This is a genomic window from Pseudomonas sp. GP01-A4 (assembly GCF_058780865.1).
In genome coordinates this window covers 57,672-112,380 of the sequence record NZ_JBYSWF010000008.1, presented here as the reverse complement: position 1 = coordinate 112,380, position 54,709 = coordinate 57,672, and the positions used below count along the sequence as shown (strand labels likewise).

Annotated in this window: 55 protein-coding genes (1 of these 55 running past the window's edge); 28 read left to right on the top strand and 27 right to left on the bottom strand. The window is 61.5% G+C overall.

Annotated elements, in window-relative coordinates:
• Positions 1-292: 292 nt before the first annotated feature.
• Both AC3WKX_RS07950 and AC3WKX_RS07945 read right to left on the bottom strand, forming a co-directional pair.
• On the bottom strand, positions 293-769 hold the full coding sequence (locus AC3WKX_RS07950) for a PA2171 family ribosome-binding persister protein (RefSeq protein ID WP_008435010.1): 477 nt from the start codon (positions 767-769) through the stop codon (positions 293-295).
• A 190-nt stretch (positions 770-959) separates the two neighbouring features.
• Positions 960-1,517, bottom strand: a complete 558-nt coding sequence (locus tag AC3WKX_RS07945; protein WP_102368860.1) for an ATP-dependent Clp protease proteolytic subunit — start codon at positions 1,515-1,517, stop codon at positions 960-962.
• Positions 1,518-1,673: 156 nt separating this feature from the next.
• Between AC3WKX_RS07945 and AC3WKX_RS07940 the strand changes: the two genes are divergently transcribed.
• Entirely contained in the window at positions 1,674-1,895 is a 222-nt protein-coding gene (locus AC3WKX_RS07940) for a PLD nuclease N-terminal domain-containing protein (RefSeq protein WP_003207401.1), read from the top strand.
• 54 nt (positions 1,896-1,949) lie between these two features.
• On the opposite strand, the gene AC3WKX_RS07935 is transcribed toward AC3WKX_RS07940, so the two are convergent.
• Together AC3WKX_RS07935 and AC3WKX_RS07930 are read right to left on the bottom strand one after the other, a co-directional pair.
• On the bottom strand, positions 1,950-2,510 hold the full coding sequence (locus AC3WKX_RS07935) for a type 1 glutamine amidotransferase domain-containing protein (protein WP_003207402.1): 561 nt from the start codon (positions 2,508-2,510) through the stop codon (positions 1,950-1,952).
• 29 nt (positions 2,511-2,539) lie between these two features.
• Positions 2,540-3,043, bottom strand: coding sequence for a DUF4142 domain-containing protein (locus AC3WKX_RS07930; protein WP_003207404.1), 504 nt, complete (start codon positions 3,041-3,043; stop codon positions 2,540-2,542).
• Between the two features lie 196 nt (positions 3,044-3,239).
• Here AC3WKX_RS07930 and AC3WKX_RS07925 point away from each other — a divergent pair, with 196 nt between their 5' ends.
• Genes AC3WKX_RS07925 through AC3WKX_RS07915 form a run of 3 tightly spaced genes read left to right on the top strand, consistent with a single transcriptional unit; the run spans position 3,240 to position 4,669 of the window.
• Positions 3,240-3,464 carry a hypothetical protein gene (locus AC3WKX_RS07925; protein WP_102606264.1) on the top strand — a complete coding sequence of 75 codons (225 nt, stop codon included), beginning with the start codon at positions 3,240-3,242 and terminating at the stop codon, positions 3,462-3,464.
• Positions 3,465-3,479: 15 nt separating this feature from the next.
• On the top strand, positions 3,480-3,911 hold the full coding sequence (locus AC3WKX_RS07920) for a hypothetical protein (protein ID WP_008435015.1): 432 nt from the start codon (positions 3,480-3,482) through the stop codon (positions 3,909-3,911).
• Positions 3,911-4,669, top strand: a complete 759-nt coding sequence (locus tag AC3WKX_RS07915; RefSeq protein WP_102606263.1) for a DUF72 domain-containing protein — start codon at positions 3,911-3,913, stop codon at positions 4,667-4,669. The genes AC3WKX_RS07920 and AC3WKX_RS07915 overlap by 1 nt, the downstream gene beginning before the upstream one ends.
• Here AC3WKX_RS07915 and AC3WKX_RS07910 read toward each other — a convergent pair.
• From AC3WKX_RS07910 to AC3WKX_RS07900, 3 genes are all read right to left on the bottom strand, one after another.
• Positions 4,627-5,415 (bottom strand): DeoR/GlpR family DNA-binding transcription regulator, encoded by a 789-nt coding sequence (locus tag AC3WKX_RS07910; protein ID WP_003207411.1) that lies wholly within the window; start codon positions 5,413-5,415, stop codon positions 4,627-4,629. The two genes, AC3WKX_RS07915 and AC3WKX_RS07910, sit on opposite strands and share 43 nt — an antisense overlap.
• Before the next feature lie 398 nt (positions 5,416-5,813).
• Positions 5,814-6,755, bottom strand: coding sequence for an alpha/beta hydrolase (locus AC3WKX_RS07905; RefSeq protein ID WP_102606262.1), 942 nt, complete (start codon positions 6,753-6,755; stop codon positions 5,814-5,816).
• 98 nt (positions 6,756-6,853) lie between these two features.
• On the bottom strand, positions 6,854-7,741 hold the full coding sequence (locus tag AC3WKX_RS07900) for a LysR family transcriptional regulator (protein ID WP_102606261.1): 888 nt from the start codon (positions 7,739-7,741) through the stop codon (positions 6,854-6,856).
• A 131-nt stretch (positions 7,742-7,872) separates the two neighbouring features.
• Between AC3WKX_RS07900 and AC3WKX_RS07895 the strand changes: the two genes are divergently transcribed.
• Entirely contained in the window at positions 7,873-8,718 is an 846-nt protein-coding gene (locus AC3WKX_RS07895; RefSeq protein ID WP_102606260.1) for an SDR family NAD(P)-dependent oxidoreductase, read from the top strand.
• A gap of 3 nt (positions 8,719-8,721) precedes the next feature.
• Here AC3WKX_RS07895 and AC3WKX_RS07890 read toward each other — a convergent pair whose 3' ends face one another.
• A complete protein-coding gene (locus tag AC3WKX_RS07890) occupies positions 8,722-9,477 on the bottom strand; it encodes a DeoR/GlpR family DNA-binding transcription regulator (RefSeq protein WP_102606259.1) in 756 nt (251 codons plus the stop codon).
• 82 nt (positions 9,478-9,559) lie between these two features.
• Between AC3WKX_RS07890 and nudK the strand changes: the two genes are divergently transcribed.
• A complete protein-coding gene (gene nudK / locus AC3WKX_RS07885) occupies positions 9,560-10,147 on the top strand; it encodes a GDP-mannose pyrophosphatase NudK (protein ID WP_102606258.1) in 588 nt (195 codons plus the stop codon).
• Positions 10,147-11,349 carry a lipase family protein gene (locus AC3WKX_RS07880; RefSeq protein WP_173883053.1) on the top strand — a complete coding sequence of 401 codons (1,203 nt, stop codon included), beginning with the start codon at positions 10,147-10,149 and terminating at the stop codon, positions 11,347-11,349. The genes nudK and AC3WKX_RS07880 overlap by 1 nt, the downstream gene beginning before the upstream one ends.
• 356 nt (positions 11,350-11,705) lie before the next feature.
• On the opposite strand, the gene AC3WKX_RS07875 is transcribed toward AC3WKX_RS07880, so the two are convergent.
• Positions 11,706-12,146, bottom strand: coding sequence for a hotdog fold domain-containing protein (locus AC3WKX_RS07875; RefSeq protein ID WP_008435232.1), 441 nt, complete (start codon positions 12,144-12,146; stop codon positions 11,706-11,708).
• Positions 12,147-12,291: 145 nt separating this feature from the next.
• Here AC3WKX_RS07875 and AC3WKX_RS07870 point away from each other — a divergent pair, with 145 nt between their 5' ends.
• On the top strand, positions 12,292-12,909 hold the full coding sequence (locus tag AC3WKX_RS07870; protein WP_032899370.1) for a TetR/AcrR family transcriptional regulator: 618 nt from the start codon (positions 12,292-12,294) through the stop codon (positions 12,907-12,909).
• A gap of 13 nt (positions 12,910-12,922) precedes the next feature.
• On the opposite strand, the gene AC3WKX_RS07865 is transcribed toward AC3WKX_RS07870, so the two are convergent.
• Entirely contained in the window at positions 12,923-13,372 is a 450-nt protein-coding gene (locus tag AC3WKX_RS07865; protein ID WP_008435227.1) for an Rrf2 family transcriptional regulator, read from the bottom strand.
• Positions 13,373-13,516: 144 nt separating this feature from the next.
• Between AC3WKX_RS07865 and AC3WKX_RS07860 the strand changes: the two genes are divergently transcribed.
• Entirely contained in the window at positions 13,517-14,404 is an 888-nt protein-coding gene (locus AC3WKX_RS07860) for an NAD(P)/FAD-dependent oxidoreductase (protein WP_102605652.1), read from the top strand.
• A 2-nt stretch (positions 14,405-14,406) separates the two neighbouring features.
• Here the strand turns inward: AC3WKX_RS07860 and gudD are convergent, their stop codons facing one another.
• Both gudD and AC3WKX_RS07850 read right to left on the bottom strand, forming a co-directional pair.
• Positions 14,407-15,756 carry a glucarate dehydratase gene (gudD, locus tag AC3WKX_RS07855; RefSeq protein WP_003207434.1) on the bottom strand — a complete coding sequence of 450 codons (1,350 nt, stop codon included), beginning with the start codon at positions 15,754-15,756 and terminating at the stop codon, positions 14,407-14,409.
• A 10-nt stretch (positions 15,757-15,766) separates the two neighbouring features.
• Positions 15,767-17,116, bottom strand: coding sequence for an MFS transporter (locus tag AC3WKX_RS07850; RefSeq protein ID WP_008435222.1), 1,350 nt, complete (start codon positions 17,114-17,116; stop codon positions 15,767-15,769).
• A 287-nt stretch (positions 17,117-17,403) separates the two neighbouring features.
• Between AC3WKX_RS07850 and AC3WKX_RS07845 the strand changes: the two genes are divergently transcribed.
• On the top strand, positions 17,404-18,114 hold the full coding sequence (locus tag AC3WKX_RS07845) for a FadR/GntR family transcriptional regulator (RefSeq protein WP_102605654.1): 711 nt from the start codon (positions 17,404-17,406) through the stop codon (positions 18,112-18,114).
• A 6-nt stretch (positions 18,115-18,120) separates the two neighbouring features.
• Here the strand turns inward: AC3WKX_RS07845 and AC3WKX_RS07840 are convergent, their stop codons facing one another.
• A complete protein-coding gene (locus tag AC3WKX_RS07840; RefSeq protein WP_003207440.1) occupies positions 18,121-18,963 on the bottom strand; it encodes an alpha/beta fold hydrolase in 843 nt (280 codons plus the stop codon).
• A gap of 288 nt (positions 18,964-19,251) precedes the next feature.
• Between AC3WKX_RS07840 and AC3WKX_RS07835 the strand changes: the two genes are divergently transcribed.
• Positions 19,252-19,839, top strand: a complete 588-nt coding sequence (locus tag AC3WKX_RS07835) for a LysE family translocator (protein ID WP_102605655.1) — start codon at positions 19,252-19,254, stop codon at positions 19,837-19,839.
• Between the two features lies 1 nt (position 19,840).
• On the opposite strand, the gene AC3WKX_RS07830 is transcribed toward AC3WKX_RS07835, so the two are convergent.
• The 6 genes from AC3WKX_RS07830 to AC3WKX_RS07805 all read right to left on the bottom strand — a co-directional run bounded on the left by AC3WKX_RS07830 (position 19,841) and on the right by AC3WKX_RS07805 (position 26,105).
• Positions 19,841-20,665, bottom strand: a complete 825-nt coding sequence (locus AC3WKX_RS07830; RefSeq protein WP_102605656.1) for an AraC family transcriptional regulator — start codon at positions 20,663-20,665, stop codon at positions 19,841-19,843.
• 63 nt (positions 20,666-20,728) lie between these two features.
• Positions 20,729-20,890 carry a hypothetical protein gene (locus AC3WKX_RS07825; RefSeq protein ID WP_158244070.1) on the bottom strand — a complete coding sequence of 54 codons (162 nt, stop codon included), beginning with the start codon at positions 20,888-20,890 and terminating at the stop codon, positions 20,729-20,731.
• A gap of 155 nt (positions 20,891-21,045) precedes the next feature.
• Complete coding sequence (locus AC3WKX_RS07820) at positions 21,046-23,514, bottom strand: TonB-dependent siderophore receptor (protein WP_371858866.1); 2,469 nt, start codon at positions 23,512-23,514, stop codon at positions 21,046-21,048.
• Between the two features lie 96 nt (positions 23,515-23,610).
• Positions 23,611-24,570, bottom strand: coding sequence for a FecR domain-containing protein (locus AC3WKX_RS07815; RefSeq protein WP_102605658.1), 960 nt, complete (start codon positions 24,568-24,570; stop codon positions 23,611-23,613).
• On the bottom strand, positions 24,567-25,097 hold the full coding sequence (locus AC3WKX_RS07810) for a sigma-70 family RNA polymerase sigma factor (RefSeq protein WP_102605659.1): 531 nt from the start codon (positions 25,095-25,097) through the stop codon (positions 24,567-24,569). The genes AC3WKX_RS07815 and AC3WKX_RS07810 overlap by 4 nt, the downstream gene beginning before the upstream one ends.
• Positions 25,098-25,193: 96 nt before the next feature.
• Entirely contained in the window at positions 25,194-26,105 is a 912-nt protein-coding gene (locus AC3WKX_RS07805; RefSeq protein ID WP_003207454.1) for a LysR family transcriptional regulator, read from the bottom strand.
• Between the two features lie 110 nt (positions 26,106-26,215).
• On the opposite strand from AC3WKX_RS07805, the gene AC3WKX_RS07800 reads away from it, so the two are divergent.
• Positions 26,216-27,061: an oxidoreductase gene (locus AC3WKX_RS07800; RefSeq protein ID WP_008435212.1), complete on the top strand. Its 846-nt coding sequence runs from the start codon at positions 26,216-26,218 to the stop codon at positions 27,059-27,061.
• 21 nt (positions 27,062-27,082) lie between these two features.
• On the opposite strand, the gene AC3WKX_RS07795 is transcribed toward AC3WKX_RS07800, so the two are convergent.
• From AC3WKX_RS07795 to gloB, 7 genes are all read right to left on the bottom strand, one after another.
• Positions 27,083-28,687 (bottom strand): ABC transporter ATP-binding protein, encoded by a 1,605-nt coding sequence (locus AC3WKX_RS07795; RefSeq protein WP_102368872.1) that lies wholly within the window; start codon positions 28,685-28,687, stop codon positions 27,083-27,085.
• Between the two features lies 1 nt (position 28,688).
• Positions 28,689-29,708 carry an ABC transporter permease gene (locus tag AC3WKX_RS07790; RefSeq protein ID WP_008435209.1) on the bottom strand — a complete coding sequence of 340 codons (1,020 nt, stop codon included), beginning with the start codon at positions 29,706-29,708 and terminating at the stop codon, positions 28,689-28,691.
• A 1-nt stretch (position 29,709) separates the two neighbouring features.
• On the bottom strand, positions 29,710-30,783 hold the full coding sequence (locus tag AC3WKX_RS07785) for a microcin C ABC transporter permease YejB (protein WP_008435207.1): 1,074 nt from the start codon (positions 30,781-30,783) through the stop codon (positions 29,710-29,712).
• Position 30,784: 1 nt separating this feature from the next.
• Positions 30,785-32,623, bottom strand: a complete 1,839-nt coding sequence (locus tag AC3WKX_RS07780) for an extracellular solute-binding protein (protein WP_102605660.1) — start codon at positions 32,621-32,623, stop codon at positions 30,785-30,787.
• Positions 32,620-34,449 carry an extracellular solute-binding protein gene (locus AC3WKX_RS07775; protein ID WP_102605661.1) on the bottom strand — a complete coding sequence of 610 codons (1,830 nt, stop codon included), beginning with the start codon at positions 34,447-34,449 and terminating at the stop codon, positions 32,620-32,622. Before AC3WKX_RS07775 ends, AC3WKX_RS07780 begins: the two co-directional genes overlap by 4 nt.
• A 168-nt stretch (positions 34,450-34,617) precedes the next feature.
• Complete coding sequence (locus tag AC3WKX_RS07770) at positions 34,618-36,030, bottom strand: lytic transglycosylase domain-containing protein (protein ID WP_008435202.1); 1,413 nt, start codon at positions 36,028-36,030, stop codon at positions 34,618-34,620.
• A 98-nt stretch (positions 36,031-36,128) separates the two neighbouring features.
• Positions 36,129-36,896 (bottom strand): hydroxyacylglutathione hydrolase, encoded by a 768-nt coding sequence (gloB, locus tag AC3WKX_RS07765; RefSeq protein ID WP_003207471.1) that lies wholly within the window; start codon positions 36,894-36,896, stop codon positions 36,129-36,131.
• Between the two features lie 65 nt (positions 36,897-36,961).
• Here gloB and AC3WKX_RS07760 point away from each other — a divergent pair, with 65 nt between their 5' ends.
• The 3 genes from AC3WKX_RS07760 (at position 36,962) to dnaQ (ending at position 39,085) form a co-directional block, all read left to right on the top strand.
• A complete protein-coding gene (locus AC3WKX_RS07760; protein WP_008435200.1) occupies positions 36,962-37,720 on the top strand; it encodes a class I SAM-dependent methyltransferase in 759 nt (252 codons plus the stop codon).
• A 101-nt stretch (positions 37,721-37,821) separates the two neighbouring features.
• Positions 37,822-38,274, top strand: coding sequence for a ribonuclease HI (gene rnhA / locus AC3WKX_RS07755; protein ID WP_003207474.1), 453 nt, complete (start codon positions 37,822-37,824; stop codon positions 38,272-38,274).
• Positions 38,275-38,344: 70 nt separating this feature from the next.
• Positions 38,345-39,085: a DNA polymerase III subunit epsilon gene (dnaQ, locus tag AC3WKX_RS07750; RefSeq protein WP_162835175.1), complete on the top strand. Its 741-nt coding sequence runs from the start codon at positions 38,345-38,347 to the stop codon at positions 39,083-39,085.
• Positions 39,086-39,088: 3 nt separating this feature from the next.
• Here dnaQ and AC3WKX_RS07745 read toward each other — a convergent pair whose 3' ends face one another.
• Positions 39,089-39,949 carry a LysR substrate-binding domain-containing protein gene (locus AC3WKX_RS07745; protein WP_003207477.1) on the bottom strand — a complete coding sequence of 287 codons (861 nt, stop codon included), beginning with the start codon at positions 39,947-39,949 and terminating at the stop codon, positions 39,089-39,091.
• Between the two features lie 239 nt (positions 39,950-40,188).
• On the opposite strand from AC3WKX_RS07745, the gene AC3WKX_RS07740 reads away from it, so the two are divergent.
• From AC3WKX_RS07740 to AC3WKX_RS07680, 13 genes are all read left to right on the top strand, one after another.
• Complete coding sequence (locus AC3WKX_RS07740; protein WP_008435195.1) at positions 40,189-41,025, top strand: transporter substrate-binding domain-containing protein; 837 nt, start codon at positions 40,189-40,191, stop codon at positions 41,023-41,025.
• A 3-nt stretch (positions 41,026-41,028) separates the two neighbouring features.
• Positions 41,029-41,835: a transporter substrate-binding domain-containing protein gene (locus AC3WKX_RS07735; protein ID WP_102605662.1), complete on the top strand. Its 807-nt coding sequence runs from the start codon at positions 41,029-41,031 to the stop codon at positions 41,833-41,835.
• Positions 41,828-43,249 (top strand): FAD-binding oxidoreductase, encoded by a 1,422-nt coding sequence (locus AC3WKX_RS07730; RefSeq protein ID WP_102605663.1) that lies wholly within the window; start codon positions 41,828-41,830, stop codon positions 43,247-43,249. The genes AC3WKX_RS07735 and AC3WKX_RS07730 overlap by 8 nt, the downstream gene beginning before the upstream one ends.
• Complete coding sequence (locus tag AC3WKX_RS07725; RefSeq protein ID WP_102605664.1) at positions 43,246-44,457, top strand: aminotransferase class I/II-fold pyridoxal phosphate-dependent enzyme; 1,212 nt, start codon at positions 43,246-43,248, stop codon at positions 44,455-44,457. Before AC3WKX_RS07730 ends, AC3WKX_RS07725 begins: the two co-directional genes overlap by 4 nt.
• The gene (locus AC3WKX_RS07720) at positions 44,454-45,188 is read left to right on the top strand and encodes an amino acid ABC transporter permease (protein ID WP_003207485.1); all 735 of its coding nucleotides are present in this window, start codon (positions 44,454-44,456) and stop codon (positions 45,186-45,188) included. Before AC3WKX_RS07725 ends, AC3WKX_RS07720 begins: the two co-directional genes overlap by 4 nt.
• On the top strand, positions 45,178-45,870 hold the full coding sequence (locus AC3WKX_RS07715) for an amino acid ABC transporter permease (RefSeq protein WP_102605665.1): 693 nt from the start codon (positions 45,178-45,180) through the stop codon (positions 45,868-45,870). The genes AC3WKX_RS07720 and AC3WKX_RS07715 overlap by 11 nt, the downstream gene beginning before the upstream one ends.
• A complete protein-coding gene (locus AC3WKX_RS07710; protein ID WP_003207489.1) occupies positions 45,857-46,681 on the top strand; it encodes an amino acid ABC transporter ATP-binding protein in 825 nt (274 codons plus the stop codon). Before AC3WKX_RS07715 ends, AC3WKX_RS07710 begins: the two co-directional genes overlap by 14 nt.
• Positions 46,682-46,697: 16 nt before the next feature.
• The gene (locus AC3WKX_RS07705) at positions 46,698-47,294 is read left to right on the top strand and encodes a cysteine dioxygenase family protein (protein ID WP_008435185.1); all 597 of its coding nucleotides are present in this window, start codon (positions 46,698-46,700) and stop codon (positions 47,292-47,294) included.
• 135 nt (positions 47,295-47,429) lie between these two features.
• Positions 47,430-48,077 carry a glutathione S-transferase family protein gene (locus AC3WKX_RS07700; RefSeq protein ID WP_102605671.1) on the top strand — a complete coding sequence of 216 codons (648 nt, stop codon included), beginning with the start codon at positions 47,430-47,432 and terminating at the stop codon, positions 48,075-48,077.
• Between the two features lie 25 nt (positions 48,078-48,102).
• On the top strand, positions 48,103-50,817 hold the full coding sequence (gene metC, locus AC3WKX_RS07695; RefSeq protein WP_102605666.1) for a cystathionine beta-lyase: 2,715 nt from the start codon (positions 48,103-48,105) through the stop codon (positions 50,815-50,817).
• Positions 50,818-50,925: 108 nt separating this feature from the next.
• A complete protein-coding gene (gene tpx, locus AC3WKX_RS07690) occupies positions 50,926-51,426 on the top strand; it encodes a thiol peroxidase (protein ID WP_003207496.1) in 501 nt (166 codons plus the stop codon).
• A gap of 230 nt (positions 51,427-51,656) precedes the next feature.
• Positions 51,657-52,967: an MdtA/MuxA family multidrug efflux RND transporter periplasmic adaptor subunit gene (locus AC3WKX_RS07685; RefSeq protein WP_102605667.1), complete on the top strand. Its 1,311-nt coding sequence runs from the start codon at positions 51,657-51,659 to the stop codon at positions 52,965-52,967.
• Positions 52,964-54,709, top strand: partial view of an MdtB/MuxB family multidrug efflux RND transporter permease subunit gene (locus AC3WKX_RS07680; RefSeq protein WP_102605668.1) — the 5' portion only. 1,356 nt of this gene lie beyond the right edge of the window; 1,746 of the gene's 3,102 nt are visible here — the first part of the coding sequence; it begins with the start codon at positions 52,964-52,966; its stop codon lies beyond the right edge, outside the window. Before AC3WKX_RS07685 ends, AC3WKX_RS07680 begins: the two co-directional genes overlap by 4 nt.

The following is a 54,709-nucleotide window of genomic DNA, read 5'->3' as shown; positions in this document are numbered from 1 at the left end:
CGACGCCTCAATCAAGACTTCTTGGAGCCTGGGGCGTGGCCATGAGCCCCGCCTTTTTTGCCCGCTTCAGAAGCCTTTGCGCGGTCATTGGCGACATTGCCGCCTGAACCCTGGCCGCCGCTTTTACGCGTGGTTTCTTGCTGATCCTTGTGACCAGCGCCTGAGGTGGTTTTTCCACTGTTAGCCATTTTCAAAACCCTCAATGATGAGCGAATCAATGGTGTTGCCTAATTGGGAATCCGCCAGCCAAATCAAAGTTTGAAAAAGTTTCCAGCCATGCGACGAATGGACATCACGCCGCCATTGGCTTGGCCCCAGGCGCCTTCTTGTGCGCGGCTTTCATCGCTTCCATCTCTGCTCCAAGCTCTTCGAGCAATGCCTTGCCCAGCAGCTTCCTGGCCTGCGGGAACATCTCGCTTTCTTCTTCCTCGATGTGGTGTTCCAACAGTTCCTTGACCACTTTGACTCGCCCGGAAAACTCGGTCGTGGAGGGTGAGGTCTGCTTCAGGTCTGGCAGTACGAGGGAGTCGACGGTGCGGTGTTCTTCCTTGGCTTCGTGGTACATGATTTCCTGATCCTTGCCCCCAGCCTTGCGAAAAGCCGGATAGAGGATTTCTTCCTCAAGGCGGGTGTGAAGGCTGATTTCCATTTCCAGTTTCGCCAGTAGCTCGGTGCGCTTTTTGACGCCGCGTTCAGTAGACTCACTCAGCTGGTTCAGGATGGCTTTGACGCGTTCGTGGTCGGCCTTGAGAAGATCAATGGCATTCATGGGTGACACCTCACGGGTAGCGAAAGGGCGGGTCGAATTGCCCGCCTGTGCAGACCTCTACAGCATGAGTTGTACCAAGTTGAACAAAATATTTATCTGCTTATAAAATAATAGGTTATGTGCGATAAAAAGCGGCTCTGGTCGTGCAGGTTGCACGGTCGAGTGGTGGCTTGCATGCATTAAACAATGCCTAGCCGCCGCTGACTTTCCAGTGCTTGATGTCGTCGGCAAACACGATCTGCTCGACCTCATGGGCAATCCCGTAGGCCAGTGACTCGTGGGCGGCGATGACTTTTTCCTCGGCCGAGAGGCACTTGAAAATATCCAGGTGGGTTTCGGCGCTGGCGGTTTCCAGTTCGTAGATTTTCACGTAGCGCGCCAGGTCGTTGTCCAGGCTCGACAGGTATTCCCGCAGGCGCTGGTGGTCTACCGAGTTCTGGTTGAAATACCAGTTCATCGGATGGATCAGGAAGCGCGAGTGTGGCGTGGTGATCCGGCGGTTTGCCGCCAGGAACATGATGATGCCCATGGACTCGATATTGCCCGCATTGATCGCACACAGCGGCACCGGCAGGGACTTGAGGAAGGTGTAGAGGGTAAAACCGAAATTGGTGCTGCCGCCGGTGGTCGACAGGTTCAACAGCAACGAACTGGCGCCTTGCTCGATGGCGTCCAGGCAGCAATCCCGAAAGCGCTCGGTGGTGCCCTGATCGATCTGGCAGTGAAAGTGGATGATGTGCTCGGTCATCCCGGGCCTCCGAGGGGTAAAAGGTAGTGTCCATTTGAGTCTAGAAGGTTACGGCCCGTGTGCCGCAACCGTCGGGCGAGAGCCATCCGTTGCAATTTTAATGAACCCTCGGGCGCGTTGCTTGACCTAACGCATACGACCTCAGGAGGATGAATCATGCAAATCGAATATGTCTGGATTGGCTTGGCGGTGATTCTGGTGCTGCTGGAACTGTGGGCGATCAACAGCGTTCTGCGCAGTGGCAGTGGCTGGGAGACCAAGGGGTTATGGCTGGTGGTACTGATCTTCATGCCGCTGTTGGGGCTGATCCTCTGGGCGCTGTTTGGACCCAAGGGTGTGAACCGGGCGACACATGCCACTGAGCATGGCAAAGGCTAAGACAGAATCGAAAAAAAACAGGCGCCCGAGGGCGCCTGTTTGCATTGGCGGGCGTCAAGCCGCCAGTGTCTTGGCAATGGCCTCATTGAACGCCGGCAAGTCGTCGGGCGTGCGCGAGGTAATCAGGGTCCAGCCATTGGCCGGGCATTCCTTCACCTGCGTATCCACCCAGTTTGCTGCGCCGGCATTGACCAAGTCAGTGCGCACGCTTTTGTAGGAGGTGAGGGTCTTGCCGCCGATCACGCCGGCATCAATCAGGGCCCAAGGGCCATGGCAGATGGCGGCTACGGTTTTCCCGGCCTTGACGAAGTCATTGATCAGCCGCAGTGCATCGGCGTCCTGGCGCAGGGTGTCGGCATTGACGGTGCCCCCGGGGATGACCAGTGCATCGAAGTCACTGCCGTGCAGGTCCGAGAGCTTGGCGTCGGACTCTACCGTCCTGTCTTTCTCGGTGTCCTTGAGAAAGGTCTGGGTGCTGCCACCTTTGCTGGAGCCGTGGGTCACCGTGGCGCCGAAACCACGCAGGGCTTCCAGCGGCTTGAGCAACTCGTCGCGCTCGATACCGGTGTTGGAGGTGATGATCAGAATCTTCTTGCCGTGCAGTTGCGAACTCATGGTCGAGTGTCTCCTGAGTGGGTCAATGGTTAATTGGCGTGCTGGGACTGCAACTCCTTGGCCATCTTCAGATGGGTTTCGAGAGTCGGCAGGGTCTTCTCGGCAAAAGCCTTCAGTTCGGCGTTATCCGAGGAGGCGGCTTCTTTTTTGAACAGGGCCACGGTGTCTTCGTGGGCCTTTACCTGGTTGTCGGCGTAAGCCTTGTCAAAGGACTCTTCACGGATTTCCAGGATCATTTTCTTGGCCTTGTCGGTGAGGCTGGCATCGTCGGGCACCTTGATGTCGAGCTTCGTCGCCAGGGCCGTCAGCTCCTGGTTGGCCTTGGTGTGGTCGGTGATCATGTGCTGGGCAAACGCCTTGATATCAGCGGCACCGCTCTTTTCCAGCGCCAGTTTGCCGGCTTCTACTTCGGTGATGCCGCCCTGGGCTGCGGCGTCAACGAAGTCATTGGAAGTGGCGGCCATGGCCACACCCATCGAGCCCGCGGCCAGCGCGAAGGTCAGTCCCATTTGTTTCATCAGCAAGTGCTTCATGATGCTTCTCCTGAAGAGTGGCGCGATGCCGTTACCTGACTGTTGAGGGGGGGCAGCGCAAAAGGTTTAAATTAATTTGCCCCATTTTTCGGCGCGTACACCCGAGGCAATTTCCTTGAACTATCGAAAAGCCTTGGGCTCTGCTGCATAACGGCTCCGCGCTGGAGCCTGACCTTTGAACCGCAGGAGAATCCCCATGGGCACTGAAAAAACCGCCGACAAAACCCCTGATGCGATCAGCTCTGAACAGGCGCAGAAAGGTCGCCAGGCTGCCGACCAGGACAGCTCTTTACAGCGTCCCAATCCCAAGACAGAAACCATCGATAAGGTGATCACGCCGACGTCCATCAAGGACACACAACGGCAAACCGAGCATATCAACGAGCAAGCCGCCAAGGCCGAGCGCAAGCTGGGTCGGTGAAGAACGGAGGCAGTCATGGGGCGATCCATCAGCGCCGGGGAACTGGGTATTGAGCTCAAGCCCGGTGATGACAACGCACTGTTCAAGTGGTTTGTCGCCAGCTTCCTGATGGGCAAGCGCATTCAGGCGCAGATCGCGGCGCAGGCCTATCAGGTGATTGTGGTGAAGCATGGCCGGGACACCCCGCGCAAACTGCAACACTGCACCTCTCGCGAACTGGTGGCCATGCTTGGTGAGGCGCATTACGTGCGTTACGACGAAAGCACCGCGCAACGCCTGCTCGACCTCAGCAGCAAGTTGAATGCGGAGTACGCGGGCAAGATCAGCCATATCCACGATGCCAGTGCCGACCGTGGGGAGTTTGAAAAACGCTTGAATGCGTTCGAGGGCGTCGGGCCGAAGACGGTGGAGATTTTCATGAGGGATGCGGCGTCGGTGTTGTTCTGATGCCGATTTTTCTCGGTTGTGCCGGTTGGAGCCTGCCTCGTGAGCAATGGCCACGGTTTCCCCGGCAGGGCACTCATCTGCAACGTTATGCCGCGTGCTTGAATGCGGTTGAAATCAACAGCTCCTTCTACCGTCCCCATCGCCCGCAGACCTACGCACGATGGGCGCAGTCAGTGCCGTCGGGCTTTGGTTTTTCGGTCAAGCTGCCACGGCACATCACCCATGAATTACGTCTGCGTGACTGCGATACGGCATTGGATGAGTTCCTTGCACAGTGCCTGCAATTGGGCGACCGCCTGGGCTGCCTGCTGGTGCAATTGCCGCCTTCTTTAAGCTACGACCCGATCATTGCCGGCGGCTTTTTCACAGCCTTGCGTCAACGCTTCGCTGGCCCTGTGGTGCTTGAGCCGCGGCACGCCAGCTGGGTGCAGGCCGACAGGCTTTTGCAGGATTACCAGATAGGACGGGTCGCCGCCGACCCACCGGTGATCGCTGATGGGGATGTACCGAAAGGCTGGCAAGGCGTGCGTTATTGGCGCCTGCATGGTTCGCCGCGTATCTATCACAGCGCTTACGAAACCGAGCGTTTGTGCGCGCTGGCCGAGGTATTGAGAGCCTCCCTGGAGGAGGGCATTCCGACCTGGTGTATTTTCGATAATACGGCCAGCGGTCATGCGCTGGTCGATGCGCTTGCCCTTCAAGCGATGCTTGCCCCTCAGGCATCCACTTGCATCACCTCCAGCCCCAGGCATTCATAAGCCTCGACGCTGCCCGGCGGCACGTGCCACTCGGTAATCAGGGTATGAATGCGGCTGCACGGTGCCACTACGAATGGCTCCACGGCGCCCAGCTTGTCGGCCAGGGTGACGGCCACCACGTGGGAGGCGCTGTCGAGCATAGCCTGTTTCACCGCCACTTCCTCGAAGTGCAACGAGCTGATACCGACCTGTGGATGCAGTGCGCACACACCCGTGAACAGCAGGTCGGCCTTGATGCCCTGGATCAGCCGCAATGCTTCATGCCCGCTGGCGGCCATGGTCACCGGGTTGAGTTGGCCACCGGCAAGGATCACCGTCACATTGGGATGTTCGGACAACGCGATGGCAATCATCGGTGAGTGCGTGACGGCGGTCAGCTTGATGGAATGCGGTAGTGACTGGGCGATTTGCAGCGTGGTGGTACCGGAGTCGAACAGCACGATCTGGCCGTCCTCCACGCGATCGGCGGCGAGTTGCGCCAGGTGGCGTTTGGTCGCGGTGGTTTCGCCAAACCGGGTGAAGAAATCCTTGCCGGTGTCCTTGGGCCGTGGCAGCGCACCTCCATGCACGCGTTGCAGCAGACCGGCGGAGGCCAGTTCGCCAAGGTCGCGGCGAATGGTGTCCTGGGAAACGGCGAAATGCTCCACCAACTCCGAGGCAGTGACTTTACCGTCGCGCTCCAGCAGCAACAGGATTTTCTGTTTGCGCAGGGAGGGCAGGTCGATGGCAGCATGGGTGTTATGCATGTTTTTGCTCGTTGATGCGTGTTTATGCGAGATTAATCAGCATTAGGCGCAAACGCAATGGGTTGGGGTGTCGGTGATGCCCTGCCGAGTGAGCTGAGCACCATGGAAAAACCACACCCGGTCCGGTACCGAACCCCATGTTTCGATTCGCGAAGTGATGCAGGAGATTTTGCTGCCGCCAAGCTTTCCAACAGGGCATTACTGAGCAAAAAAATCGTAAAAAAGTAAAAAGAGTTGTCCACGAAAACCGTGGGTATCTCTGTGGATAACTTCGCTTGAGCCCGGCGGGTATGGCGATTTAACCTGCGGTTAATATTTGATCAGTCACTGTTTATGGCCAGTATGGGCAGGCTTTGCGCCTTGACAGGCACCGGCGAAACCGGTGCCGAAATGCATATTTACGAGTCGTTCGGGCGCCCGCTGGAGGGCCCGGCAACCTGAGTGGCGCGCTTCGATTGCATCAGGCTGTCCAACGCCTGGCGATAACTGCTGCCGGCCAGTCGCATGCTGTCGTTATGAGTGGCACCGGGTACCAGCAACAGGTGTTTCGGCTGTTGGGCGGCGTCAAACAGTTGCTGGCTGAACCGCGGTGGCACGAAGGCATCGGCGAGCCCGTGAACCACCAGCAGCGGCATGTGGATATCAGCGATCTTGTCAATGGAATCGAACTTCTGCGACAGCAGCCAGCGCACCGGCAATGACGTATTGGCTACTGCTGTGGCCACATCTGCCAGGGAGGTAAAGGTGGACTCGATGACCAGTCCGCGCACTGGCGGCGGCACCTGATTGTTCGCTGCCTGCTTGCCCAGTTCCACCGCGAGGTCGATGGCCACCGCGCCACCCAGGGAGTGCCCGTAGATGAGGCGCTTGGCAGGATCGGGTTGCAGCACCTGGAAGCGTTCCCAGGCAATGCGCGCGTCTTCGTACACGCTGGTTTCCGACGGCAGGTCGCCTCGACTCTGGCCGAAGCCGCGGTAGTCGATGGCCAGTACGGAAAAGCCCAGGGCCCGCAGCTGTTCGATGCGAAACAGTTGGCCAGTGAGGTTCCAGCGCACGCCGTGCAGGTAGAGAATTGCCGGCGCGTCCTTCTGTGCCGCTGGCCACCACCAGCCATGAATATTCTGCCCTGCCTTGAAACTCGCGGGTTTCAGGTCGAATTCCTGCACATCACGCGGCAACCCGCTGTACCAGCTGGCAGTGCCTGGCTCCACGCGAAACAGCAACTCGCGTTCCTTGTGTTGCAGCACGGCGCAACCCACGGGCAGGCCGATGATCAGGGCGGCCATGCACAGCAGGGGAAACCAGCGCAGGCCGAGACGGGACAGAAAACGTGAAGACATGAAGGTTCCAGGACACAGGCGAAGCACGGGTTTTAACAGATGCCCTGGCCGCGCAGGAAATATTCAGACGGTCGTCACCGGACATTGCTTGCAAAGTATTACATCGCCTCGTCCAGCAGAGAAAAGAAGTGCCCGGCCAAGGGGGAAGAATTGCTGGTGTTCCAGTTTAGATAGAGCCCGATGCTGGAGGACGCGGCGGTGAGGGGCACAAACGCCACTTTGTCACGGGGCATCGAACGGGCAATGGACTGCGGCACCAGCGCCACACCAAACCCGCACGCCACCAGGCCAATCAGGGTGGGTAATTGATCGGCTTCCTGGACCACCCTTGGAGAGAAGCCCGCGGCCTCGCATAAAGCGATCAACTGGTGGTGATAGCCACTGCCCAATGCCTGGGGCGTGAACACAAAATCGGCGCCGGCAAAGTCCTTCAGCTCGATAGCGACGTCATCCGCATTCGGATGGTCTGCGGGCAGCGCCAGCAGGATCGGTTCATCCAGCAGCAGCCGGGATTCGATGTTATCTGCCTGGCCTGGCAGGTAGCGCAAAAAAGCGATATCGGTATCACCACTCAACAAGGCCTTGGCCTGGTTGGCAGAGGGCATTTCCTTGATCACCAACTGAACCCTGGGGAACGCCAGGCGAAACTGCCTGAGGGTATCCAGCAACCACGGATAGCCGGTGATCGACACCGAGGTGATGGTGAGTGTGCCGGCGGTTCCCTGGGACACCTGCCGGGCTTGCTCAATGCCTTGCTGCAATTGCCCGAGGACGGTGTAGGCCGTCTGAAGAAACGCCGCCCCGGCTGGCAGCAGCTTCACGCCACGACGGTCACGCTGCAGCAGGGCAAACCCCAACTTTGCCTCCAGGCGATTGATCGCCTGGCTCAACGCTGGCTGCGCCATATGCAGGCGCTCCGCGGCCTGGTGAAAGTGCAGCGCTTCGGCAACGGCAACGAACTGGCGCAACAGGCGGGTTTCGATCATCTGGGCTGTTCCTTCAGGTAGATGGCGGTGTGGGGCTTGATACGGCGCAGGTATCAATATCGCTGTTTTTCAGTATTAAACAGGACGGCCACGGGTTGTTAGGGTGGAGTGCCTATCAGGAGAACGCGACGATGGACTTTACAGGTAAAACCGCAATCGTGACCGGTGCCGCCCGTGGCTTGGGGTTCAGCTATGCGCGTGAGTTGGCGCGACTCGGCGCGCAGGTGGTAATCAGTGATGTCGGTGCCGACACCCTCGGCGATGGGGCTGATCCCCAGGTGGTACAGGCGGCCGCGCTGGCGCTGCAGGGTGAAGGCCAGCGGGTGGTTGGCCACGCGGGTGACCTGTCCGGCGAAGCGGGGTGTCGAGCGCTGATCGAGTGCGCCATCACGCATTTCGGGCAGCTCGATATCCTGATCCACAATGCTGGCTGGGTCGGCTATCAGCCCATCGAGGCCGCCGACGAGGCTTTCATCCGGCGGGCCATGGACGTCAATGTCTATGCACCGATCTGGCTGTGCAAACACGCGTGGCAGCACCTCACGCGATCTGCCGCACCCCGCATTGTGCTGACCACCTCCGACCGTGCGATGTATACGCGCTACGTCCAGCCGGGCCTGGCGGCCTACAGCGCGGGGAAGATGGCGCAACTGGGGATCATGAATGCCTTGAGCGGGGAAGGGGCGGAGGCCGGGATCCTGGTCAATGCCATCTCACCCGTGGCCAAGACCCGCATGTGGGGCGTGACCGGCGAGCCGAACAACCTCAAGCCGGAATGGGTCACGCCTGGGGTGATCTTCCTGGCTTCGGCAGCGTGCCAGGACAGCGGCTATATCCTGCGTGCCAGCAACGGTCAGTTCACCGCCACGCGGTTCGCTGAAAATCCGGGGGTCGAGTATCCGGTTGACCTGGCGCGGGTCAACGCCTCGGACGCTGCGCAAGTCGCCGCGTTATGGCAAGCCATCAAGGACTGTTGACGGTCACGCCAGGTAAAGCGTCAGGCCCTGAGCTTCGTAGGGTTGCAGCAGGGCACGCGGCGTACTGGCCAATGCGACGATCGCGCTGACGTGTGCCAGCTCCACCACCTGGTAGGGCGACGCGGTGTTGAGCTTTTCCGAGGTGGCCAGCACGATGGTTTCTGCGGCCGCGTGACACAACGCGCGCTTGACCACTGCCTCTTCATAATCGCCGGTAGACAGGCCGGCATTCGGGTGCACGCTGCACACCCCCATGAAATACAGGTCGGCATTGACCCGGCCGATGGCCTCCAGCGTGGCCGCCCCCACCCCCACCAGTGAGTGGCGAAACAGCCGCCCGCCGAGCATGATCACTTCAATCTGCGGATGATCCACCAGGGCCATGGCAATCGACGGACTGTGGGTGACCACGGTGGCATTCAGGTCCGCCGGCAAGTGATGGGCCAGTTGCAGGCACGTGGTACCGCCATCGATAAACACCACCTGGCCGGGCTGCACAAGTTGCGCAGCCGTCCGGCCAATGGCGATTTTTTCCTCGGGTACCAAGTGTTCCCGAACCGAAAAATCAGCCATCGCGGGGGATGCCGGCAAGGCGCCGCCGTGCACCCGCAGCAGCAAACCTTCCTTGGCCATTTCCCGCAGGTCACGCCGAATAGTGTCCTCGGAAACCTCCAGTGCCTGGCTCAACTCCTTGGCAATCAGCCGGCCGTCGCGGTGCAGCGTATCCAGCAGGTGTTGTTTACGTTGTTGGGTCAGCATCGGAAGCTTCCTGCACGTTTTTTCTTGACTGTGCACGATTTTGCACGACATGCTGAATAACACAAGACAAAAAGGTCCTGCCATGGAAAACAGTCCCGTCTGCATCCACGCCGAAGAACTGCTCTCGGATAATTGGTATGTGCTGAAAAAGTACACCTTTGACCTGCGCCGCCGCGACGGCAGTTGGCAGTCCCAGACCCGGGAGATCTATGACCGGGGCAATGGCGCGACGATCCTGCTGTACAACCGCGAGCGGCGCACGGTGTTGCTGATTCGCCAGTTCCGCATGCCTACCTACGTTAACGGCTACCACGGTTACCTGATCGAGTCTGCCGCCGGCCTGCTGGACAACGCCAGCCCCGAGGAACGCATTCGCCTGGAGGCGGAAGAAGAGACGGGCTACCGTGTGGGCCATGTAGAAAAGATCTATTCGGCCTTCATGAGCCCGGGCTCGGTGACCGAGCGCATTCACTTTTTCATCGGCGAATATCAGCCTGGCGACCGAGTCAGTGATGGCGGCGGGCTGGAGGATGAAGGTGAGGATATCGAAGTGCTGGAGTTGGGATTCGAGGAGGCCCTGGCCATGGTGGACAGTGCCGAGATCGTCGACGGCAAGACCATCATGTTGTTGCAGTACCTTGAATTGCGGATGTTGAAAGAGGGCTGGTGATGTCGCGTCGGTTATCGCTTGCGCTGGCGGTATTGCTGGCGGGATGCAGTGGTGTGAGCGCTGCGCAAACACCCGTCGGTGATGGTGGTGTTCCCGCGTTCTATACCTGGGCGGACAAGGTGCCCGCGTCACCCGGGCGGATGCTGCGCAGCGAGCCGTTGACCGAAAAGCAAAGCCTGGCCGAGGCGGGGCAGAATATTCGCATCCTGTACACGTCCACCGACGGTCTCGATACCCATAAACGGATTGTCGTTTCCGGTGCGCTGTTCCTGCCCAAGGGCACACCGCCGCCGGGTGGCTGGCCCCTGATGGCGTGGGCCCACGGCACGGTGGGGAGTGCCGATATCTGCGCGCCGTCGTTCGCCGGTCGCAGCCCTCGGGATACGCGCTATCTCAATTATTGGCTGGCTCAGGGCTACGCGATTGTCGCTACCGATTACCAGGGGCTTGGGACGCCTGGCCTGCATCCGTATGGGCTGACCAGTCCGCTGGCCTATGGGGTGCTCGACAGCATTCGCGCGGTAGGGGCGGGTGGTTTCGAACTCTCCAAACGTGTGGTGGTGTTCGGGCAGTCACAGGGTGGCCGTGCTGCGTTTGCCACGGCGGTCTATGCGAAAGACTATGCGCCCGAGTTGGATATCGTGGGGGTGGTGGCGACCGGTACGCCTTACGCGGCCACCCATAAAACGGGAGACAGTGCCGAGTTGGAAAAGGCCCGCAGTTCGGTGGTGCCGACCTTTGCCTATAACTTGCTGCGGCTGAGTACTGTCACGTTGTTTGATCCTGGGTTTGTGGCTGCGGATTACTTGAGCGAGCGTGCAGTGCCTGCGTTTGAGAGCAGCCGGCGGGATTGTTTGCATGCCATTGAGCAGCGGGTGATGGCTGATGGGCTCAGCTTCAATGACAGTTTCAAGCGGTCGCCGAAAGAGGCGCTCGACAAGGTTTATCGTGAGTCGGCGTATCCGACGTTGAAGACGGATATTCCGGTTTTTGTCGGTACGGGGGGGCGGGATCAGGATGTGTTTGTGCCTGGGCAAAAGGCGCTGGTCAGGGATGCGTGCAAGGTCGGGGACCGGATTGAATGGCATTTTTATCCTGAGCTGGATCACTCCGCTACGGTCAATGGTTCGCTCGTGGACTCGACGCCGTTTGTGCGTAAGGCGTTTGCGGGGGAGGTGATTGGTGGGAATTGTGGGGGGTAGCTTTTTGGGGAGGTATATCCGTTATTCAGGTAACGGCGACTTATGGTTTCGCTCTTACAGCGAGTCACTTTGCAAAAGCCGGAATGCCGGCCCAGCCCAAAGTAAGTAAAGGGAGCTGCCTCCGCCGCTTTATGTGGGAGCGGGCTTGCTCGCGAAAAACCTGAGAGCGCCACGTTGAATCAGGATACCCACGTCATCGTTTACGACCTTCGCGAGCAAGCCCGCTCCCACATTTGGACCGTGTCCGCCTTTGATTTTGCGGTTGCTTCACCCCACTCAAGCCGGCTGGTAGGCCGCTGTGAGAGCGCAACCCAATAGCGGCCATAACCGCAGCAACGGATATGCCCCCAACCCCATCACCCCAATTTCACATTCATGATAATCCGCGCGGTAAACACCAATTTCCCCTCCGCATCCAGCATCTCCACCGGCACCACCTTGTCACCCGCCGTTTGCCAGTCGATACCTTCGCCATTGGCCGTCGCCGTCACGCTGCTCTTGGCCTTGGCCAGATACTCCACCGTCATCCCCTTGGGAATCCACCGCGCACCCGCCGGCACGGAAACGTCCGTCATGGTACCCGCCGCCAACTCCGCAGCGTTGCACATGGCAATGGCGTGCACCGTTCCCAGGTGGTTGGTGATGGCCTTGCTGAACGGCACTTCCACCGAGGCAAACCCCGGACGCAACTGGGTCATCAACGGATTGATGGTGCTGAAGTAGGGCGCCATCTGGCACGCCAGTTTGCTGAACGCTTCGGGGCCAACGCTGTTGAACATGCTCAGGGCCTGACTCATGGTGCTGCCTCGCTGATTAAATGAATTTTACGGAATATTGTTCCGTTACAGAATAATGTTCTGTAGCGGAACAGTATTCTGCCCATGGGAAATCTGTCAAGCTGCCCGGGCTTGTTCTTCTTCACTGACCGAGTTCCTGTTCAGCATGCAAACCCCGGATCTGCTTCAGCGTTGCTTCCCTGGCCGAAGGGCCGAATTGAAGCGCGATATTTTCAAGGCAGCCCTGGACCTGTTCAACGAGCAGGGCCTTGAAGCCACCACCATCGAGATGATCCGCGCGCGCTGCGATACCAGCGTCGGCGCCATTTATCATCACTTCGGCAACAAGGAAGGCCTGGTCGCCGCGCTGTTTTTTACCGCGCTGGAGGATCAGGCCGAATTGCGTGGGCGCTACCTTGAATCGGCCAAAACGGCGAAGGAGGGGGTGTACGCACTGGTCCACAGCTATGTCGATTGGGTGGACAGCGAACCGCAGTGGGCGCGCTTTCAGTACCACGCGCATTTCGCGGTGACCAAGGGCCCGTTCGCCGCTGAATTGGAAAGCCGCAATCAGGCGCGCAATGCGTTGCTGAAGGAGTGGATGGTGCTGCCTGGACGGGGTGATCAGCTCAGCCAGGTGCCCGCCGAACTCTTGCCATCACTGATCATCGGCCAGGCCGACAGCTACTGCCGTGCCTGGCTGGCCGGGCGCTCGGCCAGCAGCCCTCGGGTGTACCGGGAAACCCTGGCCGAGGCAGCGTGGCGCTCGGTAGGCGGCGCTTAGGGCGTCGCGTGCATCACGCACAGGGTGCGGGCGTTATCGCCACCCGATAGCGCTCGTCAAAATCATCCGCCAACTGTGCCAGCGTCACCTCTCCCAAACGCTGCAGCAGCAACGCCTGGGCATCGTCAAACGCCTGGTTCAGCGCCGCATTGACGGCCTGTTCCACCAGGCATTGCGGATGATCGGTGGACAGGCCGACGGCAAAGATCGACGACGTGCCAAGGGCGTTGTGGATGTCCAGCAGGGTGATTTCACTCAGCGGCTTGCCCAGCATCCAGCCGCCCTGATGGCCTTTTTCCGAACGTACATAACCTTTCTCCTTGAGCAGGCCCAGGGTACGGCGTACCACCACCGCGTTGGTACCAAGCATCTGCGCGATGGTCTCCGAGGTGGCGCGTTCCTCGTGGCGGCCCATGTGGATCAGCACATGGAGCATGCGCGAAAGCCGGGTGTCGTTTCTCATCTGCAAGCCTCTGGAGTTCCTGCCCGAAAGTATCGTTCGTAACGATTGGAGTTGCGAGACGCTTGACGAGGTATTTTTATGTAACTTATGGTGTGTCGTGAGTGCCCGGCAACCGATGCAAGGGCCACCAGAGAGGTCATCTTCATGGTTTACGACGTTATTATCGTCGGCGGCAGCTACGCCGGAATGTCTGCCGGGCTGCAACTGGCGCGGGCTCGGCGCAAGGTGCTGGTGATTGACGCCGGGCAGCGGCGCAACCGGTTTGCGGCCACTTCCCACGGTTTCCTCAGCCAGGATGGCCAGCCGCCGGAGCTGATCGCTGCCGAAGGGCGAGGGCAGTTGATGGAATATCCGACGGTGACCTGGGTGCAGGACACCGCCGTTGAAGCGACTCGAAACCAGGATGGCTTCGTGGTGCAAACCCGTTGCAACGGTGAGTTCAACGCTAAACGCTTGATTCTCGCTACCGGCGTGGTGGATGAGTTACCCGAGGTCGAGGGGTTGAAGGAGCGCTGGGGCAAGCATGTGTTCCATTGCCCGTATTGCCACGGCTATGAACTGGATCAAGGCCGCATCGGCGTGCTGGCGACGTCGCCACTGGCCATGCATCACGCGATGCTGCTGCCGGACTGGGGCACCACCACGCTGTTTACCAACGGCGCATTTGTGCCGGATGCCGAGCAGCAGGCGCAACTGGATCGGCGCGGGGTCAGCGTCGAAAGCTCGGCGGTGCGGCGGATTGTCGGTGAGCGGGCGGATGTGGAATTGGCAGACGGGCGGATGATCGTGCTGGACGGTATTTTCACCCTGTCCCGTACGCGCATGGCCAGCCCATTGGCCAAGCAGTTGGGCTGTGAGTTTGTCGACGGGCCGACCGGGCCCTACCTGCTGACCAACGAGACGCGCCAGACCACCGTGCCCGGTGTGTTTGCCTGCGGCGATGCCAACCTGGCCGGCGGCTCGGTGGCGCTGGCGGTCGGCGAGGGTGTGCGCGCCGGGGTGGGCGCGCACTTTTCGATGATCTTCAGCTGAGGTCAGCGCACCAGGCACGGCCGCTTGTTATCGAACGTCCAGCCCGGAATCATGAACTGCATCGCCACGCTGTCATTGCGCGCACCCAGGCCCATGCCTTTGTACAGTTCATGGGCGTGGGCCACGGCGTCCATGTCGATGTCCACGCCCAGGCCCGGTTTGGCCGGCACCTTGATGTGGCCGTCGACAATCTTCAGCGGAGCCTTGGTCAACCGCTGGCCGTCCTGCCAGATCCAGTGGGTGTCGATGGCCGTGATTTCCCCCGGCGCGGCGGCGGCCACCTGGGTGAACATCGCCAGGGAAATATCGAAGTGATTATTGGAGTGCGAGCCCCAGGTCAGGCCCCATTCGTGGCACATCTGCGCCACGCGCACCGAGCCCTGCATGGTCCAGAAGTGCGGGTCGGCCAGGGGAATATCCACGGACTGCAACTGGATCGCATGCCCCATTTCCCGCCAGTCGGTGGCGATCATGTTGGTGGCGGTGGGCAGCCCGGTGGCACGGCGGAATTCGGCCATGACTTCGCGCCCGGAGTAACCGTTTTCCGCGCCGCAAGGGTCTTCGGCATAGGCCAGCACATGATGCTGGTCGCGACACAGGGCGATGGCTTCTTTCAGTGACCAGGCGCCGTTGGGGTCCAGGGTGATGCGCGCATCGGGGAAGCGTTCGGCCAGTGCAGTCACCGCCTCGATTTCGTCGCCGCCGCGCAGTACGCCGCCTTTAAGCTTGAAGTCATTGAAGCCGTATTGCGCCTTGGCCGCCTCTGCCAGACGCACGATGGCTTCGGGCGTCATGGCCTGTTCATGACGCAGGCGGAACCAGTCTTCGGCATCGTCTTCACTGCGATAGGCCAGGTCGGTCTGCTGGCGATCACCGATGTAGAACAGGTAGCCGAGCATCTTCACCGCGTCGCGCTGCTGGCCTTCGCCGAGAAGGGCCGCCACCGGGACTTCGAGGAATTGGCCGAGCAAATCCAGGAGTGCCGCTTCCATCGCCGTGACGGCATGGATGGTGATGCGCAGGTCAAACGTCTGCAAACCCCGGCCCGCCGAATCCCGCGCGGCGAAGGTCTGGCGCATGGCATTGAGAATGCTCTGGTACTGGCCGATGGGTTTGCCGATCACCAGGCTGCGGGCGTCTTCCAGGGTCTCGCGGATGCGTTCGCCGCCGGGTACCTCACCGACGCCGGTACGGCCGGCGCTGTCGGTAAGGATCACGATGTTGCGCGTGAAAAACGGCCCGTGGGCACCGCTGAGGTTGAGCAGCATGCTGTCGTGACCGGCCACCGGGATGACTTGCAGGCCGGTCACGACCGGGGCGCTGTTGGCGTGGTGCTGGTGTTCTGTGTTCATCGTGTAGTCCTTATTTGCTCAAGACGGGTGCGGGTTGCAGCACGCTGCTGGTGGTCGGGCCGGGCAGTGTCCTGGCGAAAAACACCAGGATGGCCGCAAGGATCGAAGTGCCCGCCAGGCCATACAAACCGCCCTGGATCGAGCCGGTGGTCTGTTCCAGGAAACCAAAGGTGGTGGGCGCGACAAACCCGCCGAGGTTGCCGATGGAGTTGATCAATGCGATCACCGCCGCGGCGATGCGTGCATCCAGGTAACCCTGGGGAATCGGCCAGAACAGCGAGGACGCCGACTTGAAGCCGATCGCCGCGAAGCAGATGGCGATAAAGGCAAAGATCGGCCCGCCGGTCGTGGAGAGGAACATGCCCACGGCGGCGATCAACAGTGCCGCAGCGACCCATGCTTGCTGGAACTTGAATTTGCCCGCCAGTGCCGCGAAGGCGTACATCGCGATGATCGAGATCAGCCACGGGATGGAGTTGTAGAAACCCACCTGGATGTCGCTCAGGTCGCCCATCTTTTTGATGATGCTCGGCAACCAGAAAGTGGCGGCATAGATCGTCAATTGGATGCAGAAATACAGGGCGCAGAACAGCATGATCTGACGGTCCTTGAGCAGCTTGCCCAGGGTCGGCTTGACCGTGGTGGCGGCGTCACGCTCGCGCTGTTCGCGGTCGATCTCGCCCACCAGCGCATCCTTTTCTTCAAGGCTGAGCCACTTGGCGTCGTGGGGTTTGGAGTCCAGCCAGAACCACACGAAAAAGCACAGCAGCACCGACGCCATGCCTTCGATGATGTACATCCACTGCCAGCCATGCAGGCCCAGCCCGGTGATTTGCAGCAGCACGCCGGACAAGGGGCCGGAGATCAGCGAGGCGAGGGCCGAGCCGCTGAGGAAGATTGCAATCGCCTTGCCGCGTTCGACGCCGGGCAACCAGCGGGTGAAGTAGTAGATCACCCCGGGAAAGAAGCCGGCTTCGGCCACGCCCAGCAGGAAGCGCAGGATGTAGAAGTGGGTTTCGTTCTGGATAAAGGCCATCAATGTGGCGGTGATGCCCCAGGTGAACATGATGCGGGTCAGCCAGATGCGCGCGCCGACTTTTTGCAGGAGCATGTTGGACGGCACTTCGAACAGCGCGTAGCCGATGAAAAACAACCCGGCGCCGAAGCCGTAGGCGGCCGCACCAATGCCCAGGTCGTGCTCCATATGGGTACGCACAAAGCCGATGTTGACGCGGTCGATGTAGTTGACGATGAACATGATCACGAACAGTGGGAGCACATGGCTCTTCACCTTCTTGATCGCGCGGGCCAGGACCGGGTCGGTGGCAGGCGCAGCTGTCGCAGGGCTGGAAGGGGTCACGGGTCAAACTCCCACTGATTATTGTTGTGCGGGGACGTATTTGGGTTGTCAGAGATGTCTGACAACTTGATAGACATCATACAACTGCATTTTCAGAGATGGCAACCCTTTGTAGGAGCGAGCCTGCTCGCGAAAATCGTCAACAATTACGAGGTTTGGTGCAATGTTTGCGCTGCGACGGGTTTTTTCGCGAGCAGGCTCGCTCCTACAGGTATTTGTTTGTTGTCATACAAGTAATGGCTTGCAAGAATGCTAGTATTGCCAGGCGCCCCTGAACGGAATTCCTGATGCAAAACCCCAGCTCGGCACCTCATCGCAAGCGCTCCCCGGGCCTTGCCCACGACATCGTCACCGCGTTGACCCAGCAGATTCTCCTGGGACAGATGGCGCCGGGTGAGAAGCTGCCATCCGAGTCCGCTATCGTGGGCGAGTACGGCGTCAGTCGCACGGTGGTGCGCGAAGCGCTTTCCAAATTGCAGGCCGCCGGGCTGGTGGAAACCCGCCACGGTGTCGGCACCTTTGTGCTGGAGCGCGACGAGCGCCACGGCCTGCACCTGACCCACGACACCGCCGCCAGCGTGCGCGGCATTCTTGAACTGCGCATGGGCCTGGAAACCCAGGCTGCCGCCCTGGCAGCCTTGCGCCGTACCGATGAACAACTGCAGCAGATGCGCCAGGCACTGGATGATTACCAGGACTCGCTGGCCAACAACGACAGTGCCGTTGAGCCTGACGTGCGCTTCCATCGCCTGATCGCACAGGCCACCGGCAACACCTATTTCATCGACGTGATTTATCACCTGGGCCACTCGGTAATCCCACGCACCCGGATCAATGCCGAGGAGCGCGGCGACGCGGACCTGATGGCGCTGGGGCGCCTGGCGAACCTTGAGCACGAGGCGATCCTGAAAGCCATCCGCCGCCAGGACCCGGACGCGGCCCGGGCCGCCATGCTGTTGCACTTGAGCAACAGCCTGGAGCGGATGACAGGAGAGTAGGCGGGGCTATTTGCTGTCCAGGAAGTCCAGCAGCGCGGCATTGAACAGCGTCGGGTCCTGCAGGAATGCGAAGTGGCTGGTGTTCGGCAGAATCAGCAGGCCCGCTCCCGGAATGGTCGCCGCGATGTATTCGGTGTGTTCTCGCTTGATCGCCTCATCGTGGTCGCCGTCGACAATCAGGATCGGAGTCTTGATGGACGCCAGTTGCGCGTCGGTCCAGTTGGGTTGGCTGGCCCACATATGGCTGATCTGCTCGACGAAGGCGTCGTACTCTTTTGGCGTCGGCGAGTGCCTGGCGTACTCCTTGCCGGCGCGCTCGATGAAGGCGGCGAAGGTCGGATTTTTCTCTACGCCATCCTTGACCCCGGAGGTCTGGGTGTTGGCGGCAAAGGCAAACACCTTGCCGATACGGTCGGGATGGCGCAGGGCAAGATCGATACCGATGATTGCGCCGTCGCTCCAGCCGACGATATCGGCGCGGGGGATTTTCAGGCTGTCGAGTACGGCGACCACGTCATCGGCCATCAAGTCGTAACCGAAGGGGTTCTCGTCCCGGGAACTGCGCCCGTGGCCACGGCTGTCGAGGCTGATGACCGTGTGTTTGGCGGCCAGCGCCTTGACCTGGTTGCCCCAGTAATCGGAATTGGACAGGCCACCGTGCAGCAGGATCACCGGCGAACCATGCCCGGTCTTGGTGTAGTAGACCTTGATGCCATTGACGGCGGCATAGCCGGTCTTGGCCCCCGCAATCGGCGCCGGGGTGGGCGGAAGGGTTTCCCAGCGTTCCGCGGCCTGAACCCCGGAGAGGGACAGCAACAGGCAGGCAGCTGCCAATAAGCGACGTGACATGGCGATTCCTTTTTTGTGAGCAGGTTGAGGTCATCCGGCCAGATGTGCGCTCGACTCTAGCACCGTGTCTGCCTTGGGAAGCACGCATTTTTTCCTATCAAAAACGCCCTTTGGAAAGAGAAAAATACAGTTATATCAATGGAATAAATTTGTCTTTTGCAGCGGGTGAGCTAAAGGTTTCAACTGGTGGTTTTTTCGGTCATTCCCGGCAGGGGCATTTTCTTCAATACCGTGATCCGTCTTCCCCTTAAGGTTCAGTCCGTACCCGCACAACAAAAAGGAACTGCAATGAGCTTGATCATTTCCATGGCCGCCTTCGCCCTGGCCACGTCCATCACCCCGGGACCGGTGAATGTGGTGGCCCTCAGTTCAGGCGCGCGCTTTGGGTTTGCCGCCAGCCAGAAGCATGTGGCCGGGGCCGCGTTGGGATTCACCTTGCTGCTGGTGCTGATTGGCCTGGGGCTGCATGAGGTGCTGGTGCGCTGGCCGCTGCTGACGCAGTTTATTCAATGGGGCGGGGTGGCCTTCCTGTTGTACATGGCCTGGAAACTGGCCGTGGACAATGGGCGCCTGGACGCTGAAGGCACGGCCACGGCGCCCTCGATGCTCTACGGCGCGATCATGCAGTGGCTCAACCCCAAGGCCTGGCTGGCGTGTGTGGCAGGCATGGGGCTGTTTGTCGCCGATGGCGATGCGCAGCAAGTCTGGCTGTTTGCGACGATCTACCTGGTGATTTGCTACTTGTCGGTGGCGTGCTGGGCGTACGCCGGGACGTTCCTGCGCCGCTACCTGAGCAATCCCCAGGGCATGCGCCTGTTCAATCGCTCGATGGCCGCCTTGTTGGTGGCCAGCGTGGGGTATCTGCTGCTGGCCTGAGTCAGCCGCGATATTGCCCGGGCGTTGCCGCCAGGTGCTGTTTGAACGTGCGCTGGAAATGCGCCTGATCAGAAAAGCCGGCCGCCAGTGCGACGTCGGCGATCAACTGGCCGCTGCGCAACTGGGTGCGGGCAAACTGAATACGGCGATTGACCAGAAACGCGTGGGGCGTCATGCCGTAATACTGCTTGAACGCACGAATCAGGTACGACGGCGACAGTTCAGCCGCCTGGCAAATGTCTTCGAGCTTCAGGGCCTCGGTGCAATGCTCGCGAATATAGTCGGCGGCGCGTTCCAGTTTGTGATTGACCTCACGCACCGGGGTTGTCGAAGGATTGAGGCGCTGCTGCACCTCGGTGAAAAAACTCACCACCGCACTCTGCTTGTGCAGGTGTTCGGCGTGCTTGTCCACCAGCACCTCATACAGCTCGTTCAGCCCGCTGTACAGCGCGATATCCGTGGTGTGGGTGGCGGTGAACGGTCGAAAGTCCTGGTCCTTGCTGAAACCCAGCTGGTGCTGCAGGTCGGTCAGCCAGGCCGTATCGATATACAGCATGTGATAGGACCAGGGCAGATCATCAATGGGGTTGCAGGCGTGGACATCCCCGGGGTTCATCAAGACCACGGTGCCGGCGCTGATCTTGAAGGTCGATGCCCCATGGATGTACAGGCTCTGCCCGGACGTGATCGCACCGATGGAAAAGTGCTCGTGGGCGTGGCGGGTGTAGCAGACCTTCCGCCCGTCGGCGATGGTGCGAGCCTCAATGAACGGCAGGCGCTCATCGCGCCAGAAGGAAGGGGCAGTCGGTTCGAGGGGCGATCGCATCACTACAAGTCTCACCGGGAAACAATGCAGTGAATGATTACACAGAAACCGGCCTGCAACGTTTCATTTCATGGTTTCGGGTTCCATTCTGCGCAGGAAGCCGATCCGCGGATCTACGCCGTTGATGGCTTCTGCCAGGGAAAGGGGTTGGTTCGCCGCCGCTCGCGCCTCATCGGCGCCTGTCAGCAAGTTCAGCAAGTGCGAGAGAAAGGGCAGATCTTCCATGTCAGCTCGGCTCCGTGCGGGTCGCCCACGTTTTATGGGCAACCGGAGCCCTCATCCTCGGATGGCCCGGGAAGGAACAACAGACGTACCTTCCTGACGGGATGTAGCCCGAGTCGACTGCCGTTGCAAGCGCTACGGCAGTCTGGCGTTTGGGCTCAAAAATCCCAGCGGGTCGCCAATTGCAGGCTGCGCGGCTCACCGTAGAAGCCGGTACCGAAGTTGCCCAGGCCGGTGTAGTACTTTTTGTCGAACAGGTTCTTCACGTTCAACGTGGTGCTCAGGTGCTCGTTGAAGCGGTAGCGCGCCATGACGTCCACCAGGAAGTAGCTGTCCTGGGTAATGCGTGAGTTGTGGCCGAAATTCACCGAGTCGTTGGGATCGGGCTGGAACACATTGCCGAAGAACTCGCTCTGCCAATTCACGCCGCCACCCACGGTCAGGTTCTCCAGGGCGCCGGGCAGGCGATAGGTATTGAACAACCGCACCACTTGCTGGGGCGTGGTGGTTTGCAGCACGGAGCCGTAGACGTAATCGCCGTTGGCGTCACGGCTGTGCTGATAGGTGTAGCCCGCCGAGACGTTCCAGCCGTCCAGCACTTCCCCCGCCAGTTCGACTTCAAAGCCCTTGGTAGTGGCGCCGCCAATCGGGCGATACACCGAGTCGGTCTCAAACCCGGAAACGTACTGCGCAACGTTGTCCTGTTCGATGCGGAATGCGGCGAAGCTGGCGTTCAGGCGGCCGTCGAAAAATGCTGCCTTGAGCCCGGCTTCGTAGGTGTCGCCTTCAATCGGATCAAGCAACTTGCGGTCGGCGTCCTTGCTGTTTTGCGGTTTGTAGATCTTTGTGTAGCTGGTGTACACCGACCAGATGTCATTCAGGTCGTAGACGATACCGGCATAGGGCGTGACGACGCCGGTCTGGCGGTAGGTGAAACGGTTGTCGGCCTTGGTCGGGTCGTAGAAGTCGGTGTTGTCGGTGCCGCTGAAGTTGCTGACGCGGGTGCCGAGGATCACCGACAGGTCATCGGTGGGTCTCAAGCGCGTGGCCAGGTACGCGCCGGTCTGGCGTTGCACGATGTCGTTCTGGCCGCTGCGGGGAATGTCAGGCTTCGGGTATTCGCCGCGCCAGTCGTAAATGCTGCCGCCCACGGGCGGGTAGATCGAGCCGTACACCGGCACGTCCTGTTTCGAGCGGGTGGCCATGAAGCCCATGATCAACTCATGCTCGCGCCCGAACAGGCTGAAGGGGCCATTGAGGTTGATGTCCAGGGTGTTTTGCACCTGGTCACCCTTGTATTTGCCCATGAACATGTACATCCCGTCGCCCGTGACCGGGTCCGGGTTGCCGCCGCTGGCGGAGGCGAGCAGGGTGTCGTGCTGGCTGCGCTTGCGGTCGAGGCTGACTTTCAGCGACCAGTCGTTCGCGAGCTTTTGTTGCACCGAGGCAAACAGGGTCTGGTTCTGGAAGTCGCGGCGGCTCCAGTCGGCGGCCGGGTTGAAGGACCGCGAGAAGTCGGTGCGTGAACCGTTGCTGAAGTACATCGGGAAGCCGGTCCAGCTGGCGCCACGGGAGCGGGTGTCCTGCTGGTCGATGCCGAAGGTCAGCAGGGTGTCCGGCGTCAGGTCGGCTTCGAGGATGCCGTAGGCAATGTCCTTGGTGTTCTGGTAGTGGTCCAGGTACGACTGGCGATCCTGATACACGCCGACGAAGCGCCCGCGCACGTTGCCGGAGTCGGTCAAAGGCCCGGAAATATCGCCTTCGGTGCGGTAGTTGTCCCACGAGCCGAAGGTCTGGGTGACCGAGGCCTTGAAGTCCCGGGTGGGCTTTTTGCGAATCAGGTTGACCGTGGCCGAAGGATCGCCGGAGCCGGACATCAGGCCGGCTGAGCCCTTGATGATTTCCAGGCGGTCATACACCGCCATGTCGGTGCTGGTGGTGCCGTAGTCATACACGCCGTCGTAGGTGGAGTTGACCCCGTCGTACTGGAAGTTGGTGATCGGCAGGCCGCGGCTGGAAAACTCCCAGCGTTCGCTGTCGTAATTCTGCACGCTCACGCCCGGTGCACGGCGCAGGGTGTCGGCGATGCTGGTGGAGCCCTGGTCGTCCATTTGTTGGCGGGTGATCACTGTTACCGACTGCGGCGTCTCGCGCATCGACAGCGCCAGGCCGGTGGCCGAAGCCATGGCGCCGGTGGTGTAGGAGTGCGTATCTTCGGTGGTGGCGCCCAGGCCTTCGCCGGAGATGGTGGTGGCGCCCAGTTCCAGGGCGCCGGTGTTGGCTGGGACCAACTCCAGCACGTAGCCGTTGTTGCCCTGGGGCACGGCCTGCAAGCCGCTGCCTTGCAACAGCCGTTGCAAACCGCTGGCCGGGGTGTAGCTGCCGTTGAGGCCCGGGCTGGTTTTGCCGCTGGCCAGGCTGTTGTGGCCGGCGAAAAAGATCCCGGACTGCTCGGCGAAGCTGTTCAGCACGTTGACCAACGAACCCGCGGCGATGGTGTAGTGGCGGGCCGTTTCCTGAGTCGACGGTGACTCGGCGGCTTGCGCGTCGAGCGCGCCCAGGCACAACAAGGTAGCAGTAACGGCCAGCGCCAGCGGGCGCAAAGTGAAGCGAACGGGTTGCGACATGAACATTCCCTTTGGATCAAATCGATCGGCGAATTGAAAGCATCTGCAGGGTTTACCGAACGAGTTTTGGAAAAGGGAACTGACGGCTGAAAGTTTTTATGTGCCTGGGTGTTTGGGCCTGACCGTGACCCACCACGGCATGAGCGTGTCGACCTGAATCGGCAGCGCGGCCTGTAGCAGGCGCAGTGCGTGGTCGCTGTCTTTGAGGGGGAACGAACCCATTACCGGCAATTGCGCCACGGCTGGATCACAGCCCAGGTGGCCGGGGCGAAAACGATTGAGTTCGGCGACCAGTTGGCCAAGCGGCAGGTTGTCGGCCAGCAGTACGCCACGGCTCCAGGCCTCACGGGTGGCGGATGCGGGTGAATGGAGATTGAACCCATCGCGGGTGAAGGCCACTTGTTGCCCGGCCTCGATGATTCGTTGTTGCTGGCTGGCGGCGGTGCGCACTTCGACCCGACCTTCAAACACATTGAGCACGGTGCTGTCGCCGTCCTGCAACACGCTGAAGCGGGTGCCGAGTGCCCGCAGGCGGCCCAGTTGGGTCTCCACCAGGAACGGGCGGTTCGGGTCCTTGGCGGTCTCGATCAGCACTTCGCCGAAACGCAGGTGCAGCAAGCGCTGGACCCGGTCAAAACGTACATCCAGGGCGCTCAAGGCGTTCAGCCACAGGCGGCTGCCATCGTCCAGCAGCGCTTCGCGGGTTTCACCGCCGGCGGTTGCGTAATCCGCACTCCAGCCTCCCACCAACCGGGGCAGGGTGGTGTTGCGCCAGGTGCCCCAGGCCAGCGTTGAACCGGCACACAGCACCAGCAGGGTCTTGAGCGTCTGGCGCCGAGAGCTGCGCAACGCACGGCTGGCGCTGTGGGATTGCTCGGCCAACGGCGCAAAGCGTTGGCTGACCCGCTCTACATAGCCCCAGGCGGCCTGGTGTTCCGGACTTTGCCCGAGCCATGCCTGCCAGTGCTGGGCAGCCTTTGGCTGATCCTGCAGGCGTACGTACCATTGGGCCGCTTGCTCAAGGCTGGCATGGCTGAGCTTTCCGGGGCTGTTCACTCCACGAGCATCCCGTCCAGTTCGGCTTCCAGCACCGCACAATGCAGCAGCGCCTGGGCCAGGTATTTTTTCACCATCCGTTCGCCTACCCCGAGCTGTTCGCCGATCTGCTTGTAGGGCGTACCGTGCAACTGCGCCAGCAGGAACGCTTCGCGCACCTTGTGGGGCAGCCGCGCGAGCATGGCGTCCACTTCGTACAGGGTTTCGACAATGATTGCCCGCTGCTCCGGCGACGGTTGCAGGGCTTGCGGCCGGTCCGCGAGGCTTTGCAGCCACGCTTGTTCCAGTTGGCGCCGACGCCAGTGATCAATGCACAACCCCCGGGCGATGGTGGCCAGGTAGGAACGCTCCCGCGTCTCATCGGCTTGGGCGGGCGGGCGCTTGAGTACCCGAATGAAGGTGTCATGGGCCAGGTCCGCCGCATCCCAGCGATTGCTCAGGCGCCGGCGCAGCAGCCCCAGCAGCCAGGAATGGTGATTACCGTAGAGGTCGCTGAACGAGGTGGACGGGGTCGACACAGTATCCATGTGGCGCAGAAGCCTTGGCGTAAATAAGAATTGGTCGCGATTAAACCAAAGGGCCGGGCACTGCGCAAATGATATTGGTTTGCTTTTGCGGCGTTGTCAGCGCCCACGCTTTTCGGCAATCCATGCGGTGGCCAGGTCGATAAAGGCCCGCAGTTTCGGTTGGCTCTGGGTTCGGGCGGGGAAATACAGGTACAGCCCGCTGCTTGGCGGTACGAAAGATTGCAGCACGGGCTCCAGTGCGCCTGAAGCCAGGTCCTCCATGACCTCGAAATCACTCACGTACGCCAGGCCCTGGCCGGCCCGCGCGGCGGCGATCATCAGGTTGCGGTCATTGACGATCAACCCGCCTTGAACGCCGACCGTAAATTCCCGGCCCGCCCGCTCGAATTCCCAGCGGTGTGCCATGCCCGAGGTCAGGAAGCGATAACCGATGGTTTGATGGGCCGTGAGCGCTTCCGGCGTTGTCGGCTTGCCGGCCTTGGCAAAGTAGGCGGGAGAGCCCACCACCGACCAGTTCAGGTCCGGGGTCAGGCGCACGGCAACCATGTCTTTGTCGATGGATTCCCCCAGGCGAATACCGGCGTCGAAGCCCTCGGTCACCAGGTCCACCGTGGCATCGTCGAGGGAAATATCCAGCACCACATCGGGGAAGGCCTCGCGAAAACGCGGGATCAACGGCTCGATCAGCAACTTGCCCGACAACCTTGGCACCGTCAGGCGCAGGGTGCCCATGGGCCGGTCGCGGTAGCCACTGAGGGCCGCCAGCGCTTCGTCAATCTCCCCGGCGGCGGGGCGCAGGCGGCTGTAAAGCGTCATGCCGGCCTCGGTCAGCGCTACCCGGCGCGTGGTGCGCTGGAACAGCACCACACCCGTGCGCTTCTCCAGGGTCTTCACCGCATGGCTGACCGCCGTCGGTGTTACGCCGAGGCGTGCAGCGGCCTGGGTGAAGCTCTTCAGTTCGGCCACGGCGAGAAATTCGGTCAAGCCATTGAAGGGATCAAGGTTCATCGGTCAGCCATTATGAAATTCTGTTTCAGAGTGCTTGTAGCACGAGACGGTTTTTCAGGCTAATGCCTCAGCGTACCTTGGCTCCACATTCACTCCATCAGGTACGGATCATGACAACGGCACATTCCTTCAAGCGTGTTTGGCTGGTAACCGGGGCTTCCCGGGGCATCGGCGCGAAAATCGTCGCGGCAGCTCTGGCCCACGGTGATGCGGTGGTGGCGACGGCCCGCAACGCCCATACCGTTACCGAACGCTTCGGTGAGCAACCCGGGCTGCTGGCGGTGCAACTGGACGTGACCGACGAATCCCAGGCTGCCGACGTTGCCCGTGCCGCCATTGAGCACTTCGGGCGCATTGATGTGTTGGTCAACAATGCCGGTTTTGGCCTGCTGGGCGCGGTGGAGGAGGCGTCTGCCGATGAGGTTCGCCGCTTGTATGAAACCAACGTGTTCGGGCTGCTCAATGTCACTCGCGGTGTATTGCCGTTCATGCGCCAGGCGCGCAGTGGGCACGTGATCAATATTTCGTCGGTGGGCGGCTTCCGTTCGGGGGCGGGATTCGGCACGTATTGCTCGACCAAGTTTGCCGTTGAAGGGTTGAGCGAGGCGCTGCACGCAGAGCTGGCACCCTTGGGCGTCAAGGTGACGGTGGTGGAGCCGGGTTATTTCCGCACCGACTTCCTGGATGGCAACTCCCTGGTGGAGTCGCCCTTGATCATCGACGATTACGCCGCCACGTCCGGCGAGGTGCGCAAGCTGGCCAAGGTCTACAACCAGCAGCAACCGGGTAACCCGGAGCTGCTGGCAGTGGCCATGATCAAGCTGGTGGAAGCGCCGCATCCGCCGATGCGCCTGGCCCTGGGCACCGATACGTTGCAGGCGATTGAGGACAAGCTGGCTTACGTCAAGGAAGAGACCGCCGCCTGGCGTGAACTGTCGGCCTCAACCGATTTCTGACACCCAATGGCGTAGCAGCTGCTAGGGGCCGGGCACCAAAAACGCCGCCTCCAGCAGTTGCCGGGTGTAGGCATGCTGGGGGTTGGCGAAGATCGCGGGTGCATCTCCCTGTTCAACCGCCTGCCCGTGTTTTACCACCATCAGTTGGTGACTCAAGGCCTTGACCACCGCCAGGTCGTGGCTGATGAACAGGTAGGTCAGGTTGTACTTGGCCTGCAGGTTGCGCAGCAGTTCCACCACCTGGCGCTGCACGGTACGGTCGAGGGCCGAGGTCGGCTCGTCCAGCAGAATCAGCCGGGGCTTGAGCACCAGGGCGCGGGCAATAGCGATGCGCTGGCGTTGGCCGCCGGAAAATTCGTGAGGGTAGCGATTGCGGGTTTCCGGGTCCAGGCCCACTTCCTTCAGCGCGGCGATAATCGCCGCTTCCTGCTCGGCGGCAGTGCCCATCTTGTGGATACGCAGGCCTTCGCCGACGATCTCGCTCACGCACATGCGCGGGCTCAGGCTGCCAAACGGATCCTGGAACACCACCTGCATTTCCCGGCGCAGCGGGCGCACCTGTTGCTGGCTGAGCTTGTCCATCTGATGGCCTTCGAAGCGGATGCCGCCCTTGCTCGCAATCAGCCGCAAAATTGCCAGGCCCAGGGTGGATTTGCCCGAGCCGCTTTCACCAACGATGCCCAGCGTCTGGCCCTGGGGCAGGCTGAAGTTGATGCCGTCCACCGCCTTGACGTAATCGACGGTATTGCGCAGGAAGCCTTTCTTGATCGGGAACCAGACCTTCAGGTCATCGACTTCCAGCAACGGTGGGCCGACTTCATTGGTGGCGGGCCCGCCGCTGGGTTCCGCTGCCAGCAGCTCCTGGGTGTAAGGGTGCTGCGGCGCCTCGAACAAGGTTTCGCATTCGGCCTGCTCGACAATGCAGCCTTTTTGCATCACGCATACCCGGTGGGCGATGCGCCTGACCAGGTTCAAGTCGTGGCTGATCAACAGCAAGGCCATGCCCAGGCGCGCCTGCAGTTCCTTGAGCAGCTCCAGGATCTTCAACTGCACGGTGACGTCGAGTGCCGTGGTCGGCTCGTCCGCAATCAGCAACTCCGGCTCATTGGCCAGGGCCATCGCAATCATCACCCGCTGGCGTTGGCCGCCGGACAGCTCATGGGGCAGCGCCTTGAGGCGTTTGTGGGGCTCGGGGATGCCCACCAGTTCCAGCAGCTCCAGGGTGCGTTTGGTGGCCACCTTGCCGGTAAGCCCCTTGTGCAGGCCGAGCACTTCGTTGATCTGCTTCTCGATGGAGTGCAGCGGGTTCAACGAGGTCATCGGCTCCTGGAAAATCATCGCAATCCGGTTGCCGCGGATATGCCGGATGGTCTTTTCCTTCAGGGTCAGCAAATCGTGGTTGGCGTACTGGATCGTGCCCGACGGGTGACGTGCCAGGGGGTAGGGCAGTAGGCGCAATATCGAGTGCGCCGTGACCGACTTGCCCGAGCCGCTTTCGCCCACCAGTGCCAGGGTTTCGCCGCGCTTGATATCGAAGCTGACGTTGTTCACCACCCGCTGGTGGCTGTTGCCTACGACGAACTCGACGGAGAGGTCGCGGACTTCGATCAGATTGTCCTGATTCATCTCATTTCCTCGGGTCGAAGGCATCGCGAGCGGACTCGCCGATAAACACCAGCAGACTCAACATGATCGCCAGCACGGCAAACGCACTCATGCCCAGCCACGGCGCCTGCAGGTTGGATTTGCCCTGGGCCACCAGTTCACCCAGGGACGGCGAGCCGGCCGGCAGGCCAAAACCCAGGAAGTCCAGCGCGGTGAGGGTGCCGATCGCCCCGGTCAGGATGAACGGCATGAAGGTCATGGTGGAGACCATGGCGTTGGGCAGGATATGGCGGAACATGATCGCGCCGTTCTGCATCCCCAGCGCCCGGGCAGCCCGCACATATTCCAGGTTACGCCCGCGCAGGAACTCGGCGCGCACCACGTCCACCAGGCTCATCCAGGAAAACAGCAGCATGATCCCCAGCAGCCACCAGAAGTTGGGTTGCACGAAGCTGGCGAGGATGATCAACAGGTACAGCACCGGCAAGCCGGACCAGATCTCCAGGAAACGCTGGCCGGCCAGGTCGACCCAACCGCCGTAGAAACCCTGCAAGGCCCCGGCGATCACGCCGATGATCGAGCTGAGCACGGTGAGCGTCAGGGCAAACAGCACGGAAATCCTGAAGCCGTAGATCACACGCGCCAGCACATCGCGGCCCTGGTCATCGGTGCCCAGCAGGTTGTCCCGTGACGGCGGGGCGGGGGCCGGAACTTTCAGGTCGTAGTTGATGCTCTGGTAGCTGTACGGAATCGGTGCCCACAACGTCCAGGCGTCCTTGGCCTTGAGCAGCTCCTGGATATACGGGCTCTTGTAGTTGGCTTCCAGCGGGAATTCGCCGCCGAAGGTGGTCTCGGGGTAGCGCTTGAGCGCCGGGAAGTACCAGTCGCCGTCGTAGTGCACCGCCAGCGGCTTGTCGTTGGCGATCAGCTCGGCGCCCAGGCTCAGGCCGAACAGGATCAAAAACAGCCACAGCGACCACCAGCCACGCTTGTTGGCCTTGAAACGTTCGAACCGGCGACGATTGAGGGGGGATAGATTCATCTCAATGCTCCCGGCTGGCGAAGTCGATGCGCGGATCGACCAGGGTGTAGGTGAGGTCGCCGATCAGCTTCACCACCAATCCCAGCAGGGTGAAGATAAACAGGGTGCCGAACACCACCGGGTAGTCGCGGTTGATCGCCGCTTCAAAGCTCATCAGGCCCAGGCCGTCGAGGGAGAAGATCACTTCCACCAGCAACGAGCCGGTGAAGAATATGCCGATAAAGGCCGACGGGAAGCCGGCAATCACCAGCAGCATCGCGTTGCGAAACACATGGCCGTACAGCACGCGGTGGTTGGTCAGGCCCTTGGCCTTGGCGGTGACCACGTACTGCTTGTTGATCTCGTCGAGGAAGCTGTTTTTGGTCAGCAGCGTCATGGTGGCGAAGTTGCCGATCACCAGCGCTGTCACCGGCAGGGCAAGGTGCCAGAAGTAATCGAGGACCTTGCCGCCCCAGCTCAACTCGTCAAAGTTGTTGGACGTGAGCCCGCGTAACGGAAACCAGTCGAAGTAACTGCCGCCGGCGAACACCACGATCAGCAGGATCGCAAACAGGAACGCCGGGATCGCGTAGCCGACGATGATCGCCGAGCTGGTCCACACGTCGAAGTGGCTGCCGTGCCGCGTAGCCTTGGCGATCCCCAGGGGGATCGACACCAGGTACATGATCAGGGTGCTCCACAACCCGAGGGAGATGGACACCGGCATCTTTTCCTTGATCAGGTCGATGACCTTCGCATCGCGAAAGAAGCTGTCGCCAAAATCCAGCCGGGCGTAGTTCTTGACCATGATCCACAAGCGTTCCGGCGCCGACTTGTCAAAGCCGTACATCTTCTCGATTTCCTTCACCAGCGCCGGGTCCAGGCCCTGGGCGCCGCGGTAGCTGGAACCGGCCACCGAGACTTCGGCACCGCCCCCGGCAATCCGGCTGGTGGCGCCTTCAAAGCCTTCGAGCTTGGCGATCATCTGCTCCACCGGGCCACCCGGGGCGGCCTGGATGATCACAAAGTTGATCAGCAAAATGCCGAACAGGGTCGGGATGATCAGCAGCAGTCGACGAAAAATATAGGCCAGCATCTCAGTCGCCCCCGCTCGCCGGATCGGCGCTCTGGTTGGTGTCCACGGTTATCGCAGGTTTCACGTCGGGTTTGCTCCACCAGGTGGCGGTGCCGACGTCATACCGTGGCGAGACCTTCGGATGGCCGAGGTGGTCCCAATACGCCACGCGGAAGGTCTTGATGTGCCAGTTGGGGATCACGTAGTAGCCGAACTGCAGCACGCGGTCCAGAGCCTTGGCGTGGGCCACCAGGCTTTTGCGCGAGTCGGAGTCGATGAGTTCTTCCACCAACTGGTCGATGGCCGGGTCTTTCAGGCCGATGTAGTTGCGGCTGCCGGGCTTGTCGGCGCTGGATGACTTCCAGTACTCGCGCTGCTCGTTACCGGGCGATGAGGATTGCGGGAAGCTGCCCACCACCATGTCGAAATCCCGCGAACGGATGCGGTTGATGTACTGCGAGATGTCGACCCGGCGAATCACCAGGTCGATCCCCAGGTCTGCCAGGTTGCGCTTGAACGGCAACAGGATGCGTTCGAACTCGGTCTGTGCCAGCAGGAACTCGATGGTCACCGGCTTGCCGGTGGTGTCGACCATCTTGTCGTCGACGATCTTCCAGCCGGCCTCTTGCAGCAGTTGATAGGCCTCGCGCTGCTGGGTGCGGATCATGCCGCTGGCGTCGGTCTTCGATGGCTCGAAGGCTTCGGTAAACACCTGGGGCGGGATCTTGTCCCGCAGCGGTTCAAGAATCGCCAGCTCATCCGGGCCGGGCAGGCCGGTGGCGGCCATCTCGGAGTTTTCGAAATAACTGCGGCTGCGGGTGTAGGCGCCGTTGAACAGTTGCTTGTTGCTCCATTCAAAGTCCAGCAACAGGCTGATGGCCTTGCGCACCCGCACATCCTGGAACATCGGTTTGCGGGTGTTGAACACGAAGCCCTGCATGCCGGTGGGGTTGCCGTTGGGGATTTCTTCCTTGATCAGGCGGCCCTGGGTGACGGCGGGGGTGTTGTAGGCATTGGCCCAGTTTTTCGCGCTGATTTCCAGCCAGTAATCGAACTGCCCGGCCTTGAGGGCTTCGAGGGCCACGGTGTTGTCGCGGTAGTAATCGGTGACCCGGTAATCGAAGTTGTAGAAACCCTTGTTGATCGGCAGGTCCTTGGCCCAGTAGTCCTTGACCCGCTCGTAGCGGACCGAGCGCCCGGCCTTGACCTCGGCCACCTTGTACGGGCCGCTGCCCAGCGGAATCTCCAGGTTGCCCTTGGAGAAGTCGCGGCCCTCCCAGTAATGCTTGGGCAACACTGTCAGTTGCCCAAGGATCAGCGGCAGTTCGCGGTTGTTGGTGCGCTTGAACTTGAACAGCACCCGCAGCGGGTCTTCGGCGATCACTTCGTCGACATCCGCGTAGTAGGTCTTGAAGATCGGCGAGCCGTCCTTCATCAGCGTCTGGAAGCTGAACACCACGTCTTCGGCACGGATCGGGTGGCCGTCGTGGAAGCGCGCTTCGGGGCGAATGTAGAAGCGTACCCAACTGTTGTCCGGGGCCTTTTCGATCTTGCCGGCTACCAGGCCGTATTCGGTGATGGGTTCGTCCAGGCTTTGCTGGGCGAGGGTGTCGTAGATCAGGCCGATATCATCTGCCGGCACGCCCTTGCTGATGAATGGGTTGAGGCTGTCGAAGCTGCCCATGCTGGATACGCGGAAGGTGCCACCCTTGGGGGCATCCGGATTTACGTAGTCGACGTGTTTGAAATCGGCGGGGTACTTGGGCGGTTCGTTGTAGAGGGTCAGGGCATGTTGCGGGGCCGCATTGGCCGCGGCGCAAAACAGCAGGCTGCCAAGGATCGCAGTACGCAAAGGTATCATTGGGCTTTCTCCGAAGCTTTCAGCCACCATGCGCTCAGGCCCAGGCTGTAGGGCGGCGTGGTGACGAAGGCGAACCGGTTGCGGTACGCCAGGCGATGATAGTTGAGGTACCAGTTGGGAATACTGTAGTGCTGCCACAGCAGGACGCGGTCCAGCGCCCGGCCGGCGGCCAACTGTTCTTCACGGGTTTGCGCCGCCAGCAGTTGGTCCAGCAGGTGGTCGACCACCGGGTTGGCGATGCCTGCGTAATTCTTGCTGCCCTTGATCCCCGCCTGGCTGGAGTGGAAATACTGCCACTGCTCAAGGCCGGGGCTGAGGGTCTGGTTGAGGGTCATCAGAATCATGTCGAAGTCGAACTGATCGAGGCGTTGTTTGTACTGTGCGCGGTCTACCGTGCGCAAGCGGGCATCGACGCCGATGCTTGTCAGATTCTCGACATAGGGCTGCAGGATGCGCTCCAGGTTCGGGTTCACCAGCAGAATCTCCAGCCTCAGCGGCTGCCCGTCACTGTTGAGCAAGCGTTGCCCGGACAGCTTCCAGCCGGCGTCCGCCAACAATGCGAGGGCGCGGCGCATCGTGTCGCGAGGAATGCCGCGACCGTCGGTCTGGGGCAGGCTGAAGGGCTGGGTAAACAGGTTGGCCGGCAGTTGGTCGCGATAGGGCGACAGCATCAGCCACTCATGGCCGGTCGGCACGCCGGTGGCGGAGAATTCGCTGTTGGGGTAATAGCTGAGGCTGCGTTTATAGGCGCCGCTGAACAGGGTGCGGTTGGTCCACTCGAAATCGAACATCAGCCCCAACGCTTCGCGGACCTTGGCCTGGCTGAAGGCCGGGCGCCGGCTGTTCATGAACAGGCCCTGGCTCTGGGTCGGTATCTGGTGGGCGATCTGCGCCTTGATCACATCGCCACGGTTGACCGCCGGGAAGTTGTAGCCGTTGGCCCAGTTCTTCGCCTGGTGCTCGATATAGATATCGAACTCGCCGGCCTTGAACGCTTCGAAGGCCACGTCGCTGTCGCGGTAGAACTCCACCTCGACCTTGTCGTAGTTATAGAAACCCCGGTTGACCGCCAGGTCCTTGCCCCAGTAATCCTTGACCCGCTCGAACACCAGTTGTCGCCCGGGGCTGACCTTGCTGATGCGGTAAGGCCCGCTGCCCAGCGGCGGCTCGAAGGTGGTGGCCTTGAAATCGCGGTTTTTCCAGTAATGCTGGGGCAATACCGGTAGCTCGCCCAGGCGCAGGATCAGCAACGGGTTGCCGGCGCGCTTGAACACAAAACGAATGCGATGCCGGTTAAGAATGTCGACCCGGGCCACTTCCTGCAGGTTGGTGCGGTACTGCGGGTGACCTTCGGTCAGCAGCGTGCGATAGGAAAACGCCACGTCGTAGGCGGTGATCGGCTTGCCATCGTGAAACCGCGCTTCAGGGCGCAGGTTGAACACTACCCAGCTGCGGTCCTCGCTGTATTCCACCGATTGGGCAATCAGGCCGTAGCTGGAGGTGGGTTCATCGCCGGAAGGGGCATATTGGCCGGTGCCGACCATCAACGGCTCATTGAGCTCGTTAACCCCATATTGCAGGAAATTGGCGGTGGAAACCGGGCTGGAACCCTTGAAGGTGTACGGGTTGAGGGTGTCGAACGTGCCAAACGCCATGACCCGCAAGGTGCCGCCCTTGGGCGCTGCGGGGTTTACCCAGTCGAAGTGGGTGAATTTGGCCGGGTACTTGAGCGTGCCGAACTGCGCATAACCGTGGCTCTCGGTAATGGACGCGTTCGCGGAAAAGCTCAAGGCCAGACTTATTAGTAGAAGGAGGGGACGCTTCAAGTCAGGGATCCGATCCAGGCGGCTTGGGCTTTATGAACCGTACAGTAACAGCTTGTTCCGATTGGAAAAAGGCTGGCGCCGCAGGAGGGAGACTACAGGCTTGGATGGGGGTTGGCAGGGTGAAGAACAAAGGGGGAGCTGTTGCCAGTTCCCCCTCGTGTTTGCTGCTTAGCGCGGCCCGGAAACCACCAGCATCTGCCCAGGTTTCAGGGCCTGGCCAGTGCGTGGGTTCCAGCGCTTGAGATGTTGCATCTCGACGTTGAAGCGCTTGGCGACGATGTACAGCGAATCGCCTTTCTTGACCTTGTACTGCACCGGCTTCTTGCTGTCGGCCTTGGCCACCAGCTTGCGGGTGTCCTGCATCACCAGGGTCTGGCCGACCTTGAGCGCCTGCCCGTTGAGCTTGTTCCAGCGCTGCAGGTCATGTACATCGACCTTGTTGGCCTTGGCGATCAGCGTCAGGTTGTCGCCGCTGCGCACCTTGTAGTTGCGGGTGCGACCGGCAATGGCCTTGTGCTCAACGTCGTCGAACACCGGCTTTTTCGGGCGCATGCTCAGCAATTCTTCGGGCTTCATCGCCGAAAGGCTGCTGGCCAGCAACTGCGCCTTGGACGTCGGCACCAGCAAATGCTGCGGGCCGTCCAGGGTGGTGCGCTGTTTCAAGGCCGGGTTGAGCTGGAACAGTTCGTCTTCGTCAATCTCGGCCAGCGCGGCGACCCGTGACAGGTCCATGCTGGTCTTGATTTCTACCACTTCGAAGTACGGCGTGTTGGCGATCGGGTTCAAGTTGACGCCATACGCCTCGGGGGCCAGCACCACCTGGGACAGCGCCAGGAACTTGGGCACGTAGTCCTTGGTTTCCTGGGGCAGAGGCAGGTTCCAGTAGTCCGTCGGCAAACCGAGCTTCTCGTTACGCTCGATGGCCCGGCTGACCGTGCCCTCACCGGCGTTGTAAGCCGCCAGGGCCAGCAACCAGTCGCCGTTGAACATGTCATGCAGGCGCGTCAGGTAGTCGAGGGCAGCGGTGGTGGAGGCGGTGATGTCGCGGCGGCCGTCGTAGGCGCGGGTCTGACGCAGGTTGAAATAGCGCCCGGTGGCGGGAACGAACTGCCACAGGCCGACCGCATCGCTGCGGGAATAGGCCATTGGGTTGTAGGCACTTTCAATCACTGGCAGCAGCGCCAGCTCCAGGGGCATGTTGCGTTCTTCAAGGCGTTCGACGATGTAATGAATATAGAGGCTGCCGCGTTCGCCGGCGTTCTCGAGGAAGGATGGGTTGCTGGCAAACCACAATCGTTGCTGTTCAATGCGCGGGTTGACGCCTAACCCGTCCTGCAATTGAAAGCCCCGGCGCATGCGTTCCCAGACATCCTGGGGCACTTCCGGGCTTGGCTTCTCTGATAGCCAAAGGGGTTTTTGCTTGATCTTGGCGGTAAGGTTTGGCTTGGGTTGCACGGTGGATTGTGCGGCAAAATGGGTCGATTGGCAGCCCGCCAGAGTAGCGGACACAGCCACCGCCACGGCTTGAGCCAGGCGGGTCAATGCGTCTGAATGGTTGGTTTTACGAATAGATGACGACATTGGCTGGAAGTAAGTTCCGGGCAAAAATGTCGGGCGATTCTAGAAAGCGCGTGGGTTGCGGTCAACCATTCAGAAATTACGTACTAAATTCCGCGCGCTTAGAACGTATCTTTCCACGACCTCAAGCTAGCAAACACCTCACTCCCGGCCCGGTTATCGCGGCCATTCCGTTCGTCCGCTTTTTCTTTAACGGATGTTTCAGAGGTCCGCAGAAAAGGGTTGGTGCGTTTTTCCAGGGCCAAAGTCGAAGGCAATGTTATCTGGCCGTTCGCCCGCAGTTGCCGCACGTTCTCCACCCGTTCGGCGATATCCGCGTTATGCGGTTCCACGGCCTGGGCGAATTTCAGGTTACTTTGTGTGTATTCGTGGGTGCAGTACACCAGCGTGTTGGCCGGCAAGGCCGCCAGGCGCTCCAGTGAGGTGTGCATTTGCTGCGGGGTGCCTTCGAACAGGCGGCCACAACCGGCGGCGAAGAGGGTGTCGCCACAGAACAGCACGCCCTCGTGATAAAAGGCGATGTGCCCCAGGGTATGGCCGGGTACGGCAAACACCTCGAAGTCCCAACCCAGCACGTTGATGCGGTCGTTATCCTGGAGTGCCACGTCCCGCGCCGGGATCTTTTCATTTGCCGGGCCGTAGACCGTGGCGCCTGAAACACTTTTAAGTTGCTCGACGCCGCCGACATGATCATGGTGATGGTGAGTCACCAGGATGTCGCTGAGGGTCCACTCGGGATGCTGCTGGAGCCAGGCCAGCACGGGCGCGGCATCACCGGGATCGACCACCGCGCAGCGCTTGTTCGGCTGATCCTGTAACAACCAGATGTAGTTATCGGTGAAGGCGGGCAGGGCACTGATCTGTATCATTCTTTGATTCGCCAAGCTGAACACATTGGTGCATCTTAGAGCTTCTTGGCGCGTTGGAGAATGCAATGACTGATAAAGCGTTCGCCCAGGCCGATCCCGAGTGGCTGGCACTGATCGGTGCCGCCCGTGAATGGCTGTCCGGGCCTGTCGGGCAATTTTTACTGGATGAAGAACGGCGCATGCTCGAAGACGAGCTGGGTCGGTTCTTTGGTGGTTACCTGGTGCATTACGGGCCGTCGGCACAAACCCCGCCGTCGGCACCCCAGGTGCAACGCAATGTGCGCCTGGGGGCGCCGCTGCCGGGGGTTGAAATCGTCTGCGAGGAGCAGGCCTGGCCGTTGAGCGAGCATGCGGCCGATGTGGTGGTGATGCAGCATGGCCTGGATTTCTGCCTGTCGCCCCACGGTTTGCTGCGCGAAGCGGCCAGCAGCGTGCGCCCTGGTGGCCATTTGCTGATCATTGGCATCAACCCCTGGAGCAGTTGGGGCTTGCGCCATGTGTTCGCCCATGACGGGCTGCGCCAGGCGCGCTGCATCTCGCCGTCGCGAGTCGGCGACTGGTTGAACCTGCTGGGCTTTGCGCTGGAGAAACGCCGCTTCGGGTGCTATCGTCCGCCGCTTGCGTCTGCCAAGTGGCAAGGCCGGCTGGCCGGCTGGGAACGCAGGGCCGGTGCCTGGCAATTGTCCGGCGGGGGTTTCTACCTGTTGGTGGCGCGCAAGATCGTCGTTGGCCTGCGCCCGGTGCGCCAGGTGCGTCGCGAGCCGATGGGCAAGCTGGTGCCGATGCCGATGGCCAAGGTCAATCGCAAGCAGAGCGAACAGTAAACATACCTTTTTGATTTCAGGTCGAGCCTCTCGACCTCGGGCACTTGTCGGTCGATTATCGGCAACCCGCTTTGATGGATCCCGCTTTAATGGACAGTGAAATGACCGATACCGTAGAACTCTTCACCGATGGCGCCTGCAAGGGCAACCCCGGCCCCGGCGGATGGGGCGCCTTGCTGGTGTGCAAGGGCGTGGAGAAGGAACTGTGGGGCGGCGAAGCCAACACCACCAACAACCGTATGGAACTGATGGGCGCGATCCGTGGCCTGGAAGAGCTCAAGCGCCGTTGCGACGTATTGCTGGTGACCGACTCCCAGTACGTGATGAAGGGCATCAACGAGTGGATGGTCAACTGGAAGAAGCGCGGCTGGAAGACTGCGGCCAAGGAGCCGGTGAAAAACGCCGACCTGTGGCAATTGCTCGATGAGCAATGCAATCGCCACAACATCACCTGGAAATGGGTGCGCGGGCACATCGGCCATCCCGGCAACGAGCGGGCCGACCAACTGGCCAACCGCGGTGTGGATGAAGTGCGCGGCTACAAACAGAGCTGATGCCGTCTGACGTGTTAAGATCCCGCCCCTTGAAATGTACCAAACCGTTGAGAGCTGAACCCTGATGGCCATCCGATCTGTTGTACTCGATACCGAAACCACCGGCATGCCGGTGACCGACGGCCACCGGATCATTGAAATCGGCTGTGTCGAACTGATGGGCCGCCGCCTCACCGGCCGGCACTTCCACGTCTACCTGCAACCGGATCGGGAAAGTGACGAAGGCGCCATCGGCGTCCACGGCATCACCAACGAATTCCTGGTGGGCAAGCCACGGTTTGCCGAAGTGGCGGATGAGTTCTTCGAGTTCATCAACGGCGCGCAGCTGATCATCCATAACGCGGCGTTCGACGTTGGCTTCATCAACAACGAATTTGCGCTGATGGGGCAGACCGACCGGGCTGATATCACCCGGCACTGCTCGATCCTCGACACCTTGATGATGGCGCGTGAGCGTCACCCGGGCCAGCGCAACAGCCTCGACGCATTGTGCAAACGCTATGGCGTCGACAACTCTGGCCGTGAACTCCACGGCGCGTTGCTCGACTCCGAGATTCTCGCCGACGTCTACCTGACCATGACCGGTGGCCAGACCAGCCTGTCCCTGGCCGGTAATGCCTCGGACGGCAATGGTTCGGCGGAAGGCTCGGGCAATCGTCCTTCGGAAATCCGCCGCCTGCCAGCGGATCGCCAGCCCACCACGATCATTCGTGCCAGCGAGCAGGACATGGCCGAACACGCGGCGCGCCTCGAGGCGATCGCCAAGTCCGCCGGCGCACCCGCGTTGTGGACCCAATTGACCCAGCAATAACCGTCACCCCAGCGCCAGCCCCTGGCTGGCCCTGATCAAGTCATAAGCCTTGCGCGCAATCGGGTTCGCCGTGTTCGGACGGATCCACAGGTAGTACGTGACCTCCGGCATCCTCGGCAATCCATCGTTTTCCCCCAATACCCGCATATCCGGCCCTAGCATCTCCATGCTCCGTGGGGTCACGCCGAGCCCTGCGCGGGTTGCCGCCTTGATACCGATCAGGTTCGATGCCAGGTACGCCTGGCGCCACGGGATATTCGCCCGTTCCAGCGCCTCAAGGGCGTAGCGCCGATAAATGCTCGGCTCATCCACCAGAATCAATGGCAGCGGCTCGCTTGGCGAGTGAATGTATTGCGCCGAACAAATCCACCACACCGGCGAGGTCCGCAGTGCAAAGCCCTCCAGGTTGGCATCGGCGCGGGTGGAAATCACCATGTCGACCTTGCCCCGGTGCAGGTCATCCATCAGGAACGGGCTGCGCCCGACGTCGATCTCCAGGCGCAGGCGCGGTGCCGAGCGGGCGATGTGGCTGAGGATCGGCGGCAGGATGGTGTCGGCGATGTCGTGGGGCGAGCCGATACGCAGTACGCCGCTGAGGCTGCTTTCCCGCAGGGAATTGAGTGCATCGTCATTCAGCGAGAGCATCTGCCGCGCATGCCGCAACAGCTGCATCCCGGGTTCTGTCAGTTGTTTTTGCCGGCCACGTTTTTCAAACAGGCTGACGCCCACTTGTTGTTCCAGACGCTGCATATGCTGGGTGACGGAAGATTGTGTGCGTGCCAGGTGAGTGCCGGCTTCGGCAAAGCTGTGGTGGTCGACCACGGCGATAAAGGTGCGGAGCAGTTCAAGATCGAGGGTCGACATGGCCATTCCAGGGCGTTTTTATATCAAGGGTGCGAAGATAAACATTACAGATGTTTATGTTTTGTCGCGCCGGGTTTTTACGAGGGCTAATGAATTCGAGTATATGGCCAAAAGTCAGCGCGTCCATATACGGGAAGTTATAACGATATTAGATATTTGAATTTCCGTTAGCCCGGCACTCTCCCTAGCATGCCCCCACATCAGGTCGGGGTACGCCGATCGCTAATGAGGGGAGTTCCATGGGGTTTGTGCGCGCGGCGGTAAAACGAAGGTTGCCTGTGGTCCTGGGCGCGTTGATCGCCCTGGGCGGCAGCGCAGTGGCTCAGGCCGATGCGACCCTGGACAAGATCCAGCAGCGCCATGTGCTGGTGGTCGGCGTGCTGCTGTCTGGCGGGCCGTTTGGCGGCATCGACCCCACCACCCAGAAGCCCAGGGGCTTGAACGTCGACCTGGCCAACGAGCTGGGCCGTCAGTTGGGCGCCGAGGTGCAGCTGGTGCCGGTATTGCCGGCCAACCGTGTGCAGTTCCTGCAACAGGGCAAGGTCGACCTGCTGATCGCCAATATGGAATGGACCGCCGAGCGTGGCGAGATCCTCGGGTTCGTGCCGACGCCGTTCTACAAGATCGGCGGCACTGCTGCCGTACTCAAGGACAGCAAGATCACCCGCTGGGAAGATCTCAAGGACCAGCCGGTGTGCACCTCCCAGGGCAGCAGCTACGTCAAGCCGTTGACCGAACTGGGCGCGCAGATCAAGGCCTTCAAGAGCTCTTCGGAATCCCTGCTGGCCCTGCGCGGCAACAACTGCGTCGCCGCGGTGCATGACTCCACCCTGGTCAACCCGCTGATCAACGACAGCGCCGAATGGAAGGATTACCGCACCCTCAGTCCCGAGCTGAACCCGGCGCCATCGGTAATCTGGACCCGCCGTGGCGAGAGCGACACCCAGGCCAAACTCGACCCCATCGTCAAGGACCTGCACCGCAGCGGCTGGCTGATCGAAGCCCAGACCCGCAACCACATCACCCCGGCGTCCCCGGCGCTGGTGGAGTTGCAGAAACAGTTCAAGGGTGCCTGACACATGACATTGAGAACCCTGACTGCCTTGGGCCTGGCACTGTGCGCCAGCCTGGTCCACGCCGACGCCACCCTCGACAAGATCCAGCAACGCCACGCCATCAGCGTCGGCGTGATCCTCAGCGGTCCGCCGTTTGGCACCATCGACCCCAAGACCGGCGAACACCTGGGCTACAACGTCGAACTGGCCAAGGGCCTGGGCCAGGCGCTGGGTGTGGAGACCAGGACCGTTTCGGTACTGGCGCCCAACCGCGTGCAGTTCCTGCAACAGGGCAAGGTCGACGTGCTGATCGCCAACATGCAGTACACCGACGAACGCGCCGAGATTCTCGACTACGTGCCCACGCCCTATGAAGAGGTCGGCGGCGCGGCGTTGATCCGCAAAGGCGCCGGCATCACCCAGTGGGCCGACCTCAAGGGCAAGCCGGTGTGCGTGTCCCAGGGCAGCAACTTCATCAAGCCGTTGCAGGAAACCTACGGCGCGCAGATCAAGGCGTTCCGCAGCCAGTCCGAATCTTTGCTGTCGTTGCGCGGCAATGGCTGCGTGGCGGCGGTGCACGTCAGCCCGACCATGCACGCGCTACTCGGCGATGCCGAATGGTCCGGCTACGAGATCCCGTTGCCGGGGGATTTGATCCCGTCCAAATCCGTGATCTGGATCCGCAAAGGCGAACACGACACCCAGGCCAGGCTCGACGCCATCGTGCGCGACTGGCATCGCAGCGGCTGGTTGATCGCCCTCGGCGAACGTACCGGCATGGCTCCGTCCCAAGCCCTGCGTGATCTGCACGAGCAGTACAGCCATGAGTGAAGCGCTATTCGCCACCCTGCAACAACTGCTCGGCGCCGCCCATGTGCAGCGCAGTGAAGATGCCGCCCAGTACCTGACCGACAAACAGGGCCGCTACACCGGCCAGGTGATCGCCGTGGTGCACCCGGCCAACACCGAGGAAGTGGCCGCCGTGGTGCGTGCGTGTGTCGCCCTGGAAGCGCCCATCGTGGTCCAGGGCGGCAACACCGGCCTGATGGCGGGTGCCACACCGGATGCCAGCGGCCGCGCGGTATTGTTGCTGCTCGACCGCATGAACCGGGTGCGCGTGATTGATACCGACAACGACACCCTGACCGTCGAAGCCGGCTGCATCCTGCAAAACATCCAGGACGTGGCCCGTGAAGCCGATCGCCTGTTTCCATTGAGTCTGGGCGCCGAAGGCAGTTGCACCATCGGCGGCAACCTTGGCACCAATGCAGGCGGCACCGCCGTGCTGCGTTATGGCAACACCCGCGAGTTGACCCTGGGCCTGGAAGTGGTGACCGCCGAAGGCGAAATCTGGAATGGCCTGCGAGGGTTGCGCAAGGACAACACCGGCTACGACCTGCGGGATTTGTACGTGGGCAGCGAAGGTACCCTCGGGATTATCACCGCTGCGACCCTGAAGCTGTTCCCGCTGCCCAAGGCCCAGGCGACAGCGCTGCTGGCGTTTGACGAGTTGGCCCAGGCGGTGGCGTTCCTGTCCCATGCCCGCGCCGGTTTTGGTGCGAACCTCACTGCATTCGAATTGCTCAGCGCCGATTGCCTGGCGTTGTTGCGCGAGCAATTTCCCGAGGGCCCGCAACCGTTTCTCAACGCCAGCCAACCCTGGTTTGCCTTGCTGGAGCTGTCGGATAACCAAGGTGAAACCCACGCCCGCGAAGCCTTCGAAACGGTCCTCGGTGAAGCCTTCGAACAGTCACTGCTGGCCGACGCACTGATCGCCGAAAGCCTGGCGCAAAGCGAAGCGCTATGGCTGCTGCGGGAGAACATGAGCGAAGCGCAGAAGCGTGCCGGACGCAATATGAAGCACGATATCTCGGTGCCCATTTCGCAAATCGTCGCCTTCGTCGCCCATACCGATGCGCTGTTGCAGACGCATTTCCCCGGTGTTCGCAACTTCACGTTCGGGCACCTGGGGGACGGCAACCTGCATTACAACGTGGCTCATCCGCTGGATTCAACGGTTGACGAGCACATGCGCAACTACGCCGAATTGAGCTTGCTGGTACATGACAGCGCCCATGCCCATGGCGGCTCTATCAGCGCCGAACACGGGATTGGCCAGCGCAAGGTCGGCCTGCTGGGCCGCTACAAAAGCCCGGTGGAACTGGACCTGATGCGCCGCATCAAGCGGGCCCTCGACCCGAAAAACCTGCTCAATCCCGGCAAAGTCATTGAGGTGCAGCCATGACCGTTCGCCTGTCCAAGCGGGTGCAGCGCGTGTCGCTGTCGGCCAATGCGGCGGCCAAATCCCGCGCCACGGAACTGCGTGACGCCGGCCGCGACATCCTGGACCTGACCACCGGCGAGCCGGATTTCGATACCCCGGAGCACATCAAGCAAGCCGCCTGCGCAGCCATTGCTGCGGGCGCCACCAAGTACACGCCGACACCCGGGGTAAAAGCCTTGCGCGTGGCCGTGCAGCGAAAACTGGCCGAAGAAAACCACCTGGACTATTCGCTGCCGAATATCGTGATCGCCAACGGCGCGAAACAAATCATCTTCAACGCCTTCGCCGCAACCCTCGACGACGGCGATCAAGTGCTGGTGCCGACGCCTTACTGGCCGTCGTTCCCCGACAGCGTGCGCTTCAACGGTGGCGAGCCGGTTTTTATCGAGTGCGGGCTGGAGCAGGGTTGCAAACTGCTGCCCGCCCAGCTGGAGCAACACATCAATCAACGCACGCGCTGGCTGATCCTTAACGGCCCGGGCAACCCGAGCGGTGCGGTGTATGGCGAGGCTGAACTGCATGCGCTGGCCGAGGTGCTGCGTCGCCATCCCCAGGTGCTGGTGCTGCTGGATGAACTCTACGAACACATCCGCTTCGACGGTCGCCCGGCCCAGAGCCTGCTGAACGTCGCGCCGGATTTGCAGGACCGTTGCCTGCTGGTGGGCGGCGTGTCCAAGACCTACGCCATGACCGGCTGGCGCATCGGTTTCGGCGCCGGACCGCAGGCCTTGACCCATGCAATGGCGGTTGTTCAGTCGCAATCCACCTCCGGTGCTTCCTCCGTGGGCCAGGCTGCTGCATTGGCTGCATTCACCGGCGGGCTGGGCTTTTTGGCCGAGCAGGTAGCGGCCTATCAGCTGCGCCGGGACCTGTTGATGATGGCCCTCGGCACCGTCGTGGGCCTGGAAGTACTCGAACCCCAGGGCGGCTTTTTCGTGTTCGTGCGTTGCGCCGGTTTGCTTGGCCGCTATCGCCCGGACGGTCAGCGCCTGAACGATGATGGCGATGTCGTCGCGTACTTGCTGGAGGAGGGCGTCGCCGGAGTAGCGGGCAGTGCCTACGGCCTGTCGCCGTGGTTTCGCCTGTCCATCGCCACGGCGACCGACAGCGTGGCCGAGGCCGGCCGCCGTATCGCTGTCGCCTGCGGCAAGCTGCGGGGCGTCGAATGAGTCATTGGCTGGAGCTTTTTGTGCACTGGGCCGCCGGTATCGGCCTCAACTACAGCTTCCTGCTGGATGCCTATCAGCGCGGCACCCTGGAGCAGGGCGCGCTGACCACGGTGCTGTTGTGCCTGTTCACCATCGTCGGCAGCCTGCTGGCCGGGATCAGCCTGGCGGCGCTGCTGACTTCCGGCAACCCGTGGCTGGCCAAACCGGCGCGGGTGTTTATCGAAGTCACCCGCAACACGCCGACCCTGGTGCAGCTGTACTGCGCATTCCTGGTGTTGAACATGCTGCTGACCCAGGCCGTCGGCGCGGCCAACCCGCTGACGCCGTTTGCCTGGGTGGTGATCGTGATTTCGCTGCACAAGGGCGCGTTCCACGCCGAAGCCCTGCGCGCCGGCATCGAGGCGGTGCCCGCCGTGACCCTGGAAGCCGCCAGCTCCCTGGCGTTCAGCAGCCGGCAATTGCTGTGGAATGTGCAGTTGCCGTTGGCCCTGCGCTTCGCGCTGCCGTCGCTGATCAACAACCTGATCGACCTGGTGAAAATGACCGCCGTGGCCTCGGCCATCGCCGTGGGCGATATCACCTACGCCTCGATCATGATCTGGACCCAGAGCGACAACGTGCTGGAGCTGATGATTCTGATCCTGAGCTTTTTCGGCTTGCTGAGTTTTACCGTCAATTGTGTGGGGCGCTGGCTGGAAGCGCGCCTGAGGATGCCCGGCTATGGCCATTGATTCATTCCCGGTGCTGTCGGCGTTGCTGCAATGGTCGCCGGCGCTGGTGACTGGTTTCGGCCAGAACATCCTGATCAGCCTGGTGGCGATTGGTCTTGGTTCGCTGCTGGGCCTGATGGTGGGCGCGTTGGCCCTGTCACCCATGCGCCTGCTGCGGTTGCCCGCGCGGATCTGGGTGCAGGTTTTCCGCAATGCACCGTGGCTGGTGCTGATCTATTTCACCACCTACGTGTTCCCGTTCGAGATCCATATCGGCAGCAGCTACGTGTCGTTCCCGGACTGGGTCAAGGTGACGATTGGCCTGGCATTGCCGGCCAGCGCCAACGTGGCGGAGATCTTTCGCGGCGCCATCGGCTCGATCCCCAGCACCCAATGGGAAGCGGCGCGCTCACTGGCATTCACCCGCGGCCAGATATTCAGCTCGATCATCCTGCCCCAGTGCTTCAAGCGCATGTTGCCGCCGTGGATGAACCTCTACGCGGTGGTCACCATGGGCACCGCCCTGGCGTCGCTGGTGGGCGTGCACGACGTGATCGACACCGCACAGATCGCCAGCAACACCGTGAACATGACCGGCTTTACCGTGGTGATCTACCTCAGCCTGTTGGTCCTGTTCTTCGCCTACTGCTACCCGATTTCCCGTTTGACCCAACGCCTGGAGCGCCGTTATGCCTTCTATTGAACCCCTGGTCAGCCTGCGGGATTTGCAGCTGTCGTTCGGTGACAACCGGGTGCTCAAGGGCATCGACCTCGACGTGCATCGCGGCCAGGCGGTGTCGATCATCGGCCCGTCGGGCTCGGGCAAGTCGACCATCCTGCGTTGCATCACCGGCCTGTTGCAGCCTCAGCGCGGCACCATTCGCGTGGGCGAAACCCGGGTCGATACGCTGACCCAGGAAGCCCAGCGCATCGAGTTGCGCAAGCGTGTGGGTTTTGTATTCCAGCAATACAACCTGTTCCCGCATTTGTCCGTGCTGGAAAACCTGGTGATCGCCCCGCGCAAGGTGCTCGGTCGTAACCGTGCCGATGCCGAGAAAGATGCCCGGGCGCTGTTGGCCAAGGTGCGCATGGAGCACAAGGCCGATGCCTATCCGGGCCAATTGTCCGGCGGCCAACAGCAGCGGGTGGCGATTGCCAGGGCGTTGGCGATGCGCCCCGAGCTGATCCTGTTCGATGAAGTGACCTCGGCCCTGGACCCGGAAACCGTCGGTGAAGTACTGACGGTGATTCGCGAGCTGACCGAAGAAGGCATGACCTGCGTGCTGGTGACCCACGAAATGCGCTTTGCCGAAGAGATCAGCGACATCGTCTATTTCACCGAAAACGGCGTGATCGTCGAGCACGGCAGCGCCGAGCAGATCTTCCAGCGCCCCACCAGTGAACGGACCCAGGAATTCCTGCGCCATGCCTTGGGCGATCCCGGCCGTCGGCCGCCGATCGCCAACGATCCGTACCTGTTGACCAACCTGAGCCGCTACACCCTGTCCGTCTAACAAGAGGAACCTCGTCATGAGTACCGCAAACCGTGCCGCCGTTATCGAAGACTTCCTGCAGCAGATCCGCGTCATCAACCAGCGTGGCGTAGACCGCGCGGCCCTGGTGGAAATCGTCGGGCTGCTGGAAACCCTGGCCGAGCGCCGGGACCTGTTCAACTTCAGCGAATTCCCCGCGCCGGTGCCGGGCCAGGGCAGTACCGCGTTCCGCTATCGCCTGAACGACGACGGCGACACGCCCACCCTGTACCTGAACTCGTTGCTGCCGGGCAAAAGCACCCTCCCGCACAACCACGAAACCTGGGCGATCATCAGTGCCGTTGAAGGCCAGGAAATCAACTACGTGTATGGCCGCAACGATGAAGGGCGTGAGGAAGGCTTCACCACCCTGACCCTTGAGAAAGAAGTCGTCGTGCAGCCGGGCACCTCTATCTCGTTCCTCGGTGAAGACCTGCACGGGATTCGCGTTGAGGGTGAGCAGGCGACCTTGCATTTCCACCTGTACGGCTTGCCGCTGGAATCCCTCAATGGCCGTTACGGCGTTGAAGCAGACGGCCGGATCCTCAACTACAACGCCTCGCAGATGGCGCCTTCAATCCGGGCCTATTCCTGAGCACAACACACATCAACTGTGGGAGCGGGCTTGCTCGCGAATGGGGTGTGTCAGCCAATGAATGCGTTTCTGGCCCACCGCATTCGCGAGCAAGCCCGCTCCCACAATTGGATCAGCGTTCATCCAGGGTTTTTTATGATTGATCTGTATTACTGGCCTACGGGCAACGGCCTGAAAGTCGGCATCCTGCTGGAAGAGCTGGAGGCGGAGTACCGCCTGATTCCGGTCAACATCCGCGAAGGCGCGCAGAAGCAGGAAAGCTTCCAGCGCATCAGTGCGAATGGGCGGATTCCGGCGATTGTCGACCACCGCCTTGAAGCACCCCTGAGCCTGTTCGAGTCCGGGGCGATCCTGAACTACCTGGCGGACAAGGCCGGGCGCTTCCTGCCGCCCGCCGGCAGCGCCGAGCGCCAGAAGGTCCAGGAGTGGCTGTTCTGGCAGGTAGGGCATATCACCCCGTACCTGAGCCAGTTGCAGCTGTTCAAGGAGAAGGCTCCGGAACCGATTCCCTTTGCCCTGGACCTGCTGAACGCCGAAGCCACGCGCCTGTATCGGGTGCTGGAGCAGCGCCTGGCCGAGGTGCCGTATGTGGCGGGCGAATATTCGGTGGCCGACATGGCGATTTTTCCGTGGATCCAGCCCCTGCGCCAAGGCCAGGACCTGGCGGACTACCCGCACATCCAGGCCTGGCGTCTGCGCATCAAGGCGCGCCCGGCAGTCCAGCGGGCCTATGCCAAGGGCCGTGAAGTGGCCGCCGGCGAGCGTTCGCTGGCCTTGCAGTAACCCATCTATTTTTTGCGGGACTTCCATGAGCCAGACCATCACACCCGGGCAATTGCAACAATGGCTGTTTGACGGCCAGGAAATCGCCCTGTTCGACGTACGCGAGCACGGCCAATACGGCGAGGCCCACCTGTTTCACGGGGTGAACCTGCCCTATAGCCGCCTGGAACTGGAGGTGCAGCGCCTGGCACCGAATCCCCGGGTGCGCCTGGTGATCTACGACCAGGACGGCGGCGATGTGGCTGCGCGCACGGCACTGCGTTTACAAGCGCTGGGCTACCGCCATGTGCATGTGCTGGAAGGGGGTGCGAACGCTTGGCAGGCGGCGGGTCTGCAGTTGTTCGCCGGGGTGCATGTGCCGTCGAAAGCCTTTGGCGAATTGGTGGAAGAGGCCAGCCACACACCCCACGTCACCGCGCAGCAACTGGCGGACTGGCAGGCCACGGGCGAGCCGCTGGTGGTGCTGGACGGTCGGCCGTTCGATGAATACCGCAAGATGACCATTCCCGGTTCGATCTGCTGCCCCAATGGTGAGCTGGGCTATCGCGTGCACGACCTGGTGCCGGATGAAACCACGCCGATCGTGGTCAACTGCGCCGGGCGTACCCGCAGCATTATCGGCGCCCAGACTTTGATCAACCTCGGGGTGAAGAACCCGGTTTATGCCCTGGAAAACGGTACCCAGGGTTGGTACCTGGCGGACTTCAAGCTGGAGCATGGCAGCACTCGGCGTTATGCCGACCAGGTCTCGACGGATCTGGGCCGGCAGCGCGAAGCTGCCCGGCAGTTGGCGGAGCGGGCAGGGGTGGTCAGTGTCAAGGCGGAGCAGGTCCGGCAATGGGCGGCGGACCCGGCCCGTAGCCTGTTCCTGTGCGATGTGCGTACCGCTGAAGAATTTGCCGCCGGCAGTTTGCCGGGGGCGCAACACACGCCGGGCGGGCAATTGATCCAGTCCACCGACCTGTACATCGGCGTGCGTCAGGCACGGGTGGTGCTGCTGGACAGTGATGGTGTGCGTGCGCCGATTGTCGCCAGTTGGCTGCGGCAGTTGGGGCATGAGGCGTATGTGCTGGAGGGTGGCGTCCACAGTGGATTGGCGCTGGAGGTCAAGGAGGCCGTGCCCTTTGACGCGCTGCCGCTGATCTCGGTGCAGGCGCTGGCCGAGGCGCTGAAGGACGACACCGTGGACCTGGTGGACCTGCGCCCGAGCATGATCCATCGCAAGGGCCGGATTGTCGGTTCGCGCTGGTCGATTCGTTCGCGGTTGACCGCTGGTGGGCGTCCACTGGTGCTGCTGGCTGATGATCCGGCACTGGCCGCTTTTGCTGCGTTGGGCTTGGGCGGCGATGTGCGTTTGCTCGACGGTGGCTATGCCGCGTGGGTTGCGGCCGGTTTGCCGGTGATCGAGGATGCGCAAACGCCTCCGGACAACCAGTGCATCGACTTCCTGTTCTTCACCCACGACCGTCACAGCGGCAACAAGGACGCTGCCCGCCAATATCTCGCCTGGGAAATTGGCCTGTTGGCACAGATGAGCGAAGCGGAAATCGCCAGTCTCAAGCCGTTGTTGCCCGCGTCACGGGTGCGTACCCGGCTGATTCACGCGGCGCGTACCGAAGGCGGCAATGGTGGTCGGGCGGTGAACGTACCGATCACCCGCCTGAGCACCGTGCTGTTCGACAACCTGGCCCAGATGCGTGACGCGCGCTCCCGACGCGACAGTGAGCGGGTCCTGAGTTACGGCGCACGCGGCAATCCCACCGCTTTTGCCCTTGAAGACCTGGTCACCGAACTTGAGGGGGGCTATCGCACACGGCTGTATGGCACCGGGCTCGCCGCCGCGGCGCAGACGTTCCTGGCCTACCTGCGGCCCGGCGACCATGTGTTGATCACCGACGCCGTCTATTCGCCGGTGCGCAAACTGGCCCGGGAGTTCCTCCAGCCATTCGGCATCGAAGTCAGCTATTTCGCCCCGGACGGCAGTGGCCTGGAAGCGCAACTGCAGGCCAACACCAAAATGGTCTACGCCGAAGTGCCGGGTTCGCTGCTGTATGAGCTGTGTGACCTGCCCGCGCTAGCCGCACTGTGCAAGCCGCGGGGCATTCTGTTGGCGGTGGACAACACCTGGGGCTCGGCGTACCTGTACCGACCGCTGGCGCTGGGTGCCGACATCTCGATCATGGCCTTGACCAAGTACCTTGGCGGCCACAGTGACGTGATGATGGGCAGCGTCTGCACCACCGAAGCGGCATGGCCGGCCCTGGCGAAAATGAGCGATACCTTTGGCAATGCAGTGAGTGCCGACGATGCCTACCTGATCCTGCGTGGCGCACGCACCCTGGCTTCCCGGCTGGACGTGCACGAGCGCCAGGCGTTGAAGATTGCCCAGTGGTTGCAGGCGCAGCCGCAGGTCAGGCGGGTGTTTCATCCGGCACTGGCGGAGCATCCTGGCCACGCGCTGTGGAAGCGTGACTTCAGCGGGAGCAACGGTTTGCTGTCCTTCGAACTCGACCGCGCGGATGCCGGCTACGTCGAACGGTTTATCGACGGCCTGCAGCTGTTTGGCCTGGGCGCATCCTGGGGCGGCTTTGAAAGCCTGGTGACCCTGGCCGATACACAGGATCGCCAGAACGCCGCCGACCGTGGATTGAACCCGGTGGTGCGCCTGCATGTGGGGCTGGAGGATGTGGAGGCGTTGATCGAGGACCTGCAGCGCGGGTTCGTGGCGGCGGGGCGTTGAGCCTCGCACCATGACAATTTGCGTCCGCCCATAGGTGCCCATCGAACTTTGTGTTTAACTTCGGCACCTGAAATTCGTTTCACTACCACCACTAGAAGGATTCCGTTCATGGCTCAAGTTACCCTCCGAGGCAACCCTGTCCAGGTCGAAGGCGATTTGCCGAAAGTCGGCGCCAAGGCGCCAGACTTCACCCTGACTGCCGGCGACCTGTCTGACGCGACCCTGGCGACTTTCGCCGGCAAGCGCAAAGTGCTGAACATTTTCCCAAGCGTTGATACCCCGACCTGCGCCACTTCGGTTCGCAAGTTCAACGCTCAGGTCAACGACGTGAACAACACCGTAGTGTTGTGCATCTCCACCGACCTGCCATTTGCCCAGGCGCGTTTCTGCGGTGCCGAAGGCCTGGAAAACGTGAAGAACCTGTCGGACTTCCGTGAGGCAGCCTTTGCTGTCGACTACGGTGTTGCGATTGCTGATGGCCCGCTCAAAGGCCTGACCGCCCGTGCCGTCGTGGTACTGGACGAGAACGACAACGTGCTGCACAGCGAACTGGTCAGCGAAATCGGCCAAGAGCCGAACTACGAGGCAGCCCTGGCTGTTTTGAAGTAACTGTTACTACGCATTACTGTCGTTTTGCAGTAACACGCGTGATGCAGTATTACGGCCTGGCCTAGTCCAGGCCGTTTTTATTTGTGCTTCAGATGCTTAGCCAGATAGCGAATGGACTAAGCACAGAAGTTAAAAGTTGTAATCCAAGGTAAATAGCCGGTAAAGGCGCTTTTCTTAACGCGCCCCAGTGCTTATCTTTCAGCCTCCCGAAGAAGAAGCTCTCGCACCCAATGGTTGATCACTCCATGCAATCCACCCCTCGTCACTCCCGCCGCTGGCTGTTCGGCCTGCTCGTGCTGCTGGTCATTGCCGGCCTGTGCTGGAAGTTCTGGCCTGGCACCAGCCACAAGGACAGCGCCGAGAAGAAGCCCGCCGGGCATGCCGGCAAGTCGGGGATGATGCGCCCGGGCTTTGGGGGTTCTACTGGCCCGGTGCCGGTGCGTGTGGCGCCGGCGGTGCTGGGCGAATTCCCGGTGTACTACAAGGCGCTGGGTACGGTGACGGCACTCAACACCATCAATGTGCGCAGCCGGGTTGGCGGAGAGCTGGTCAAGATCGCCTTTGAAGAGGGGCAGATGGTCAAGGCCGGTGACCTGCTGGCGGAAATCGACCCGCGCAGTTACCAGAATGCCTTGCTCCAGGCCCAGGGCACGTTGCTGCAGAACCAGGCCCAGCTGAAAAACGCCCAGGTCGACGTGCAGCGTTATCGCGACCTGTATGCCCAGGACAGTATCGCCAAGCAGACCCTGGACACCGCCGAAGCACTGGTGTTGCAGTACCAGGGCACGGTCAAGACCAACCAGGGCGCGGTGGATGACGCCAAGCTCAACCTCGAATTCACCAAGATCCGCGCCCCGATCACCGGTCGTGTCGGCCTGCGCCAGGTAGACGTGGGCAACCTCGTCGCCGCCAACGACACCACCTTCCTGGCGGTGATCACCCAGACCCAACCCATCAGCGTGGTCTTCACGTTGCCGGAAAACACCCTGGAAACCGTGCTGGCGCGTTATCACGCCGGCAACAAGCTGCCGGTGGAAGCCTGGGACCGTGGCGATGTCGCGGTGAAAGCCACGGGGGTGCTGCAGAGCCTCGATAACCAGATCGACGTCACCACCGGCACCCTGAAATTCAAGGCGCGGTTCGATAACAAGGACCAGGCGCTGTTCCCCAACCAGTTCGTGAACGTGCACCTGCTGGCCGACACCCTGCACAACGTGGTGCTGGCGCCGTCGGCGGCGATTCAGTTCGGCAATACCGGCACCTTCGTCTACGTTCTCGATGGCGACAAGAAGGTCAAGGTGCGTCCGCTGGTGATCGGTGATTCCGACGGCGACAACACCGTGGTCAAGCAAGGCCTGGCCGCCGGCGACCGCGTGGTGCTGGAAGGCACCGACCGCCTGAAGGACGGCAGTGACATTGAAGTGGTCAACGACAGCGCTGAAGTGCCGACCACGCCGACCGAACACCTCCAGGGTCAACCGGCAGCCAAGACGCAACAAGGCCCGGCTGATGCCGCCAAGGCGCAAAAGGGCGGCGCATGAACCTCTCGCGGCTGTTCATCCTTCGCCCGGTAGCCACTACCCTGAGCATGCTGGCCATTGTCCTGGCCGGCGTGATCGCTTATCGCCTGCTGCCGGTCTCGGCCTTGCCCCAGGTGGATTACCCGACCATCCGGGTGATGACCCTGTACCCCGGCGCCAGTCCGGACGTAATGACCAGCGCGGTCACGGCGCCCCTTGAGCGTCAGTTCGGGCAGATGCCCGGCCTGACCCAGATGGCGTCCACCAGCTCCGGCGGCGCCTCGGTGCTGACCCTGCGTTTCAACCTCGACATCAACATGGATGTCGCCGAGCAACAGGTGCAGGCCGCGATCAACGCCGCCACCAACCTGCTGCCCAAGGACCTGCCGGCGCCGCCGGTGTACAACAAGGTCAACCCGGCGGATACCCCGGTGCTGACCCTGGCCATCACCTCCAAGACCATGTTGCTGCCCAAGCTCAATGACCTGGTCGACACGCGCATGGCGCAGAAGATCGCGCAGATCAGCGGCGTCGGCATGGTCAGCATCGCCGGCGGCCAGCGCCAGGCGGTGCGGATCAAGGTCAACCCCGAGGCCCTGGCGGCCAACGGCCTGAACCTGTCGGATGTGCGCACCCTGATCGCCGCCTCCAACGTCAACCAGCCCAAGGGTAACTTTGACGGCCCCACGCGGGTGTCGATGCTCGACGCCAACGACCAGTTGGTCTCGCCCAAGGAATACGCCGAACTGATCCTCGCCTACAACAACGGCGCGCCGTTGCGGCTCAAGGATGTGGCGCAGATCGTCGACGGCGCCGAGAACGAACGCCTCGCGGCCTGGGCCAACGAAAACCAGGCGGTCCTGCTGAACATCCAGCGCCAGCCCGGGGCCAACGTCATCGAGGTGGTGGACCGCATCAAGGCGCTGTTGCCAAGCATCACCGACAACCTGCCGGCGGGCCTGGACGTGACGGTGCTTACCGACCGTACCCAGACCATCCGGGCCTCGGTCAAGGATGTACAGCACGAATTGCTGATCGCCATTGCCCTGGTGGTGATGGTGACGTTCCTGTTCCTGCGCCGCTTCAGCGCGACCATTATTCCGTCCATCGCCGTGCCGCTGTCCCTGGTGGGCACCTTCGGCGTGATGTACCTCGCCGGTTTCTCCATCAACAACCTGACGCTGATGGCGCTGACCATCGCCACCGGTTTCGTGGTGGACGACGCCATCGTGATGCTGGAGAACATTTCCCGCTACATCGAGGAAGGCGATACACCGCTCAATGCGGCGCTCAAGGGCGCCAAGCAGATCGGCTTCACCCTGATTTCCCTGACCCTGTCGCTGATCGCGGTATTGATCCCGCTGCTGTTCATGGCGGACGTGGTGGGGCGGCTGTTCCGTGAATTCGCGATCACCCTGGCGGTGGCGATCCTGATTTCCCTGGTGGTGTCCCTGACCCTGACGCCGATGATGTGCGCGCGGTTGCTCAAGCGTGAGCCGAAAGAGGAAGAGCAGGGCCGTTTCTACAAGGCCAGCGGCGCCTGGATCGACTGGCTGATCGAGGCCTACGGGCGCAAGTTGCAGTGGGTGCTCAGGCATCAGCCGCTGACCCTGCTGGTGGCCATCGCCACCCTGGGCCTGACCGTGGTGTTGTACATGGTAGTGCCCAAGGGCTTCTTCCCGGTGCAGGACACCGGCGTGATCCAGGGCATTTCCGAAGCGCCACAGTCGATTTCCTTTGCGGCGATGAGCCAGCGCCAGCAG

Bases quoted from the DNA above. Each gene is read 5' to 3' on its own strand.
- AC3WKX_RS07950 (WP_008435010.1), bottom strand. From the start codon at position 769: ATGAATGCCATTGATCTTCTCAAGGCCGACCACGAACGCGTCAAAGCC.
- AC3WKX_RS07945 (WP_102368860.1), bottom strand. From the start codon at position 1,517: ATGACCGAGCACATCATCCACTTTCACTGCCAGATCGATCAGGGCACC.
- AC3WKX_RS07940 (WP_003207401.1), top strand. From the start codon at position 1,674: ATGCAAATCGAATATGTCTGGATTGGCTTGGCGGTGATTCTGGTGCTG.
- AC3WKX_RS07935 (WP_003207402.1), bottom strand. From the start codon at position 2,510: ATGAGTTCGCAACTGCACGGCAAGAAGATTCTGATCATCACCTCCAAC.
- AC3WKX_RS07930 (WP_003207404.1), bottom strand. From the start codon at position 3,043: ATGAAGCACTTGCTGATGAAACAAATGGGACTGACCTTCGCGCTGGCC.
- AC3WKX_RS07925 (WP_102606264.1), top strand. From the start codon at position 3,240: ATGGGCACTGAAAAAACCGCCGACAAAACCCCTGATGCGATCAGCTCT.
- AC3WKX_RS07920 (WP_008435015.1), top strand. From the start codon at position 3,480: ATGGGGCGATCCATCAGCGCCGGGGAACTGGGTATTGAGCTCAAGCCC.
- AC3WKX_RS07915 (WP_102606263.1), top strand. From the start codon at position 3,911: ATGCCGATTTTTCTCGGTTGTGCCGGTTGGAGCCTGCCTCGTGAGCAA.
- AC3WKX_RS07910 (WP_003207411.1), bottom strand. From the start codon at position 5,415: ATGCATAACACCCATGCTGCCATCGACCTGCCCTCCCTGCGCAAACAG.
- AC3WKX_RS07905 (WP_102606262.1), bottom strand. From the start codon at position 6,755: ATGTCTTCACGTTTTCTGTCCCGTCTCGGCCTGCGCTGGTTTCCCCTG.
- AC3WKX_RS07900 (WP_102606261.1), bottom strand. From the start codon at position 7,741: ATGATCGAAACCCGCCTGTTGCGCCAGTTCGTTGCCGTTGCCGAAGCG.
- AC3WKX_RS07895 (WP_102606260.1), top strand. From the start codon at position 7,873: ATGGACTTTACAGGTAAAACCGCAATCGTGACCGGTGCCGCCCGTGGC.
- AC3WKX_RS07890 (WP_102606259.1), bottom strand. From the start codon at position 9,477: ATGCTGACCCAACAACGTAAACAACACCTGCTGGATACGCTGCACCGC.
- nudK (WP_102606258.1), top strand. From the start codon at position 9,560: ATGGAAAACAGTCCCGTCTGCATCCACGCCGAAGAACTGCTCTCGGAT.
- AC3WKX_RS07880 (WP_173883053.1), top strand. From the start codon at position 10,147: ATGTCGCGTCGGTTATCGCTTGCGCTGGCGGTATTGCTGGCGGGATGC.
- AC3WKX_RS07875 (WP_008435232.1), bottom strand. From the start codon at position 12,146: ATGAGTCAGGCCCTGAGCATGTTCAACAGCGTTGGCCCCGAAGCGTTC.
- AC3WKX_RS07870 (WP_032899370.1), top strand. From the start codon at position 12,292: ATGCAAACCCCGGATCTGCTTCAGCGTTGCTTCCCTGGCCGAAGGGCC.
- AC3WKX_RS07865 (WP_008435227.1), bottom strand. From the start codon at position 13,372: ATGAGAAACGACACCCGGCTTTCGCGCATGCTCCATGTGCTGATCCAC.
- AC3WKX_RS07860 (WP_102605652.1), top strand. From the start codon at position 13,517: ATGGTTTACGACGTTATTATCGTCGGCGGCAGCTACGCCGGAATGTCT.
- gudD (WP_003207434.1), bottom strand. From the start codon at position 15,756: ATGAACACAGAACACCAGCACCACGCCAACAGCGCCCCGGTCGTGACC.
- AC3WKX_RS07845 (WP_102605654.1), top strand. From the start codon at position 17,404: ATGCAAAACCCCAGCTCGGCACCTCATCGCAAGCGCTCCCCGGGCCTT.
- AC3WKX_RS07840 (WP_003207440.1), bottom strand. From the start codon at position 18,963: ATGTCACGTCGCTTATTGGCAGCTGCCTGCCTGTTGCTGTCCCTCTCC.
- AC3WKX_RS07835 (WP_102605655.1), top strand. From the start codon at position 19,252: ATGAGCTTGATCATTTCCATGGCCGCCTTCGCCCTGGCCACGTCCATC.
- AC3WKX_RS07830 (WP_102605656.1), bottom strand. From the start codon at position 20,665: ATGCGATCGCCCCTCGAACCGACTGCCCCTTCCTTCTGGCGCGATGAG.
- AC3WKX_RS07825 (WP_158244070.1), bottom strand. From the start codon at position 20,890: ATGGAAGATCTGCCCTTTCTCTCGCACTTGCTGAACTTGCTGACAGGC.
- AC3WKX_RS07820 (WP_371858866.1), bottom strand. From the start codon at position 23,514: ATGTCGCAACCCGTTCGCTTCACTTTGCGCCCGCTGGCGCTGGCCGTT.
- AC3WKX_RS07810 (WP_102605659.1), bottom strand. From the start codon at position 25,097: ATGGATACTGTGTCGACCCCGTCCACCTCGTTCAGCGACCTCTACGGT.
- AC3WKX_RS07805 (WP_003207454.1), bottom strand. From the start codon at position 26,105: ATGAACCTTGATCCCTTCAATGGCTTGACCGAATTTCTCGCCGTGGCC.
- AC3WKX_RS07800 (WP_008435212.1), top strand. From the start codon at position 26,216: ATGACAACGGCACATTCCTTCAAGCGTGTTTGGCTGGTAACCGGGGCT.
- AC3WKX_RS07795 (WP_102368872.1), bottom strand. From the start codon at position 28,687: ATGAATCAGGACAATCTGATCGAAGTCCGCGACCTCTCCGTCGAGTTC.
- AC3WKX_RS07790 (WP_008435209.1), bottom strand. From the start codon at position 29,708: ATGAATCTATCCCCCCTCAATCGTCGCCGGTTCGAACGTTTCAAGGCC.
- AC3WKX_RS07785 (WP_008435207.1), bottom strand. From the start codon at position 30,783: ATGCTGGCCTATATTTTTCGTCGACTGCTGCTGATCATCCCGACCCTG.
- AC3WKX_RS07780 (WP_102605660.1), bottom strand. From the start codon at position 32,623: ATGATACCTTTGCGTACTGCGATCCTTGGCAGCCTGCTGTTTTGCGCC.
- AC3WKX_RS07770 (WP_008435202.1), bottom strand. From the start codon at position 36,030: ATGTCGTCATCTATTCGTAAAACCAACCATTCAGACGCATTGACCCGC.
- gloB (WP_003207471.1), bottom strand. From the start codon at position 36,896: ATGATACAGATCAGTGCCCTGCCCGCCTTCACCGATAACTACATCTGG.
- AC3WKX_RS07760 (WP_008435200.1), top strand. From the start codon at position 36,962: ATGACTGATAAAGCGTTCGCCCAGGCCGATCCCGAGTGGCTGGCACTG.
- rnhA (WP_003207474.1), top strand. From the start codon at position 37,822: ATGACCGATACCGTAGAACTCTTCACCGATGGCGCCTGCAAGGGCAAC.
- AC3WKX_RS07745 (WP_003207477.1), bottom strand. From the start codon at position 39,949: ATGTCGACCCTCGATCTTGAACTGCTCCGCACCTTTATCGCCGTGGTC.
- AC3WKX_RS07740 (WP_008435195.1), top strand. From the start codon at position 40,189: ATGGGGTTTGTGCGCGCGGCGGTAAAACGAAGGTTGCCTGTGGTCCTG.
- AC3WKX_RS07735 (WP_102605662.1), top strand. From the start codon at position 41,029: ATGACATTGAGAACCCTGACTGCCTTGGGCCTGGCACTGTGCGCCAGC.
- AC3WKX_RS07730 (WP_102605663.1), top strand. From the start codon at position 41,828: ATGAGTGAAGCGCTATTCGCCACCCTGCAACAACTGCTCGGCGCCGCC.
- AC3WKX_RS07725 (WP_102605664.1), top strand. From the start codon at position 43,246: ATGACCGTTCGCCTGTCCAAGCGGGTGCAGCGCGTGTCGCTGTCGGCC.
- AC3WKX_RS07720 (WP_003207485.1), top strand. From the start codon at position 44,454: ATGAGTCATTGGCTGGAGCTTTTTGTGCACTGGGCCGCCGGTATCGGC.
- AC3WKX_RS07715 (WP_102605665.1), top strand. From the start codon at position 45,178: ATGGCCATTGATTCATTCCCGGTGCTGTCGGCGTTGCTGCAATGGTCG.
- AC3WKX_RS07710 (WP_003207489.1), top strand. From the start codon at position 45,857: ATGCCTTCTATTGAACCCCTGGTCAGCCTGCGGGATTTGCAGCTGTCG.
- AC3WKX_RS07705 (WP_008435185.1), top strand. From the start codon at position 46,698: ATGAGTACCGCAAACCGTGCCGCCGTTATCGAAGACTTCCTGCAGCAG.
- AC3WKX_RS07700 (WP_102605671.1), top strand. From the start codon at position 47,430: ATGATTGATCTGTATTACTGGCCTACGGGCAACGGCCTGAAAGTCGGC.
- metC (WP_102605666.1), top strand. From the start codon at position 48,103: ATGAGCCAGACCATCACACCCGGGCAATTGCAACAATGGCTGTTTGAC.
- tpx (WP_003207496.1), top strand. From the start codon at position 50,926: ATGGCTCAAGTTACCCTCCGAGGCAACCCTGTCCAGGTCGAAGGCGAT.
- AC3WKX_RS07685 (WP_102605667.1), top strand. From the start codon at position 51,657: ATGGTTGATCACTCCATGCAATCCACCCCTCGTCACTCCCGCCGCTGG.